Source organism: Nonomuraea sp. bgisy101 (assembly GCF_057708945.1).
In genome coordinates this window covers 57,185-114,855 of sequence record NZ_JBYITD010000026.1, presented here as the reverse complement: position 1 = coordinate 114,855, position 57,671 = coordinate 57,185, and the positions used below count along the sequence as shown (strand labels likewise).

The 57,671-nt window shown below is 70.0% G+C and carries 36 protein-coding genes and 2 pseudogenes (2 of these 38 running past the window's edge); 26 read left to right on the top strand and 12 right to left on the bottom strand.

What is annotated here, in order from left to right:
* Positions 1 to 1,385 carry the 3' end of an amino acid adenylation domain-containing protein gene (locus tag AC3EO4_RS38640; protein ID WP_431900402.1) on the top strand. Its footprint begins 10,732 nt before the window's first position, so 1,385 of the gene's 12,117 nt are visible here — the last part of the coding sequence; its start codon lies beyond the left edge, outside the window; its stop codon occupies positions 1,383 to 1,385.
* A complete protein-coding gene (locus AC3EO4_RS38635; RefSeq protein WP_431900400.1) occupies positions 1,382 to 6,958 on the top strand; it encodes an amino acid adenylation domain-containing protein in 5,577 nt (1,858 codons plus the stop codon). Before AC3EO4_RS38640 ends, AC3EO4_RS38635 begins: the two co-directional genes overlap by 4 nt.
* A gap of 39 nt (positions 6,959 to 6,997) precedes the next feature.
* Here the strand turns inward: AC3EO4_RS38635 and AC3EO4_RS38630 are convergent, their stop codons facing one another.
* Positions 6,998 to 7,978, bottom strand: coding sequence for a TauD/TfdA family dioxygenase (locus AC3EO4_RS38630; RefSeq protein ID WP_431900399.1), 981 nt, complete (start codon positions 7,976 to 7,978; stop codon positions 6,998 to 7,000).
* Positions 7,979 to 8,159: 181 nt separating this feature from the next.
* Here AC3EO4_RS38630 and AC3EO4_RS38625 point away from each other — a divergent pair, with 181 nt between their 5' ends.
* Genes AC3EO4_RS38625 through AC3EO4_RS38615 form a run of 3 tightly spaced genes read left to right on the top strand, consistent with a single transcriptional unit; the run spans position 8,160 to position 11,393 of the window.
* Positions 8,160 to 9,119, top strand: coding sequence for an ATP-binding cassette domain-containing protein (locus AC3EO4_RS38625; RefSeq protein WP_431900397.1), 960 nt, complete (start codon positions 8,160 to 8,162; stop codon positions 9,117 to 9,119).
* Positions 9,116 to 9,964: an ABC transporter permease gene (locus AC3EO4_RS38620; protein WP_431900395.1), complete on the top strand. Its 849-nt coding sequence runs from the start codon at positions 9,116 to 9,118 to the stop codon at positions 9,962 to 9,964. Before AC3EO4_RS38625 ends, AC3EO4_RS38620 begins: the two co-directional genes overlap by 4 nt.
* Before the next feature lie 49 nt (positions 9,965 to 10,013).
* Entirely contained in the window at positions 10,014 to 11,393 is a 1,380-nt protein-coding gene (locus AC3EO4_RS38615) for a cation:proton antiporter domain-containing protein (RefSeq protein ID WP_379575665.1), read from the top strand.
* Positions 11,394 to 11,399: 6 nt separating this feature from the next.
* Here the strand turns inward: AC3EO4_RS38615 and AC3EO4_RS38610 are convergent, their stop codons facing one another.
* Positions 11,400 to 12,197, bottom strand: coding sequence for an AfsR/SARP family transcriptional regulator (locus AC3EO4_RS38610; RefSeq protein WP_379575664.1), 798 nt, complete (start codon positions 12,195 to 12,197; stop codon positions 11,400 to 11,402).
* Between the two features lie 528 nt (positions 12,198 to 12,725).
* On the opposite strand from AC3EO4_RS38610, the gene AC3EO4_RS38605 reads away from it, so the two are divergent.
* The 12 genes from AC3EO4_RS38605 (at position 12,726) to AC3EO4_RS38550 (ending at position 39,321) form a co-directional block, all read left to right on the top strand.
* The gene (locus AC3EO4_RS38605; RefSeq protein WP_379575663.1) at positions 12,726 to 14,546 is read left to right on the top strand and encodes an AfsR/SARP family transcriptional regulator; all 1,821 of its coding nucleotides are present in this window, start codon (positions 12,726 to 12,728) and stop codon (positions 14,544 to 14,546) included.
* 103 nt (positions 14,547 to 14,649) lie between these two features.
* Positions 14,650 to 15,417: a thioesterase II family protein gene (locus AC3EO4_RS38600; RefSeq protein WP_431900393.1), complete on the top strand. Its 768-nt coding sequence runs from the start codon at positions 14,650 to 14,652 to the stop codon at positions 15,415 to 15,417.
* Positions 15,418 to 15,433: 16 nt separating this feature from the next.
* Positions 15,434 to 17,839 (top strand): non-ribosomal peptide synthetase, encoded by a 2,406-nt coding sequence (locus AC3EO4_RS38595; protein ID WP_379575661.1) that lies wholly within the window; start codon positions 15,434 to 15,436, stop codon positions 17,837 to 17,839.
* Complete coding sequence (locus AC3EO4_RS38590) at positions 17,805 to 18,863, top strand: TauD/TfdA family dioxygenase (protein WP_379575660.1); 1,059 nt, start codon at positions 17,805 to 17,807, stop codon at positions 18,861 to 18,863. The genes AC3EO4_RS38595 and AC3EO4_RS38590 overlap by 35 nt, the downstream gene beginning before the upstream one ends.
* Positions 18,863 to 19,891: a 2,3-diaminopropionate biosynthesis protein SbnB gene (gene sbnB / locus AC3EO4_RS38585; RefSeq protein ID WP_379575659.1), complete on the top strand. Its 1,029-nt coding sequence runs from the start codon at positions 18,863 to 18,865 to the stop codon at positions 19,889 to 19,891. Before AC3EO4_RS38590 ends, sbnB begins: the two co-directional genes overlap by 1 nt.
* A gap of 14 nt (positions 19,892 to 19,905) precedes the next feature.
* The gene (gene sbnA / locus AC3EO4_RS38580; protein WP_379575658.1) at positions 19,906 to 20,931 is read left to right on the top strand and encodes a 2,3-diaminopropionate biosynthesis protein SbnA; all 1,026 of its coding nucleotides are present in this window, start codon (positions 19,906 to 19,908) and stop codon (positions 20,929 to 20,931) included.
* Complete coding sequence (locus AC3EO4_RS38575; RefSeq protein ID WP_431900391.1) at positions 20,885 to 28,876, top strand: non-ribosomal peptide synthetase; 7,992 nt, start codon at positions 20,885 to 20,887, stop codon at positions 28,874 to 28,876. The genes sbnA and AC3EO4_RS38575 overlap by 47 nt, the downstream gene beginning before the upstream one ends.
* 14 nt (positions 28,877 to 28,890) lie before the next feature.
* Positions 28,891 to 35,850, top strand: coding sequence for an amino acid adenylation domain-containing protein (locus tag AC3EO4_RS38570; protein WP_431900389.1), 6,960 nt, complete (start codon positions 28,891 to 28,893; stop codon positions 35,848 to 35,850).
* A 1-nt stretch (position 35,851) separates the two neighbouring features.
* Positions 35,852 to 36,859: a 3-oxoacyl-[acyl-carrier-protein] synthase III C-terminal domain-containing protein gene (locus AC3EO4_RS38565; protein WP_431900387.1), complete on the top strand. Its 1,008-nt coding sequence runs from the start codon at positions 35,852 to 35,854 to the stop codon at positions 36,857 to 36,859.
* Between the two features lie 13 nt (positions 36,860 to 36,872).
* Positions 36,873 to 37,112, top strand: a complete 240-nt coding sequence (locus tag AC3EO4_RS38560; RefSeq protein WP_379575654.1) for an acyl carrier protein — start codon at positions 36,873 to 36,875, stop codon at positions 37,110 to 37,112.
* A complete protein-coding gene (locus tag AC3EO4_RS38555) occupies positions 37,109 to 38,296 on the top strand; it encodes an acyl-CoA dehydrogenase family protein (protein ID WP_431900386.1) in 1,188 nt (395 codons plus the stop codon). The genes AC3EO4_RS38560 and AC3EO4_RS38555 overlap by 4 nt, the downstream gene beginning before the upstream one ends.
* The gene (locus tag AC3EO4_RS38550; RefSeq protein ID WP_431900385.1) at positions 38,293 to 39,321 is read left to right on the top strand and encodes an HAD-IIIC family phosphatase; all 1,029 of its coding nucleotides are present in this window, start codon (positions 38,293 to 38,295) and stop codon (positions 39,319 to 39,321) included. Before AC3EO4_RS38555 ends, AC3EO4_RS38550 begins: the two co-directional genes overlap by 4 nt.
* Before the next feature lie 17 nt (positions 39,322 to 39,338).
* On the opposite strand, the gene AC3EO4_RS38545 is transcribed toward AC3EO4_RS38550, so the two are convergent.
* Complete coding sequence (locus AC3EO4_RS38545) at positions 39,339 to 40,412, bottom strand: IS110 family RNA-guided transposase (protein ID WP_431900383.1); 1,074 nt, start codon at positions 40,410 to 40,412, stop codon at positions 39,339 to 39,341.
* 233 nt (positions 40,413 to 40,645) lie between these two features.
* Between AC3EO4_RS38545 and AC3EO4_RS38540 the strand changes: the two genes are divergently transcribed.
* On the top strand, positions 40,646 to 41,539 hold the full coding sequence (locus AC3EO4_RS38540; RefSeq protein WP_431900382.1) for a 3-hydroxyacyl-CoA dehydrogenase family protein: 894 nt from the start codon (positions 40,646 to 40,648) through the stop codon (positions 41,537 to 41,539).
* Between the two features lie 189 nt (positions 41,540 to 41,728).
* On the opposite strand, the gene AC3EO4_RS38535 is transcribed toward AC3EO4_RS38540, so the two are convergent.
* The 8 genes from AC3EO4_RS38535 to AC3EO4_RS38500 form a co-directional block, all read right to left on the bottom strand.
* Positions 41,729 to 42,850 (bottom strand): helix-turn-helix transcriptional regulator, encoded by a 1,122-nt coding sequence (locus tag AC3EO4_RS38535; protein ID WP_379575649.1) that lies wholly within the window; start codon positions 42,848 to 42,850, stop codon positions 41,729 to 41,731.
* On the bottom strand, positions 42,840 to 44,237 hold the full coding sequence (locus tag AC3EO4_RS38530; protein WP_431900380.1) for an alpha/beta fold hydrolase: 1,398 nt from the start codon (positions 44,235 to 44,237) through the stop codon (positions 42,840 to 42,842). The genes AC3EO4_RS38535 and AC3EO4_RS38530 overlap by 11 nt, the downstream gene beginning before the upstream one ends.
* The gene (locus tag AC3EO4_RS38525) at positions 44,237 to 44,773 is read right to left on the bottom strand and encodes a hypothetical protein (RefSeq protein ID WP_431900378.1); all 537 of its coding nucleotides are present in this window, start codon (positions 44,771 to 44,773) and stop codon (positions 44,237 to 44,239) included. The genes AC3EO4_RS38530 and AC3EO4_RS38525 overlap by 1 nt, the downstream gene beginning before the upstream one ends.
* A gap of 32 nt (positions 44,774 to 44,805) precedes the next feature.
* Positions 44,806 to 45,357: a hypothetical protein gene (locus AC3EO4_RS38520; protein ID WP_431900377.1), complete on the bottom strand. Its 552-nt coding sequence runs from the start codon at positions 45,355 to 45,357 to the stop codon at positions 44,806 to 44,808.
* Positions 45,347 to 45,835, bottom strand: a complete 489-nt coding sequence (locus AC3EO4_RS38515) for an RNA polymerase sigma factor (protein ID WP_379575645.1) — start codon at positions 45,833 to 45,835, stop codon at positions 45,347 to 45,349. Before AC3EO4_RS38515 ends, AC3EO4_RS38520 begins: the two co-directional genes overlap by 11 nt.
* Positions 45,836 to 46,084: 249 nt before the next feature.
* Positions 46,085 to 46,540 carry a group II intron maturase-specific domain-containing protein gene (locus AC3EO4_RS38510; protein ID WP_431900375.1) on the bottom strand — a complete coding sequence of 152 codons (456 nt, stop codon included), beginning with the start codon at positions 46,538 to 46,540 and terminating at the stop codon, positions 46,085 to 46,087.
* Between the two features lie 164 nt (positions 46,541 to 46,704).
* A complete protein-coding gene (locus tag AC3EO4_RS38505) occupies positions 46,705 to 47,685 on the bottom strand; it encodes an aldo/keto reductase (RefSeq protein ID WP_431900373.1) in 981 nt (326 codons plus the stop codon).
* Entirely contained in the window at positions 47,673 to 48,599 is a 927-nt protein-coding gene (locus AC3EO4_RS38500) for an EamA family transporter (protein ID WP_431900371.1), read from the bottom strand. The genes AC3EO4_RS38505 and AC3EO4_RS38500 overlap by 13 nt, the downstream gene beginning before the upstream one ends.
* A gap of 34 nt (positions 48,600 to 48,633) precedes the next feature.
* Here AC3EO4_RS38500 and AC3EO4_RS38495 point away from each other — a divergent pair, with 34 nt between their 5' ends.
* The 5 genes from AC3EO4_RS38495 (at position 48,634) to AC3EO4_RS38475 (ending at position 53,790) form a co-directional block, all read left to right on the top strand.
* Positions 48,634 to 49,116 (top strand): Lrp/AsnC family transcriptional regulator, encoded by a 483-nt coding sequence (locus tag AC3EO4_RS38495; RefSeq protein WP_350808738.1) that lies wholly within the window; start codon positions 48,634 to 48,636, stop codon positions 49,114 to 49,116.
* A 347-nt stretch (positions 49,117 to 49,463) separates the two neighbouring features.
* Positions 49,464 to 50,057 (top strand): aldo/keto reductase, encoded by a 594-nt coding sequence (locus AC3EO4_RS38490; RefSeq protein ID WP_431900447.1) that lies wholly within the window; start codon positions 49,464 to 49,466, stop codon positions 50,055 to 50,057.
* 1,136 nt (positions 50,058 to 51,193) lie between these two features.
* Positions 51,194 to 52,435: a glycosyltransferase gene (locus AC3EO4_RS38485; protein ID WP_379575639.1), complete on the top strand. Its 1,242-nt coding sequence runs from the start codon at positions 51,194 to 51,196 to the stop codon at positions 52,433 to 52,435.
* Between the two features lie 12 nt (positions 52,436 to 52,447).
* The gene (locus AC3EO4_RS38480; RefSeq protein WP_431900368.1) at positions 52,448 to 53,047 is read left to right on the top strand and encodes a dihydrofolate reductase family protein; all 600 of its coding nucleotides are present in this window, start codon (positions 52,448 to 52,450) and stop codon (positions 53,045 to 53,047) included.
* 11 nt (positions 53,048 to 53,058) lie between these two features.
* A complete protein-coding gene (locus tag AC3EO4_RS38475) occupies positions 53,059 to 53,790 on the top strand; it encodes an SAM-dependent methyltransferase (RefSeq protein WP_431900366.1) in 732 nt (243 codons plus the stop codon).
* A 535-nt stretch (positions 53,791 to 54,325) separates the two neighbouring features.
* Here the strand turns inward: AC3EO4_RS38475 and AC3EO4_RS38470 are convergent.
* Positions 54,326 to 54,904: a TetR/AcrR family transcriptional regulator gene (locus AC3EO4_RS38470; protein ID WP_431900364.1), complete on the bottom strand. Its 579-nt coding sequence runs from the start codon at positions 54,902 to 54,904 to the stop codon at positions 54,326 to 54,328.
* Between the two features lie 91 nt (positions 54,905 to 54,995).
* Here AC3EO4_RS38470 and AC3EO4_RS38465 point away from each other — a divergent pair, with 91 nt between their 5' ends.
* The 3 genes and pseudogenes from AC3EO4_RS38465 to AC3EO4_RS38455 form a co-directional block, all read left to right on the top strand.
* On the top strand, positions 54,996 to 56,627 hold the full coding sequence (locus AC3EO4_RS38465; protein WP_431900362.1) for an FAD-dependent monooxygenase: 1,632 nt from the start codon (positions 54,996 to 54,998) through the stop codon (positions 56,625 to 56,627).
* Between the two features lie 245 nt (positions 56,628 to 56,872).
* Positions 56,873 to 56,941: pseudogene (locus AC3EO4_RS38460) on the top strand (helix-turn-helix domain-containing protein); the annotation flags it as partial.
* Positions 56,942 to 57,227: 286 nt separating this feature from the next.
* Positions 57,228 to 57,671: pseudogene (locus AC3EO4_RS38455) on the top strand (AAA family ATPase); its annotated part runs 3 nt beyond the window's last position; the annotation flags it as partial.

Sequence of the window (57,671 nt, the reverse complement as noted above, 5' to 3'; positions counted from 1 at the left end):
GGCGTGAGGACCTCGAAGCGGCGCTGCGCGCGGTGGTCGACCACCACGAGTCGTTGCGCCAGCGGCTCACCGTCGCGCAGGACGGCCAGTGGACGTTCACCATCCAGCCGGTCGGCGAGCCGGCGGTCGATGACCTGCTGACCCGGGTCGACCTCGCAGGGGCGACCGGCGAACAGATCGCGGAAACGACCTCGGCGCAGGCTCTGGCCGCACGCGACCGGCTGGCGCCGAGGGACGGCCTGCTGCTCCAGGCGGTGTGGTTCGACTACGGGCCCGACCAGGACGGGCGGCTGCTGCTCATCGTGCACCACCTGTCCACCGACGTGGTGTCCTGGCGGATCCTGCTGCCTGACCTGTCCCTGGCCTGGCGGCACGCGGCGGCGGGCAACACGCCGCTGCTGGATCCTGTGCCGACCCAGGCGCGTAGCTGGGCCAGGGGGCTGGCGGAGGAGTCCTACCGGCCGGAGCGGGTGGCCGAGCTCGACTTCTGGCAGGGGCTGCTGGCCGGAGATGAACCGCGGGTGGGCAAGCGGGCGCTCGATCCGGATGTGGACGTCGCGGACACCCTGTGCTATCTGTCCACCACGCTGCCGGTTGAGCACACCGAGCCGCTGCTGACCACGGTGCCCGCGGCCTTCAACGCCGGAATCAACGACGTGCTGCTCACCGGCCTGGCCCTGGCGATCAACAAGTGGCGTGACAGGCCGGGCGGCGCCGTACTGCTCGACCTGGAGGGCCACGGCCGCCAGGACGTGGTGCCCGGAGCCGACCTGTCACGCACGGTGGGCTGGTTCACCAGCATGTACCCGGTGCGGCTGGAGCCAGGACCGGCCGACTGGCAGGAGGCCAGCGCGGGCGGGCCCGCGATCGGCCGTGCGCTCAAGGCGGTCAAGGAGCAGCTACGCGTGATCCCCGGCCACGGCATCGGGTACGGCCTGCTGCGCTATCTGAACACGGAGACCGCGCCCGCACTCGCGGCCCTGCCCGCCCCGCAGTTGGGGTTCAACTACATCGGCCGGTTCGGTGTCGGCTCGGGTGATGCCTCAGGGGAGGATTGGGGCCAGGTCGACGACATCGCCAAACCCCCGGCTCTCGACGCCGCGCAAGCCGTACCCCACGTCCTGGAGATCAACGCGGCGGCGATCGACGGACCTGACGGGCCCAGCCTGTCGGTTACCTGGGCCTGGCCAGAAGCGCTGCTGGCCAAGCCGGACGTGGCCGAGCTCGCCGAGGCGTGGTTCGACGCGCTGCGGACCTTGGTACGGCATGCGGTGGACCCGAGCGCCGGCGGCCTCACACCGTCCGACCTGTCGATCGACCTCGCGCAGGCAGAGATCGACGAGCTGGAAGCAGAGCTGGAAGCTGAAGAGGGAGCGCTGGGGTGACCAAGCTTGAGGACATCCTGCCGCTCACGCCGCTGCAGGAGGGCATGTTCTTCCACGCCGCCTACGACGACGACGGGGTCGACGTCTACCAGGCGCAGGCCGTGCTCGCCCTGGCCGGGAGGCTGAATCCCGAGGTGCTCCGTGACGCCGCGGCGGCCCTGGTCCGCAGGTACCCTGTGCTGCGTTCCGGTTTCCGCCAGCGCAAGACGGGCGAGCCGATCCAGGTGATCTACCGCGAGGTCCCGCTCAACTGGTCCGAGATGGACCTGTCCGATCTCGAAGCTGAGGAGCGTGACCTAAGACTCAGCGAGCTGGTGGCCGCCGACTGGGTGGCCCGTTTCGACCTCGGGCGGCCGCCGCTGATGCGGTTCACCCTGGTCAAGCTCGCCGCTGACGAGTACCGGCTGGTGCTGACCAACCACCACATCCTGGTGGATGGCTGGTCCCTGGCCGTGCTGATCGACGACCTGTTCACGCTCTACGCCAGCGGCGGCGACCCCAGCGGGCTGCCGGCAATCACCCCCTACCGCAACTTCCTGACCTGGATGTCCACCCAGGACAGCGCGGCGTCGACGCAGGCGTGGCAGGTGGCGCTGGCCGGGGTGGACCGGCCGACGCTGGTGGCTCCTGACGCGGCGCTCGGCTCCGAACTGCCCGCGCAGCTCGACGTCCGGCCTGACCCTGAGGTGGGCGCGCGACTGCGTCAGCTCGTGCAGTCCACCGGCCTGACCGCGAACACCCTGGTGCAGGCGGCGTGGGCGAGTGTGCTCGCAGCCATCACCGGCCGCGACGACGTGGTGTTCGGCACGCTGGTGTCCGGCAGGCCGCCGGAGATCGACGGCGTGCGGAAGATGGTCGGAATGTTCATCAACACGGTCCCGGTGCGTGTCCGGCTGCGGCCCGAGGCGAGCGTCGCGGACAACCTGGCCAGGCTCGCCGACGAGCAGACCCGGCTGATCGCGCACCAGCACCTCCGGCTGACCGACGTCACCCGGCAGACCGGCCTGACCACCCTGTTCGACACGTTCGTGGTGTTCGAGAACTACCCGGTCGACACGTCCGCGCGGGAGATCGCGCCGGGCGTGCGGCTGACCGAGATCACCGGCGACGACGCCGCGCACTACCCGCTGCGTCTGGTGGTCAGGTTGACCGGCGAGCGCCTGCAGGTCGTGCTGGAGTACCGGCAGGACCTGCTCAACGAGGCCGCGGCGCGCTGGGTCGCCGACGCGTTCTCTGACGCGTTGCACTGCCTGATCCAGGCGGGGGAGCGTCCGCTGGGCCGGCCGGTCACCCTGGCCGATGCCGAGCGGGTCATCCTCTTCGGCGACCTGCTCGCCGGGCCCGCCCCCGCGCCGGCCGACGCCGCGGCGGTACCCGCGCGCCTGGTCAGGGATCCGCGAGAGGAGATCCTGTGCGGGCTGGCGGCCGATGTGCTGCGCCGTGACCGGGTCCTGCCTGACGAGAACTTCTTCGACATCGGCGGGCACTCGCTGAGCGCCATCCAGTTGCTCTCGCGTACGCGTGCCGTGTTCGGCGTTGAGCTGCCGGTCCGTAGTGTCTTCGAGGCTCCGACCATCGCCGCTCTGGTGGCGCGGCTGGACGACGCGGGCCTGGCCAGGCCAGCGCTGCGCCGTACGGCGAGGCCGGACCAGATCCCGCTGTCGTTCGCCCAGCAGCGTCTCTGGTTCGCCGCCCAGTTGGAGGGCCCCGGCGCCACCTACAACCTGCCGATGTCGATGCGGCTGACAGGAGAGCTCGACCGGGCGGCACTGGTGGCCGCGCTCGTCGACGTGGTGGGCAGGCACGAGAGCCTGCGCACGCTGTTCGTCGAGGTGGACGGCATGCCGTACCAGCAGGTGCTGCCGCCGGCGCAGGCGCGCCCGGTGGTCGAGTACGCCGAGGTGGCGGCCGACGAGCTGGACGACGCGATGCTGCGGGCGGCGACCACCACGTTCGACCTGGCCACCGAGTTGCCGGTGCGTGCCTGGTTGTTCGCCACCGGCCCGCAGGAGCACGTGCTGCTGATGCTGACCCACCACATCGTCAGCGACGGCTGGTCCGCCGCGCCGCTGGGCCGTGACCTGGCCGCCGCGTACACCGCGCGTCGCGCGGGGCGACGTCCTGACTGGCAGGACCTGCCGGTGCAGTATGCGGATTACACGCAGTGGCAGCGGGAACTGCTGGGCGCTGAGTCGGATCCGCGCAGCCTGGTCAGCACCCAACTGGAGTTCTGGCGGCACAACCTGGCCGGTCTGCCCAGCCAGCTCCAACTGCCGACCGACCGGCCACGCCCCGCGACGTCGAGCCACCGGGGCGACGTGGTGTCCTTCGAGATGGACGCCGCCGCGCACCGCGGGCTGGCCGACCTCGCGCGCGCCACCCAGTCCAGCATGTTCATGGTGGTGCACGCGGCGACCGCCGCCTTGCTCACCTGGCTGGGCGCGGGCACCGACGTCCGGCTGTGCACCGTGGTCGCCGGCCGCAACGACCAGGTGCTCGAGGACCTGGTCGGGTTCTTCGTGAACACGTTGGTGCTGCGCACGGACACCTCGGGCGAGCCCAGCTTCCGCGACCTGGTCGGCCGGGTACGCAAGGCCGACCTGGCGGCGTTCGCCCACCAGGACGTGCCGTTCCAGCGGGTGGTGGCGATGGCCAAACCGGCGCGCTCCACCGAGCAGCACTCGCTGTTCCAGGTGATGCTGGTGTTCCAGAACAACGCGGGGCCGACCCTGAACATGCCAGGGCTGAAGGTGGCGGCCGAGGACGTCAGCATCGGCGCCTCCCGCATCGACCTGTCCTTCAGCGTGGCGGAGCGGTTCGCGGACGGGGCGCCGAGCGGGATCAGGGGCACGCTGGACTACGCGATGGACCTGTTCGACGCCGATACCGCGCAGGCCATCGCGGACCGGCTGGCGCGGCTGCTGGCGCAGGTCGCCGACGACCCCGACCTCCGCCTCGGCGCGCTCGACCTGCTGTCGGCGACGGAGCGCGGCCAGTTGGTGCCCGCGGGCGAAGCCGTCGAGGCCGAGCCGCAGGCCACCCTGCCGGCCCTGTTCACCGCCCAGGCCGAGAAGACCCCGGACCGCCCGGCGGTCGAGGCAGGGGGAGTGGCAGTCAGCTACGCCGAGCTGGACGCGCGCGCCAACCGGCTGGCGCACCACCTGATCGGCCTGGGTGTCGGTCCTGAACAGGTGGTCGCGCTGGCCCTGCGCCGCTCCGTCGAATTCGTGGTGGCCGTCCTGGCCGTCACCAAGGCCGGGGCCGCGTACGCGCCGATCGACCTGGACGATCCCGCCACGCGCTCCGACTACCTGCTCGCCGACCTCGCTCCCACCGTGGTGCTGACCAACCGGTCCGCCGGGCTGTCCCACGGCGGCGCCAAGGTCGTCGAGCTGGACGACCTCGACCTGACTGGACTGCCCGTCACAGAGCCTACCGACGCGGATCGAACCGCGCCGCTGAGTCCTGCCCATCCCGCCTACGTCATCTACATGTCAGGCACCGCCGGGAGCCCCCGCGGTGTTGTGGTCACCCACGCGGGACTGTCAGGTCTCGCCGCCAACCAGCGCGAGCACTACCGGATCACCCCCGAGTCCAGGGTGCTCCCGTTCGTCTCGCCCGGCTTCGACGTGTCCATCGCCGAACTGACGCTCGCACTGCTCTCCGGCGCCTGCCTGGTGGTGACGCCGCACCAGTTGGCCGGCGCGGACCTGGCCAGCGAGCTGAACCGGCTGCGCATCACCCACGCGCAGGTGCCGCCATCGGTGATGCTCGGCGTGCCCACGGTGCCGCTGCCACACCTGCGTGCCTGGATCACCGGCGCGGAGCCGTGCCCGGACAAGCTGATCGACCACTGGGCGCAGGACCGGTTGGTGGTCAACGCGTACGGCCCGGCCGAGACGACCGTCGACGCGACCTTCGCTCGGTGCGAGCCAGGCGACAGGACCACGGGCATCGGCAGGCCGATCCACGGCGTACGGACCTACGTGCTGGACGCGGCGATGCGGCCCGTACCGCCAGGGGTGACCGGCGAGCTGTACGTCGCGGGCGCCGGTCTGGCACGCGGCTATCACGGCAGGCCCGCGCTGACCGCGGAACGCTTCGTGGCCAGCCCCTTCGGCCCGCCGGGTGGACGGCTGTACCGCACGGGGGATCTCGCCCGATGGCGGCGCGCGGCCCAGGGGTGGCGGCTTGACCTGGCCGGGCACGCGGACAACCAGCTCAGGATCCGTGGTTTCCGTGTGGAGGTCGGCGAGGTCGAGGTGGCCCTGCGCGGACACGAGCGAGTCGCCGCCGCGGCGGCCGTGGTGCGCGGTGACCGGCATGGCGACCGGCGGCTGGTCGCCTACGTGGTGCCGTCCGGCGAGCCGGTCTCCACCGGCGAACTGCGTGGCTACCTCGCGGGACAGCTCCCTGAGTACATGGTGCCCTCGGTGTTCGTGACGCTGGACGCGCTGCCGGTGACCCCCGGCGGAAAGCTGGACCCGGCCCGGCTGCCCGCCCCGCCGCCGGAAGCGCGGTGGCGCCGCCAGGCGCCGAAGACCCTGCGGGAGTACGTGCTGTGCCGGCTGTTCGCCGAGGCGCTCGGTGCGCCGGAGACGGCGCCGGAGGATGACTTCTTCGAGCTGGGAGGAGATCCCCAGACGTGCGCCAAGCTGGCCGCGCGGATCCGGTCGGTGCTGGGCGTGGACCTGAGCGTCCGCGCGCTGTCCGACGCGCCGACCCCGGCCGGCGTCGACGCGCTCCTGGATGACGCGGGCAGCGCACTGGACCCGTTCGCCAGGGTGTTGCCGCTGCGCGCCGAAGGCGACCTGCCGCCGGTGTTCTGCCTGCCCCAGAACACCGGGATGAGCTGGCGGTACGTCAACCTGCTGAGCGCGCTCGACCCTCGGGTTCCCGTCTACGCGATCCAGTCGAAGGGACTCACAGGAGACGGGCCGCTGCCGACCGATATCGCCGAGATCGCCGCCGAACTCGCCGACGTCATCCGCGGCGTCCGGCCGGAGGGCCCCTACCATCTGCTCGGCTGGTCGTTCGGCGGCAACCTCGTGCAGCCGGTCGCCGTGCAGTTGCGGAAGGCCGGCCAGCAGGTCGGCCTGGTCGGGATCATGGACTCGTACCCGTCGGACGACCCGGAGTCCAGGGTTCCGCCCGAGGACCTCCCCATGATGACCGCCATGGTGGCCGGCTATGCCAAGTTCTACGACGGCATCGACGATGTGGAGATGGCCACCGACCCCGCCGCCCTGCGTGAGCAGTGCCTGAGCTACCTCGGCAGGGGAACCAGCGAGCTGCGCTTCCTGACCGTCGCGCGGCGATCCCGGATCTTGGACGTCATGCTCAGCAACGTGCAGGCCCTGCTGCGCGACGAGGAGCCGGACCGTTACCCCGGCGACGTGCTGCTGATCGCCGCGCTGCGGGATCGTCAGCCCTGGATGACGCCGGAGAGCTGGAAGTCCCGCGTGGACGGGGAGATCCAGGTGGTCGAGGTGGACTGCCGGCACCACGAACTGATAGACCCCGGCCCGGTGGCCGAGGTCTGCGGGGCGCTGGCCCCGATCCTGGAGCGATGACCAGGTGCCGCATCCCGGTGGGGATGCGGCACATCTATGTCACTTGAGGACGTAACCGTCAGCCGGTCGCTGGTGGCGGGAGCGTCTCAGGTCGTTCGTCACGAACGTTCGCTGCAGCCAGCGGTCCCGGCCGTCGTAGCGCGGTCGGAACTCGGTTCGCCCGTGGACCGTGATCCGGTTGTCCACGATCGCCAGTTCACCCGGCTGGAGCCGGTGGACCAGCGCGGTCTGCTCGAACGCGGTGCGTAGTTCCTGAAGCGCCTTCTGCGCCCGGGCAGTCTGGCCCGTCGTGGCGGCGAGATCCACTTGGATGTCGGGATCCTCCGGCGCGCCGGTCAGCACCGCGTGATGGACGGTGCTCTCGCCCACGTCGAACGAGGGCGGTGCCGCGGTGACGAACTCGTCGGCGAAGAGTGCTTCGCGGGCGGCGTCGCCGAGCACCGGAACCACCTGGCGGGCGCAGGCCGTACGCAGGCCTGAGATCTTCTCGTGGTCGGCGCGCAGGCAGAGCAGCATCACGTAGTCCGGCCGGTGCGCGTGAAAGGCGTTCTCGTTGTGCCACTCCAGCAGCACGGAGCCCGCGTTGCCCTGGAACTTCTCTTTGCCCGGCACCGGTACGACGTCCTGCACCAGGGATCCTGACTTCTCCGACAGGAACGCCGAGGGGTCGCCGAGGCCGGCGGCGATCATGATCAGTAATGCCGCCGAAACCGTCGCGGTCCTCTGTACCGAGCCCGGCACCGACGGCGTGTCAGGCAGGCCCTGTTCCCGTACGGGCAGCCCCCGAATGATCATCGCGCCATGCGGACCCGCATCGCGGCGAAATGCCCGGAGCGGCTGACGCAGGCCGACCGGGCTCTCCTCCCAGGCTTCCCTGGCTCTGGAGACCCAGAGGGAATCGTCGACCTGCATGGTGCCTGGACCGCACAGCGCTTCGGCCAGCCGGGCGACCTCTGCTCGGTCATCCGCGTTGAGCTCGACAGGTAGGGGCGGTGCGACGGAAGGCGTGACCACCGTCATATCGGAACCTCCGCGATAGATCGTCCGGGACCCTCCTCGTCGTGCAGCGACCATGGGGTCCCCATCGGAGCCACGCTATGAATTCCCAGCTTCCACTCGTTATCGGTTCCAGATCGCCCGGCCGCTTAGGGGACGCGGCATTGATATGGAGACGAAAACGCTCGTCGTTATGGTCACGCCTATGACGGGCATGAGCTACGCGCTACGAGCCGAAGGCCTGAAGAAGAGCTTCGGTGCTACCCAAGCGGTACGACACGTTGATCTTGAGGTGCCCGCCGGAACCGTGCTGGGTCTGCTCGGTCCCAACGGCGCGGGCAAGACGACCGTGGTGCGCATGTTCTCCACACTGGTCCGGCCGGACGCCGGGCACATCGAGGTGTACGGCTTCGACGTGGTCAGGCAGTCGCAGCAGGTACGCACGCTGATCGGTCTCACCGGTCAGTACGCCACCGTGGACGGGAACATCTCAGGGCGGGAGAACCTCTACCTGATCGGCCGCCTGCTCAACCTGTCCGCGTCCGGCGCGCGCCGGCGGGCCGACGAGCTGCTCGAACGCTTCGACCTGGTCAAGGCGGCACGGCGGCCGGTACACACCTACTCAGGCGGCATGCGGCGACGAGTGGACCTGGCCGCCAGCATGATCGGCAATCCCCGAGTGCTCTTCCTCGACGAACCGACCACCGGCCTTGACCCGCGTAGCCGCAACAACCTCTGGAACGAGGTGCGCCTGCTCGTGGCCCAGGGCACGAGTGTGCTGCTGACGACCCAGTACATGGAGGAGGCGGAGATGCTGGCCGACGCGATCGCGGTGATCGACAGCGGCCAGATCGTCGCCACGGGCACCCCGACCGAGCTAAGGACGGCCGTCGGTGGCCAGGTGCTCCAGGTACGGCCGGCGGACCCGGCGGACCTGGCCGCGGTGGCGACGGTGCTCTCCGCCATCGGCTCAGGCGCCCCCATGACGTTGGCCGACGACGGCCTGGTGGTGCTGCCCATTGGCGGGGAATCGGAGTTGACCCAGGCGATCGGTGCTCTGGCGGCGGCGGGCCTTCAGCTAGCCGGCATCGACACCCACCTGCCCAGCCTTGACGAGGTGTTCCTCTCCCTGACCAGCGACGTTCCGGATCGGACCACGACATGACATCGACTGCCAACGACTCCTTGCCGTTGCGGGCGCTGCCCGGCATCGAGGTGCCGCCGGCCAGAATCGGGCCGGCCGCGATCCTGCGCCACTCGATGGCGATCGCCCGGCGCAACCTCATCCAGCTACGCAACGACCCCGAGCAGTTACTCGACGCGATGCTGATGCCGTTGGTGATCACGCTCCTGTTCGTCTATGTGTTCGGCGGCGCGATCGGCAACGGTTCCGCGGACTACCAGCGGTTCCTCATCCCCGGGATCATGGTGCAGATCGTCACGTTCGCCGCCCGGTCCACCGGAATCGGGATGTCGTTCGACTTCGCCAACGGCCTGATGGACAGGTTCATGACCCTGCCCATCGCCAGGTCCGCGGTGCTCACCGGCCGCATCGTCGCCGACATGTGCCGCATGCTGCTCGGGCTGGCGGTGATGTTCGTCTTCGCCCTGATCATGGGCTTCCGAGTGGAAACCGACCTGCTCTCCGCGCTTGCGGCCCTGGCCCTGCTCATGCTCTACGGAATGGCCTTCTGCTGGGTCTCCGCCTTCATCGGCCTGGCGATACGGAACCCGGAGACCGTCCAGTCGATCGGATTCCTCTGGACGCTGCCGCTGCAGTTCGGCAGCTCCATGTTCGTCGATCCCGCCACGATGCCGACCTGGTTGCGGATCTTCAGCGAGCTCAATCCGACCACCTCCATCGTCGACGCGTCCCGCGCCCTGCTCACCGGCGGACCGCCGACGGGACCAGTCCTGCACAGCCTCGCCTGGATCGCGGCGCTCGTCATCGTCTTCGCCCCCCTGTCCATCGTCTGGTACCGACGCCGCGCCACGAGAGCCCCGAGGTGAGTGCCATGACTGCTGTTTCCGACTCGTACGGCACGCGGAGGTCGCCAGCATGGTGAGCGTCGAGCCAGAACGTCCCGCACCGAGCCCGGCCGGCAGTGCGAAGGGCCCGGTCCGGCGCACGGTGCTGTTACGGCTGGCCGGAGGCCTGGTGGTGCTCGCGGCGGTCGCGGCCGCCTTCGGTTTCGAACTACCGGCCGGCGGTACAGGGAAGCTCGACCCGGTCGCCCCGTTCCTGCTCGCGGTCGCCGTGATCGTCTTCGTGAGCCACCTGCTCGGCACCGTGCTCGAGAGACTCCACCAGCCGCCCGTGCTCGGCGAGATCCTCGGCGGCCTCCTGCTCGGTCCCTCGGTCCTGACCTCCCTGTGGCCCGGCGCGAGCAAGTGGCTGTTCACCCCGACGGTGGTGAGCGCCCTCGGCACGGTCGCGCAGTTGGGGCTGGTCACCTTCATGTTCCTGCTGGGCTGTGAGCTGGGCAGGGGCGGTGTCCGCACCTCCCGCGGCGTGGTCGCGCTGGTCAGCATCGGCGCGATCGGGCTGCCCTTCCTCGGCGGCGCCGGCCTCGCGTTGGTCGGCGGGGACGCGCTGGCGGGCGACTCACCGAACCGCGGCGCCTACGTGGTCTTCTTCGGCCTTGCCCTGTCGATCACGGCGCTGCCGGTGCTCGCCCGCGTTCTGCTGGACCTGGGCATCGAGGGCACGCGGATCGGCACCCTCGCACTGGCCTCCGCCGCCTCAGGCGACGGGCTGATCTGGCTGGCGCTGACCGTCGTGCTCGGCCTGAGCGGGGGGGTCTCCGTCATCACGACCGCGGGCATCGGCGTCGCCTTGGCGCTGATCACCATGCTGTGGGTCCGTCCCGCGCTGGCCGCCATGGTGCGCGCCGCCGAGAAACAGGCCTTCGCGGGACGGTTCCTCCTGCCCGTGCTGCTGGTCGGCGCGCTCGGCTATGCCGCGGTCACCCACCTGATGGGGCTGCACCCGGCGATCGGCGCCTTCCTGTTCGGTGCCGTGGTTCCCCGGGAAGTGCCGGTCGTGGAGGACCTCAAGCGGCAACTGCAGGGTTTCGTGATCATGGTGCTCCTTCCGCTCTTCTTCGCCGGGATCGGTCTGACCACCTCGGTCGGCTTGATCGGTGGTTCCATCGCGCACTGGGGGCTGTTTGTCGCGGTGTTGCTGACCGCCGTCGCCACCAAGTTCGCGGGCGTGGTCGGCTTCGCCCGCCTGGCCTCGCTGCCACGGAGGGACGCGTGGCGTCTTGGGGCGCTGATGAACTGCCGAGGGGTGACCGAGTTGGTCGTCGCCGCGATCGGATACCAGCATCACCTGATCAGCGCGCTCGGCCTGACCATGCTCGTCCTGGTCGCATTGATCACCACGGCGGCCACCCGTCCGCTGATCCACCTGATGGGCCTGCCCATCGATGAATAGCACGGGCTATCTCGGCAGCAGTCTGCCGTTGAAGTGCAGAATGGCCGGCTCGTTGTGGTCGATGACGGCCTGGTGGATGCGCCGCAGCTCCGGGCCGGGATCGATGCCCAGCTCCTCAGTCAGCAGGTTCCTGGCGTTCCCGTACGCGGCGAGCGCGCCGACGGTGTCACCGCTCAAGTAGAGGGCTCTCATCAGCAGGGAGTGCGAGCGCTCCCGCAGCGGAGACTCGGCGATGAGCGTGTAGAGGTCGGGGGTGATCCGCGAGGGTGGGACCAGGCGGAGCCTGAGCTCCAGGAGGTCCTCCCAGGCAAGCAGCCGCTGCTCGTTGAGCGCGTCGAGGCGGCGTGCGAGGCTCTGCGAGCCTCTGGAATCCGTCCCCGCGGGGCCGCGCCAGAGCTGGAGTGCCCGTTCCAGCTGAACAGCGGCTTGAGCGATCTGGTCCTTGTCCGCGTGGCTCTGCGACTGATTGACGCGCTCGTGGAAGATGTGGACGTCAAGCTCCCCGGGGTCGATGAGCAGATGGTAGGCGCTTCCACCTCCCTCTCCGCCCCCTCCGCGGATCGTGGTGAGCCGTTCGGCCAAGTCAACCGAGGCCAGTGCCTCGCGAAGACGTCTAACGTGCAGTCTTATGTTGTCCGCCGCGGACGCTGGCGGGTCCTGCCAGACCAGATTGATGAGGCCGTTCCGTGTGACAGGTTTGCCATCGGCGACGAGGAAGGCGGTGAGTAGCGTCCTCACCAGCGGGGAATTAGTGATCATCTCGACGTCTCCGGCCAAAACTGGACCAAGTAGCTGAAAGATCATATTTGCCCCCAAGGTTGGACATTGGTGCCCTAAGTGCTGACGGCCGTATGACCGGCGTGCACATTTCCGGTGGTGCGTCAGAGCAGCGCCTCAATGATCCTGTGCCGGCGCCGACGACACCCCGTGGGCCCTTCCCGCACGTCCAACCCGGCAGACCCAAGATCACACATGCCCCTATATCGGCGCAAGCCTTCCGGGTGCCGCTCGCTTGCTTGGCGCGTTACAAAATGAGGATCCCCAAGTCAACGCCCTTATACGAAGGCTATACGGGAGATATCCATTTGGTCTCATACAGTGGATATAGCTGATTTCCTTGAGATTGCCGCATGTCGCAAGCCGCATATTTAACGGACGGTGTTGGATATGTGACTCCGTAGCCCGTTTTCCTGGTAGGCCGGCTTTCCTGCCGCCTATGGGCTATGCCGCGCTGCGGGCATGAGACAGTCGAGCGACCAGGGGGCAGATATCTACCAGGACTCTTCCCAAGCGGCCGACCAGGCAACCACCGAAGTCGGTGACTCGGAGGCCGTGGGATTCGACTTCCGTATCCTCGGTCCACTCAAGGTGACGGCGGGTCGCGACCGCGTCGCCATCGGCGGGCACCGCCAGCGCACGGTGCTGGCCATGCTGCTGCTCACACCGGACCAGGTGGCATCGGTCGACCGGCTGGTCGAGGCGGTGTGGGCCGGGCACCAGCCGACGACCAGCCGTACTCAGATCGCCATCTGTGTGAGCAGCCTGCGCAAGGCGTTCAAGGCCGCGGGCTTTCCAGGAGAGGTCATCGAAACCGTCCCGACCGGCTACATGCTGCTCGCCGGTGAGCATCGCATCGACGCGGTGCGCTTCTCCAAGCGGGCGGAGTCCGCCCAGCGCCTGGCTAAGCAGGGGAGGACGGCAGAGGCCGCGGAACTGCTCGGCGACGCCCTCGGCCTGTGGCGGGGACCAGCACTCGCCGGAATCTCCAGCTACACCGTCGAGGCCGAGGCGGCACTCCTGGACGAGCAGCGCTGCAGCGCCTACGAGCAGTACGCGGCGCTGCAGTTGGAGCTCGGCCGTCACCGCGAGGTGGTACCCGGGCTGTCCGCCCTGGTCCAGGAGCGGCCACTGCGAGAGCACGCGCGCGCGTCGCTCATGCTCGCCCAGTACCGGTCCGGCCGCAGGTCAGAGGCATTGGAGCTGTTCCGGCATGCCAGGGAGGTGTTCGTCGGAGAGCTCGGGCTTGAGCCGGGGCGGGTGCTGCAGGACCTGCACAGCGCGATCCTCCGCGAGGATCCCGCGCTCATGCCCGCCGCGGCGCTGCTCGCCTCGCCGCGCGGCGGTTCATCGATGACCACCCTTCCGCCGGACCTTTCGACGTGCGTGGGCAGGGAGCACGAGCTCGCGGCGCTGAACGGACTGCTGGATCGCCCCCCTCGGGACCGCTCGCCGGCCATTGGACTGCTCGTCGGGCGGCCGGGCGTGGGCAAGACCACGCTGGCGGCGTACTGGGCGCGTCTGGTCTCTGGCGCGTTTCCCGACGGCCGGCTGTTCGCCCGCCTGCGTGAGGATGGGAGCGACAACGGCGATCCCGTCCCCGCTGTGGTGACACGGTTCCTGCGGACCCTGGGCTTCTCCGAGGAGGAGATTCCCGACGATCTGGCGGACCGGGTGGCGCTGTTCCACCGATCGCTCGAGAACCGCCGGATGCTGATCGTGCTCGACGACGTCCAGGAGGATTGGGCCCGTGCGCTGATCCCTCCCCAGGGCGTCTGCTCCGTGCTGATGACAAGCCGCGAGATGCTGTCGATTCCGGCCCGGGTACGGCTGCGCCTGAACCCTCTGCAGGCCGCGGACGCGGTGACGCTCCTCGACAGGCTCGTCGGAGACGGCCGGGTACGCGAGAATCCAGGCACCGCCATGCGGGTGGCCGCGCTCTGCGACCACCTGCCGTTGGCCCTGACCGCGGCGGCGGCCCGCCTCACAGCCAAACCGCACTGGAGCCTCTCCCACCTGGAAAGCCGCCTGCGCGATCCGCTGAACAGGCTCGCGGAGCTCAGCCGTGGCAGGCCCGAGATCCGCGCCGCCTTCGACCTCAGCTACCGCGACCTCAGCCCGGCGGCCGCCGCCATGTACCGGCGGCTCGGCCTGCTGAACGGCTCGGAGACAGACCCACCCGACCTGAACGTACGGCTCGGCGCGGAGCTCCTCGACACCGATCCGACGGACGCGGAGAACCTGATGGAACAACTCGTGGACGCCGCGCTGCTGGAGGTGGCGGGAGAAGAACCGAACGGGCGATTCCGTTACCGGCTCCCACGATTGCTGGCGCTACACGCACGAGAATGCGCGGAGCTCTCAAAAACCGCATGAAAATCCTGCTGGAAAGTCAGGTAACCGTATGACGAACGGGAGACGGCGTGAAAAAGACCGGTGCGTGTAGTGCTTCTCCAGATGAGATGACCCGATGACTGCAATGTTCAATGAACAGACCGAACAATGGCTCCGCCGATATCGGCCCGTAGACCGTCCCCGGCTGCGCCTGGTCTGCTTCGCCCACGCCGGTGGGGGCCCCAGCGCGTTCCGCACCTGGCCCGCCGGCCTCCCGGAGGACATCGAGGTCCTCGGTGTGCGCTACCCGGGCCGCCAGGAGCGGGTGATGGACGAATGCGTCGACCGTATGGACACGCTGGCCGACCATGTGGCCGATGCGCTCGACCCGTTACTCGACCTGCCGATGGTGATGTTCGGGCACAGCATGGGCGCCTGGGTCGCCTACGACGTGGCGCTGCGGCTGCTCCGCCGCCGACGGTTCAGCCTCAACCTGCTGATCGTGTCCGGGCAGGTGGCCCCGGACAGCAAGGACCCCGCGAGGGCCTTCGAGGACGACGACGCGCTGGTGGCCGAGGTCCAGAGAGTCGGTGGATACGACCCCCAACTGTTCGAGGACCCCGAGATGCGTGATCTCGTGCTGCCCGCGATCCGCGCCGACTTCGCCTTGGTCCACACCTACCGGCCCGAACCTGGCGCGCCTCTCGACTGCCCGATCCTCGCCTGCTTCGGCGACCAGGACGTCGACTCGCGGCCCGAGGGCATGCGGGCGTGGGCTGACACCACCACCGGCACGTACACGCAGCGGGCCTTCCCCGGTGGGCACTTCTACCTGGCCGACCAGGAGCCCGATCTGCTGCGCGCGCTCTCCGAGCGCGTGAATAGTACGGCCGCATTCCACGCATTTCCGTGAGGGGGAGTAGACCTCGATGGCGCCCACCGATTCCAGGCAGAGAGTTCACAGCGCGAGCGGATCAGCCACGGCCCTCGCGTCGGACGTCGCCGAGCACGAGGTGGCTGTTGCCCGCGAGTTCACCGTCCAGGAGATCCTGGCGGCGCACGCCAAGGTGATCGCCGCGGTGCAGGGTGAGCAGGAGGTGTTGACCGGGTTCCTTCCTGATGGGGACGCGGGTGAGCCGCTCTCGTGCCTGCTCAAGGTTGGCGGTAGGTCGTGGCGGGACCTCGTCGAGAGTGCGGGACGGGCGGCCGCCGAAGTCGCGGAGCCGGTGTTCGACGTTGTTCTCGGCGCATATCAGGGCCACCTGCCTGAGGGGGTGGCGCTCTGGGTCTCCCTTGAGGGAGGAACGCTGCGGCTGCGATATCGCACGGACGCGTATGACGCCGACCACATGGCCAGGATAGGCGGGTACTACCTCAGCGCGCTGCGGATGATCGCCACAGAGCCGGATGCCGAGCATGCCGTACACAGCCTGCTGTCCGCCGAGGAACTGGACCTTCAGTTCAACGGCCTGGCAGGGCCGGAGCGTGAGCTGCCGGACCGCCGCTTCCACGAACTCTTCGAGGAGCAGGTGCGCCGCACCCCTGACGCGGTCGCCGCCATTCACGGCGACCGGCGGTGGACCTACGCGGAGCTGAACCGGCGCGCCAACCGGATCGGCCGCGCGCTGCTCGCCGCGGGCCTGTCCGACGAGGACGTCGTGGCGGTGGTGACCGAGCGGAACCTGGACTGGATGGCCTCGGTGCTGGCCATCTTCAAGTCAGGCGGAGCGTATCTGCCGATCGAGCCGCACTTCCCGGCCGACCGGGTGGCCACGATGCTCGGCCGGGCCGGGTGCGGACTGGTGCTCACCGAGCCGGGCAGCACCGGCACGCTCGACGAAGCCGTGAAAACCTTGCCAGGGGTGCGGAAGCTGCACATCGAAGGTATCTGCGCGGAGCCGTACGACGACCACGACCTGGGAGTACGGGTCGCCCATGACGCCCTGGCCTACGTCTACTTCACCTCAGGATCCACCGGTGAACCCAAGGGCGTCATGTGCGAGCAGGCGGGCATGGTCAACCATCTCTACGCCAAGATCGACGACCTGGAGATCACCGAGGGGAGCGTGGTCGCGCAGATCGCCCCGCAGTGCTTCGACATCTCGCTGTGGCAGCTCGTGTCGGCGCTGCTTGTCGGCGGGCGCACGCTGATCGTGGAGCAGAGCGCGGTCCTCGACGTCCAGCGCTTCGTGGAGCTGGTCGCGGGCGGGGTCGACGTGATGCAGGTCGTCCCGTCCTACCTGGAGGTCGTGCTCTCGCATCTCGAGGAACACCCCGGCGACCTGGGCAGGCTGCGTTGCGTCTCGGCTACGGGCGAGGCGCTGAAGAAAGAGCTGACCGAGCGCTGGTTCGCCGCGTTCCCGCACATCAAACTCGTCAACGCGTACGGACTCACCGAGACCTGCGACGACACCAATCACGAGGTGATGGACCGGGTGCCAGAGCGGGACCGGGTGCCTCTCGGGCGGGCGGTCAACAACGTGAGCGTCTACGTGGTGGACGAGAATCTGAACCCGGTGCCGCTCGGCTCGCCAGGCGAGATCGTGTTCTCCGGAGTCTGCGTCGGCCGGGGCTACATCAACGACCCTGAGCGTACGGCTGCCGCCTTTCTCACCGACCCGCACAGGCCCGGCCGGCGCCTGTACCGCTCCGGCGACTTCGGCCGCTGGCTCCCCGAGGGCAAGCTGGAGTTCCTCGGCCGCCGCGACGCCCAGGTGAAAATCCGCGGCTTCCGCATCGAGATCGGCGAGATCGAGAACAGGCTGCTGGGCGCCGCGGGCGTGCGTGACGCTGCCGTGGTCGTCGCCGAGTGGCCGGACCGGGGCAGGACCCTGGTGGCCTTCTACTCCGCTCCCGCCGAGCTGCCCGCCGCCGAGCTGCTCGCGCACCTGTCCTTGACGCTGCCCGAGTACATGGTGCCCAGCCACCTGCACTGGCTGGAGCGGCTGCCGCTGACCGCCAACAGCAAGATTGACAAGAAGGCGCTTGCCGTACTCGCCGCGAGTCTCAGAGCCGACGGCCAGGACGTCGTGGAGCCGCCACGCACACCGACCGAGCGAGAGGTGGCGGCGGCGTGGGCGGAGGTGCTCGGCGTCACGCCTGCCGAGGTCGGACGGTCCAGCCACTTCTTCGACTCCGGCGGGACCTCGCTGTCTGCGGTCCGGCTGGTGGTGAAGCTGCGGCGGGTGGTGTCGCTCAAGGAACTGATCCGCTATCCGGTCCTGGCTGAGCTGGCGGCCTTCATCGAAGGCCAGCGTGATGATCCACCGCTGTTGAGCGGAACACTAAGGAGCGAGTGTGATGGTGCGACCAACCGATCCCTCCGCCGACCCTGACTCTTCCCTCGTCCCCTCTCCCTCCCTCGACCTCGGCGTTGACCTCGACGTCGAGGAAGGGAGACCGGCCATCGTCTGGGTGAGCGGCGCGGGTGACCCCGCCGTCTGGGTCGCCGGGCACCGGGACGCCCTGCACCGCGCGGTCGCTCGCCACGGAGCCGTCATGGTGCGCGGGCTCGTCCCGCGCGACGCCGCGGAGGCGGGCAGGATACTCAAGAACCTGGCCACCGAGCTGATGGCGGAACGAGAGGCGTTCGCCCCCAGAGAGACCTACGAGCAGGGTGTCTACTCCTCCTCGAAATGGCCGTCCAACCAGCCGATGTGCATGCACCACGAGCTCAGCTACACGCTGGAGTCTCCAAGCATGTTGCTCTTCGCCTGTCTCAGCGCGCCCCCGCAGGGCGGCGTCACGGCGGTGGCCGAGGCGTCCCGCGTGCTGGCGGCACTTCCCGCGGATCTTGTCGAGCGGTTCGAGCGCGAGGGCTGGCTGCTCACCCGGTCCTACAACGACGAGATCGGCGTGCCGTGGCAGGAGGCGTTCGGCACCTCCAGCAGGGCCGAGGTGGAGAGCTACTGCGCCGCCAACAGGATCACCTTCGAGTGGACCTCTGACGGCGGGCTACGCACCAGCCAGCGCCGTCCCGCCGTGATCACCCATCCAGAGAACGGCCAGAGGCTCTGGTTCAACCAGATCGCGTTTCTCAACGAGTGGACCATGATGCCCGAGGTGCGCGAGTACCTGGTGGACGTCTACGGCAGGGACGGCCTGCCGTTCAACACCCGCTTCGGCAACGGCGACGAGATCGGCGAGGACGTCGTCCAGCTCATCAACAAGATCTACGACTCGGTGACGCTGCGCGAGCCGTGGCAGGCCGGTGACGTGATGCTCGTCGACAACCTCCGCATGGCGCACAGCAGAGAGGCGTACGAAGGACCCCGTGAGGTGCTGGTCGCCATGGGCTACCCGGTCTCGCTGGACGCCTGCTCTCCGAGCGCGGACCGGCCACAACTTTGGAGCGCTTGATGTCGCAGAATGTCCCCACCTTCTCCGTGATCTCCGGCGCGCAGGTCCAGAGCGCGCTCCGGGGCCAGGAGAAACGCATGACAGAGATCGTCGAGGCCGCCTACAGAACGCACGGGGCCGGACACACGGTCAACCCGCCGTCGTACTTCCTGCGCTTCCCCGACCGTCCCACCGCACGGATCATCGCCCTGCCCGCCTCCATCGACGGCGACCCCGGCGTGGACGGCATCAAGTGGATCTCCAGCTTCCCCGAGAACGTCCCGTCAGGACTACCACGCGCCTCCGCGGTGCTGATACTCAACGACCAGCGAACCGGCTACCCCTTCGCCTGCATGGAGGGCTCCATCATCAGCGCGACACGGACCGCCGCGTCGGCCGCGCTGGCCGCCGACTGGTTCACCAGGGAACGCGGACGCCCGCCACGGGTCGGGTTCGTCGGCACCGGTCTGATCGCCAGGTACATCCACACCTACCTCGCCGCGACCGACTGGGCGTTCGACGAGGTCGGCGTGCACGATCTGTCGCAGGAGCACGCCGCCGGCTTCCGTGACCATCTGGAGCGGAGTGGCGAAAGCGGGCGGGTCACCGTACACGACGAGGCGGAGAGCCTGATCCGAAGCTCGGACCTGCTGGTGTTCGCGACCGTGGCGGCGACCCCGCATGTGACCGAGCCGAGCTGGTTCTCGCACAACCCCATCGTCCTGCACGTGTCGCTGCGGGATCTCTCCCCGGAGATCATCCTCGCCTCGACCACCATCGTGGACGACGTCGACCACTGCCTGAAGGCCGGCACCTCCCCGCACCTGGCCGAGCAACTCGTCGGCAACCGGGACTTCGTGGACGGCACGCTGTACGACGTGATGTCGGGCCGGGTGCAGCCGCCCGCCGACCGCCCGCTGGTGTTCTCGCCGTTCGGGCTCGGCGTCCTCGATCTCGCCGTCGGCGCGCACGTCTACGCCGAGCTGAGCCAGAGCGGGGAACTCCACGTCGTCGAGGACTTCTTCCATGAACTTCGCCGGTACGGCTAGACGGAGGTGGAGCGGTGCCGATCATCGTCGAACCGCAGGATTACCACGAGGAGGATCTGTACGTCGACCTCGAGGAGACCTTCGGCCGCAGGCTCTACCTCAAGTGCGAGGGGTTCAACTTCGCTGGCTCGATCAAGCTCAAGGTCGCCCGCGAGATGGTCGCGGCGGTCGAGCGCAGTGGCCGGTTGCGGCCGGGGTCGATCCTGGTGGAGTCCTCGTCGGGCAACCTCGGCGTCGCCCTGAGCATCCTGGCGGCCAGCAGGGGCTACACGTTCGTGTGCGTGACCGACACCCGGTGCAACCTGGCGACCAAGCAGTTGATGGAGTCGCTGGGCACCCGGGTGTACACGGTGGTGGAGCCCGCGCTGGACGGCGGCTTCCTCGGCGCGCGGCTGCGGTACGTGCGTGAGCTGTGCGAGTCGGACGACCGTTACCTCTGGCTCAACCAGTACGCCAACCCGGCCAACTGGCAGGCCCACTACCGCTGGACCGCGCCCGCCGTCGCCGAGCGGTTCCCCGACCTCGGCGTGCTGTTCGTCGGCGCCGGGACCACGGGCACGCTGATGGGCTGCGCCAGGTACTTCACGGAGCACCGGCCGGAGGCCACCGTGGTGGCGGTCGACGCGGTCGGCTCTGTGGCCTTCGGCGGGCCGCCGCTGACCCGGATGATCCCCGGGCTGGGCACCGGCGTCCGCCCGCCGCTGCTCGACGAGTCGTACATCGACGATGTGATCCACGTGCCGGAGGCGGACACCATCCGGGCCTGCCACCGCCTGGCGCGTAAGGGTTTCCTGTTCGGCGGGTCCACCGGAACCGTGATCAGCGGGGCGATGCGGTGGCTCGCGGAGCATCCCGCGTACGCGGACCTGACCGCGGTGGCCATCGCGCCCGACCTGGGGGAGCGGTACCTGGACTCGGTCTACCAGCGCGGATGGGTCCAGGAGATCTACGGTCCCGGCGCGCTCGACCTGGAGTGCGAGGAGCAGACCCAGCATGACCCTGACCGAACTGTTCGCGGAGCAGGTCGCGCTCACCCCTGAGGAGACCGCCGTCGTCGCCGGGCGGCAGCGGCTGACCTTCGCCGAACTCGACCGGCGCACCGACGAGGTGGCCAGGCGGCTTGCCCGGCGCGGTGTCGGGCCCGAGGTGCTGGTGGGGCTCTGTGTCGAGCGCGAAGCCGACATGGCCGTCGGCGTGCTCGGCATTCTGAAGGCCGGTGGGGCGTACGTGCCGCTGGACCCCGCGTACCCGCGCGACCGGCTGGAGCTGATGGCGGCCGACTCCGGGATCTCCCTCGTGCTCACCCGCTCGCGACTCGCGGGGCGTCTCCCGGCTGGAGGCCCGGCGCCGGTGTTCCTCGACCCGGCCCCCGAGCCCGCCGTCTCGATCACCAGCCCGCTGCCGGAGTCGGCCGCCTACCTGATGTACACCTCGGGTTCGACCGGCACGCCCAAGGGCGTCGTGGTCGAACACCGAGGGCTGTGCAGTGTGTTCGAGGCGTGGGAGGCCCTTCACGGGCTGCGTCGTAACAAGCTGCGTTTCGTGTCGACCACCAGCCTCTCGGTGGACCTCTTCCTCGCCGACCTGCTCCGCTCGGTGTTCGCGGGCGGAACGATCGTCATCGCGCCCCAACACACCGTCGCCGACCCCGCGAGGCTCCTGGACCTCCTGGAGTCGGAGCGGGCCGACGCGGTCGAGCTGGTGCCGAGCATGGCCAAGGCGCTGGGCAGGGAGGCGGTGGCGCGTGGGCGGCTCCTGCCTCCGTTGAAGCTGGTGTCCGTCGGCTCCGAGGGCTGGCTCGCCGAGGACTGCCGGGAACTTCTGGGCCTCCTCTCGCCCGGCACCACCGTCGTCAACGCCTACGGGGCCACGGAGACCACCGTGGACTCCTGCGCGTTCTTCCCTGGCCGCCAGGACTCGGAGGACAGTCCTCTGGTCCCGATCGGACTGCCCGTTCCCGGCACCACCACGCACCTTTTGGATGCGCATTTGCGCCCGGTGGCGGACGGCGAGAGCGGGGAGCTGTGGATCGGCGGGCCCGGCGTCGCCCGTGGCTACCACGGCCGCCCGGGGGAGACCGCGCGGCGGTTCGTGGCCGATCCGTGGGCCGTGGGCGCACGCCTCTACCGAACCGGCGACCTGGCCCGCAGGCGGCCGGACGGGGTGCTGGAGTTCCTCGGCCGGAGCGACGAGCAGATGAAGGTCCGCGGGTTCCGCATCGAGCCTGGGGAGATCGAGAACACCTTGGTACGCCACCCAGACGTCGCCGCCGCGGCGGTGGCCGTCCGCGGCGGCGGAGGCCAGGGCCCCCGACGCATCGTCGGCTTCCTGGTCCCCGCCCACCCCGCAACAGTCGACCCCGAGGAGTTGCTCGCCTTCCTCCGTCGGCAGCTGCCGGAGCACTCAGTACCCGCAGTCCTGGTCCCGCTGGAGTCGCTGCCGCTGCTGCCGAACGGCAAGGTCGACCGCAAGGCCCTCCCCGACGCGCCGCCCTCCACCCCAGCCGACGGCCCCGCGCCCCGTGACCACCGCGAACGGACGCTGGCCAGGCTCTGGGCGGAAGTGCTCGGCTTGGCACAGGTCGGGGTAGACGAGGACTTCTTCGCCCTCGGCGGCGACTCGGTGCATGCCACACAGCTGGTTGGGAGAGTCCGCGCGGCCCTGGCCGTCAACCTCCCGGTACGTGCCCTCTTCGCACACCGCACCGTCGCGGCGCTCGCCCAGGTACTGCCCGGACATCCAGCATCCGCGGCCCCCGCCGCAGAGCCGACGGACGTGCCGGCCGGGAGGCCGCGCATCATGCCGCTCGCGCCTGTCCAGCAGCGGCTGTGGTTCCTGCACTGCTACGCGCCCGGCGTGGACTACAACGTCGGCTGTGCCGTACGCCTCACAGGCCGGCTGAACCCCGACGCGCTGGACCGGGCCCTCTCCCAGGTCGTGGCCCGCCACGAACCACTGCGCACCACGTTCGCGGCCGATGCGACAGGCCGGGGCACACAGACGGTGCACCCTCCAGGGCCGATCGCGGCAGAACGGACCGACCTCACGGGAATCCCAGAAACCGAGCAGGAGCAGGCGGTGCGAGATCTCCTGCGCACCGAACTGCTGCACCCCTTCGACCTCTCCCAGGGCCCCCTGCTCCGACCGAGGCTCGTCAGGCTGACCCCGACCGAGCACATCCTCTCCCTGAGTGCCCACCACCTCATCACCGACGACTGGTCGTACGAGATCCTCCTCTCCGAGCTGGGCGCGCACTACACCGGGGAAAGGCTCGACCTGCCCGTCCTGCCGCTGACGTACGCCGACTACGGCATCCAGCGGCGGAAACGACTGGACGACGGCACCGCGGACGCGCAACTGGCCTACTGGAGACGGCGACTCGACGCGGCGCCCCCGCTGGAACTCCCCACCGACCGCGCCAGGACCCCGCACACCGGCACCGAGGGCGCACGCGTACGGCACCGGATCCCCGGCCCAATCCCCGGCCGCCTGCGCACCGTCGCCCACCAGCACGGCGCCACCCTGTTCCAGGCCCTGCTGACCGCCTGCCAGATTCTCTTCGCCCGCCACAGCGGGCAGTCCGACATCGTGTCGGGAACGGTGACTTCCGGCAGGGAGGACCTCGAGGCCGACCACCTGATCGGGTTCTTCGTCAACACCCTGGTCCTGCGCACGCAGGTGACCGACGACAGGCCGTTCATCGAGCTGCTCACCGACGTACGCGACGCCATGCTCGACGCGGCGGAGAACGCCGATCTCCCGTTCGACCGGCTCGTCGAGGCGCTGGCCCCCGCCCGCGACGCCGACCGCACCCCGCTGATCGAAACCCTCGTTGTCATGCGCAACGCCCCCGCCCGCGCCCGCCGCTTCGGCCCCCTCCGCGTCCGCGACGTCGACACGCCCCCGGTGCGCGCCGCCTTCCCGCTGACCGTCGAGTTCCAGGAGTGCGACGACAGCCTGACCGTCGACCTCCTCTACAACACGGCCCTGTTCGACCGCGCGACGATCCAACGGATGGCCGACGGGCTGGAGACTCTGCTCACCGGCATCACGGACGATCCCACCAGCACCCCGGCCCGCCTGCCCCTGCTCACCGGCGACGAGCAGAACCGGCTGCTGGCCTCCTGGAGCTCCCCTCAGAAGCGGATGGACGACGCTTGCGTACACGACCTCTTCCACGCCCAGGTCCTCCAGGGGCCCGACCGCATCGCCGTCGTGTGCGGGGAGCGGCAGCTCAGCTACGCCCAACTCGACACCGAGGCCAACCGGCTCGCCCACCATCTCATCGCGCAGGGGGTCGGCCCCGACGTCATGGTGGCGCTCTGCCTGGACCGCGACCCCGACCTCTTCGTCGCCGCGCTCGCTGTACTGAAGGCCGGCGGCGCCTTCCTCCCCCTGGACCCCGCACAGCCCACGAGCCGCATCGCCGACATCGTCGCCGACAGCGGCGCCCGGGTGCTGCTCGCCGGGGAACGGCACCTGCTACGGCTCCCCGACACCTTCACCACCGTGGTCTGCCCGGACCAGGCAGCCGCCTGCCCATCCACCCTGCCCGCGCACCGCGCCCTGCCCGGCAACCTGGCCTACGCGGTGTACACCTCAGGCTCCACAGGACGCCCTAAGGGAGTGCTCGTCCCGCACGCCGGAGTCGGCAACCTGGCCGCCGACAGCCGGACGACCCTGGGGCTGCGGCCGGGCGCCCGGATGCTCCAGCACCTGCCCTTCGCCTTCGACGGCGGCATCTGGCAGGCGCTGATGCCGCTGCTGACCGGGGCGACCGTCTGCATGAGCACGCCCGAGGAGTACGAGGACCCCGCGCTGCTCGCCGAGCGGATCCGGCAGGACTCCGTCACCGTGCTGATGCTGCCCCCCGCGCTGCTCGCGCTCCTGGACCCGGCGTCGCTGCCCGGCCTGGACCTCGTCTGCTCGGCGGCGGACGTGTGCCCCGCGGACACCGCCCGTCGGTGGCGCGCGGTCCACCCCTTCGCCAACCTGTACGGCCCGACCGAGACCACCATGTGCGCGACCGCCCACGCCGTGGAGCAGGAACCGGAACGCGTCGTCCCCATCGGCAAACCCGTACGCGGCGTACGGCATTACGTGCTGGACCGCAACCTGAACCTCGTCCCCCCGAGCGTGACAGGCGAGCTGTATCTGGCCGGTGCCGGACTCGCCCGTGGCTACCATGGCAGCCCGTACGGCACCGCGGAACGGTTCGTCGCCGACCCCTGGGGTGAGCCGGGCAGCCGGATGTACCGGACCGGCGACCTGGTGCGCTGCCGGGCCGACGGCGTCCTGGAGTTCCTCGGCCGGGGCGACGACCAGGTCAAGATCCGCGGCTACCGGGTGGAGACCGGCGAGGTGACCGCTGCCCTGGCCGCCCATCCCGACCTAGCCGAGGCCGCGGTGACCACCTTTGCCGAGGCGGCGGTGACCGCCCGAACGGGGGAACCCCACCGGCTGATCGCCTACATGGTCCCCGTCCCCGGGCGGCCCGCGCCCACCACCACCGCGCTACGCCGGCACCTGGAGACCCTGCTGCCCGCCTACATGATCCCCTCGGTGTTCCAGGTCCTCGACGCCATCCCGTTGTCCCCCAACGGCAAGGTCGACCTGCGCGCCCTGCCCGAGCCGCAGGACGCGCGGCGGGGCGAACCCGCGTACGCCGCGCCCTCGACCCCGGCGGAGCACGCCCTCGTCTCGGTGTGGTCGCAGGTGCTCGGCGTCCAGGAGATAGGCATCGACGACGACTTCTTCGACCTCGGCGGCGACTCCCTCACCAGCGTCCGGCTCGCCACCGCTGCCCGCGCCGCCGGTCTCGCCCTGACGCCGAAGGACGTCTTCACCCGGCCGACCATCCGCGCCCTCGCGCGGGACGCCCCGCGGGCGCACCTGGAACCCGTATCGAGCTTTGCGGAGCACGATCGCTATCCCCTCACCCCACTCCAGAGCGGACTGCTGTACCACGCCCTGGCCGCGGAGGGGGCGCCGGACGTCTACGCCCGGCGCATCGACGTCACGATCAGCGGAGTCACGGACCCGCACCTCCTCTTACGCGCCTGGCAGTTCGTGGTCGACCGCACCCCGGCGCTGCGCAGCACCGTGGAGGAGGACGAGGACGCCGGACCCGTGCAGCGGGTGCAGCCGCGTTTCGCCCTCCCGGTCGACTGGTTTTCCGGATGGGGGCACCTGGAGGCGAACCCGCCGGATCCGCGCCGGGAGGTGCCCCTGCGGCTTACCGTGGTCAGAACGGCCGACGACGAGGTACGGCTGCTGTGGACCTGCCACCACCTCTTCCTCGACGGCTGGAGCATAACCGAGGTCCTGCGCGACGTGCTCGCCGCCCACGCGGCCCTGGCGGCGGGGCGCACCCCCGACCTCCCCGCCCGTACCCCCTTCAGCCACTACGTGTACTGGCTCGAAGCCCAGGACCTGACCGCCGCCTGCACCTACTGGAGCCGGGCCCTGGCCGGATTCCCCGCCCCCACGCCCCTGCCGTACGCCGGAGCCCCCGCACCGGGGCGCAGGCCGGGCCCCGACATGGTGCACCTGGAACGGCTGGAGGAGAGCGCGCACCTGGGACTCCAGGACTTCGCCCGGAGCAGCGGGCTCACCGTCAACACCCTGATCCAGGCAGCCTGGGCGCTCCTGCTGGCGAGGCACAGCGGAACCGACGACGTCCTCTTCGGCGCCACGGTGGCGCATCGCGGGCCGGAGCCGTACGGCGTGGAGTCCACCATCGGGCCGCTGATCAACACACTGCCGGTACGGATACGGATCGACGGGGCCGCCACGGTGCGGGACTGGCTGCGCCGGGTGCAGTCCGAGCAGGCGGAGGCCCGGCAGCACGACACCTACCCGCTGTCAGAACAACGCGCCCACACCTCGGTCGCACCGGGCACTTCGCTCTTCGACACAGCGATCAATGTCGACAACCTGCCGGTCGACCCCACCACGCTGGCCGTCGGCGGCCTGCGGGTCACCGCCCTGGACACCGCCAACGCCACCAACTACCCGCTGTCCCTGCTCGTGCGCACCGAATCCACCCTGGTGCTGGAGGTGCGCTGCGACAGCGCGCTGTTCGACGAGGGTGCGGCGCGGCGGCTCGCGGGCCAACTGCGCGCACTGCTGGCGCAGCTCTCGGCACCCGGCCAACGGCAGGTCGCCGAAGTGTCCTTGCCCAGCGAGCCGCCCCGGCCGGTTCCCGCCGCACCACCCGCGCGGTGCACGCACGAGCTCTTCGCCGAGCAGGCCGCGCGAACCCCCTGGGCAGCCGCCCTCCGCGAGGGTACGCAGGTCATGACCTATGCCGAACTGGACCGCAGGGCCAACCAGCTCGCCCACCACCTGCGCTTGTACGGCGTCGGCCCGGACCGGGCGGTCGCCCTGGCACTGCCGAGGGGCATGCGCCACACGGTCGCTCTGCTGGCGATCTTCAAAGCAGGCGGCGCTCACCTTCCGCTGGACCTCGCGCACCCCGGCGAACGACTCCGCACGATGCTGACCGACACCGGCGTGACCCTGCTCCTCACCGACCGGGCGACGCCAGTCGACTGGTGCCCGCCGGAGATACCGGTCCTGCACCTCGATGTCCTCGCGGGCCGGCTCGCGGCGTACCCGGTGGAGCCGCCGCAGGTCGAGATGCTGCCCGACCACCTCGCCTACGTCATCTACACGTCGGGGTCGACGGGCCGTCCCAAGGGCGTCGCGGTCACCCATCGCGGGGTGACCGGAATGCTTGCGGGGGCCGCCCGCTCCGCTCCCATCGGTCCGGGGCACCGGGTGCTGCACTTCGCCGCGGGCGGGTTCGACGGGGCCTTCTGGGAAACGGCCACGGCGCTCTGCAACGGGGCCGCGCTGGTGCTCGCCCCCACGGAGGACCTGCTGGCGGGGCCACCCCTGGCGCGAACCATCGCCGAGCACCGGGTGACCCATGCGACGCTGCCGTCCGCGGTCCTGGCCGTGCTGCCCCCCGGCAGCCTTCCGCCAGGACTGGTGCTCTTCGCCGTGGGCGAGGCCTGTTCGCGTGAGGTCGCCGCCCGTTGGGCGTCGGAGCGCGTGATGTTCCACGGGTACGGCCCGACCGAATCGACCGTCGCTGCGACGATCAGCGCGCGGCTGGACGGCACCAGGGAACCGGAGATTGGCGAACCGATCCCCGGCACCGGCGCCTGGGTGCTCGACGAGCGGCTGCGGGCCGTACCCGACGGGGTGACCGGCGAGCTCTATCTGAGCGGACAGGGGCTCGCGCGAGGGTACGTCGGGCGGTCCGCGCTGACGGCCGAGCGCTTCGTGGCCTGCCCCTTTGGGCCGCCGGGAGCCCGGATGTACCGGACAGGGGACCTGGCGAGGCGCCTGCCCGGTGGGGGGCTGGTCTTCCGTGGGAGGGCCGACGATCAGGTCAAGGTCCGGGGGTACCGGGTCGAACCCGGCGAGGTCGAACGGGAGTTGACCCGCCACCACGCGGTGGCCCAGGCCGCCGTCGTGGCGGTGGGGGAGGCGCAGGGACGCAGGCTGGTGGCCCATGTCGTACCCGTGGCGGGCAATGCTCCGAGCGTCTTTGAGCTTCGGGAACACCTGGCCCGCAGGCTCCCGCCGTACCTGGTCCCTGATGTCGTCAGGCTGCACCGCGCGCTGCCGTACACCGCGAACGGCAAGGTCGACCGGCGCGCGTTGGAAACGCGCGACCTCGGCGAGGCTCCGCCCGTCCAGCACCGCGCCGCGCGGGACGACGCGGAACAGAAGGTCGCCGAGGTGTGGGCGCGGGTGCTGGAACGCGAGGCCGACGACATCGGCGTTCAGGAGAAGTTCTTCGAGGCCGGGGGCACCTCTTTGACTCTGATGCAGCTCGCGCAGCGGCTCACCGCGATCGCCGACGTACCCGTACCGGTGGCCGCGCTCCTGGAGCACTCCACGGTCGAGGCCATGGCGAAGTTGCTGAAACAGCCCACCGGAACCGATCACGAACGCGACTACGCACTGTGAGGCGAGGTAACGACATGAACCGGGACGCGGTGGCGATCATCGGAGTGGCCTTGTCCCTGCCGGGCGCCGACGACCTGGACGCCCTGCACGACGGATTGGGCGCCGGGCACAGCAGACTCTGTGAGCCGGCCGACGAAAGGGTCCGCCACGCGGGCGGCGACGTCGGCACCGCCTACGTGCCGGGCGGGTATCTGGACCGTATCGACCTCTTCGACCACCGGTTCTTCGGCATCTCCCGGCGCGAGGCCGAGCTGATGGACCCGCATCAGCGGCTCACACTCCAACTGGTTCACCGGGCCGTGGAGAACGCCGGGTACGCGACCCGCTCGTTGCGGGGGACGCGCACGGCGGTCGTGCTCAGCGCGCCCCGCCCCGAGTACGCCACCCTGTTCAGCGAGGACGACCCGCAGCAGATCCTCGGGACCCTGCCCGCCGCGACTGCCGCCCGCGTCGCGTACCTGCTGGACCTGGCGGGCCCGGTGCTCGCGGTGGACACCGCGTGCAGCGGCAGCCTGGCCGCGCTCGCCGACGCGGTGGGGCAGCTCCGCGCGGGGCGGGCGGACCTGGCGATCGCGGGCGGGCTCAGCGTGCAGGCGCTGCTGCGGCCCGCCGCTCAGTACGATCCGCTGCCCGGCATCGAATCCCCCAGCGGCGTCTGCCGCCCGTTCGACGCCGATGCCGACGGCACCGTGGGCGGTGAAGGCGGCGGCTTCGTCCTGCTCAAACCACTCGCGGCCGCCGTCGCCGACGGAGATCACGTCCACGCGGTGCTGCGCGGCGTCGCGGTCAACCACAACGGCTACCGGGCCACCGCCCTCAGCGCACCCAGCCAGGACGCCCAGAGCGAACTGCTCACCGCCGCCTGGCGGGACGCGGGTCTGTCCGTGTCCGACGCCGGGTACATCGAGTGCCACGGGTCCGGTACGCCGCTTGGTGACCTGGTGGAGGTGGGCGGGCTGCGCCAGGCGTTGGAGGGCGCGGGCAGGACCGTGCTGATCGGCGGTGCCAAGGGCAACGTGGGCCATCTCGACCACGCCTCGGGCATGGCGGGCCTGTTCCGGGTCCTGGCCGGGTTGCGGCACGCCACGCTCTACCCGACCGCCGGGTTCCGCACCCCCCACCCGTCACTCGTCCCGGAGGAACCGGTCAGAGTGTCCGTCGATCGGCAGCCGTGGCCGTCCGCGCCGGACGGTGGCCCGCGCCGTGCCGGTGTCAGCTCCTTCGGCCTGACCGGGACCAACGTGCACGCCGTGGTGGAGGAGCAGTCCCGGCCCCGGCCGCGCTCGGACCGCGTCCGCCCGGCCGCCGAACTGGTCACCCTCTCGGCCGCCTCCCCGGAGGCCTACGTCCGGTACGCGCGGAGCCTTGGCGAATTCCTGAAGACCACGGACGACGACCTGGCCACCGTCGCCCACGCGCTCAACCGGGGGCGCGACGATCACCCGTGGCGGCGGGCCTTCGCGGTGCGAGACCTCCCAGAGTTCGCCGACGCGCTGCTCGGCGCTCAGCCGCCCACGCAGCCGGTTCCGGATCGGGCGCCGCCACTCGTCCTGCTGTTCTCGGGCGACGGCGACGTAGGCGACACGGCGACGGGCGACGCGCTCTGGCACACCCTGCGTAAGGACTTTCCCGCGCTCGCCGACGAGGAGGACCGGCTCTTCGGAGCGGGCGACCGCGGCGCTCAGGTCCTGCTGAGGCGGCACCTAGCCCTGTACGGCTTGGCCAGGTCCCTGGGGCTGGACACCGGCAGGCTGGTGGGCTCCGGACCGGGAAATCTCGCGGTACAGGTCATCCGGGGGCAGATATCGCCCGAGGACGCCTGGCGCGACGCGACGCACCTGGAGCGCACCGCGGACGTCGACGACGCCGGACTCCGCAGGGCCGTACGGGACTTCGACCGGGACGGCGTCCTTCTGCTGGAGCTCGGCGGCGACGGCGTCCTGTCACGCCGAATCAGAGAGCTCGCGCCCGAACTCACCGTGCTCCCCTTCCTCAGCGGCGGTTGTGTGCTGGACGCCCTGGCACGGCTCTACGAGCAGGGGGCGACCATCGACTGGGACCGCCACTACGAGGGCGCGGGAATCCGCCGCACCGAGGTCCCGACGTACCCCTTCGAACCCGACTCCTGCTGGTACCGGCCGCCGGAGGACACCACGGTCACGGCGTCCGGCCCGGCACCGGACGCGGCGGACGCGGCGGAGATCCGGCGCGGGGTCGCCGACATCTGGTCGCACATCCTCAAAGCCCCCGACATCGGCCCGGATTCGGACTACTTCGCCCTCGGCGGCAGCTCCATCGCGGGCATCACCTTCCTCCGCGAGTCCGAGAGCCGCTTCGGTGTCAGGCCCACCTTCGCCGACCTCTACGAGCACCGCACGGTACGGGAGATGGCCGGCCTGATCGCCGCCCGCCTGACAGCCCCGGGCGAAACCCCCGCGGACGGAAGGATCGCGAGGCTGCCCGCGGGGGCCCGGATCCCGCTCTCGTACAACCAGGAACAACTCTGGTACCTCGATCGGCTGGCCTCGCCGGGACCGCTCTACAACATCCCCGGCGACCTGCGCCACCGCGGCCCACTGGACCACGAGGCGCTCCGGGCCGCCTTGCTCGACGTGGTCGCGCGGCACGAGGTGCTGCGCACCCGCGTCCTGGACGACATGGGCCGCCCGTATGTGCTTTTCGACGCCCCTGCCCCCGCTCTCACCGTGGTCGATCTGCGTGGATCGGTGGACCCTGAGACGGAGGCCCGCCGGCTCGCCCACGACGAGGCCATCGCCCCCTTCGACCTGTCGTCCGGCCCCCTCCTCCGCACAACTCTGCTGCAGGTGGCCGACGACGAGCACATCCTGCTCTGCACGTGGCACCACATCGTTTTCGACGGCTGGTCGCCCACCGTGTTCTTCCGCGACCTCGGCGCTTACTACACCGCCCGGCTGACCCGACAACCTGCCACGCTGCCCGAACTCACCTGCGGATACGGTGACTTCGCCGCCTGGCAGCGCGAGGTGCTGACCGGCGATCGGCTGGAGCGGGGACTGCGGTTCTGGCGCGAGGAACTGGCCGACCTGCGGACCACCGAGCTACCGCTGGACCGGCCGCGCCCTGTGGTCGAGACCCATGCGGGCGCCCTGCTGCCGTTCAGCCTCTCCGCGGAACACGCCCTGGCGCTCCGCGAGTTCAGCAGGCAGGAGGGCGTGACCACCTTCGTCACGATGCTTTCCGTCGTGGACGCGCTGCTGCACCTGTGGGCCGGCCAGAAGGACGTCGTGGTCGGGGGTGCCACCTCGGGCCGCTCCCACCCGGACACCCACGAAATGATCGGGTATTTCAACAACGGGCTGCCCTTCCGTACCCGCGTCGACGAGGACCTGACCTTCCGTGAGCTGGTACGGCGCTGCGCACAGACGGTGGCAGGCGTACTGGACCATGAGGAGATTCCGTTCGGGAAGATCGTCGCGGATCTGGGCGGACGCCGGGATCCGTCACGGCATCCCGTGTTCACCGTCTCCTACATACACCAGAACACCGCCGGGCACTTCAGCGCACCGGCCTCGCTCGACCTGGCGCCCGCGGGCGGCACGATTGGCGGTGTCGCGCCCGGCACCTCCAAGGTCGACCTCACCATCGGGCTGAACGACGAGCCGGACAGCCCGATGACGGGCTACCTGGAGTACGCCGTCGACCTCTTCGACCTGTCGACCGCGGAGCAACTGGCCACGTTCTTCCAGGACCTCGTCGGCGCTGCCGTGGACGACCCGGACCGCCGGCTGGCCGAACTCGCCGCCAAGGCGCCGGAGCGCTCCAGCGACTCCGTACTGCACGGCCAGGCGCTGTCCGTACTGCACGGCCAGGCGCTGTCCGTACTGCGCGGCCGGGAGCGCCCGGTCGCACCGCTGTCCGTGCACAGGGCGGTGAAGCGGTGGGCGGCCAGCCACCCCGACCGGCCCGCCGTGGTCGACTCAGAAGCAGGCCGTACTCTCAGCTACGGGGAACTGGACTCCCGCGCCGAGGACCTCGCGCGGCGGCTGGTCGCCGCCGGTGTCACGGCCGGCACCCCCGTTCCCGTCGTCGCCGGGCGAGGCCTGGACCTGGTGACCGGATGGCTGGGTGTGCTGAAGGCGGGCGGGGCCTTCGTGCCGATCGACACCGGTCTGCCAGAAGCCCGGATGGCCGAACTGCTGACCGGACTCGGCAACCCACTCACCGTGCTGGGAGAGGGACAACGACGTCCCGTGGCAATTGAGGTGATCCCCGTCGCGGGGGGCCGCGTCCATGAGGGCGTTCTGCCGCCCGACCCGCCGCCGGACTCCCTCGCCTACATCGCGCACACCTCGGGCACCACCGGCAGGCCGCACGGCTGCGAGGTCACCCACGCCAGCCTCGGCAACCTGCTCACCTGGTACGCGGCGACGACAGGGCTGGGCCGGCAGGACCGGGTGGCCCAGGTTCTCGCCACCGGCCTCGACGCCGCCGTACTGGAGACGCTCTCGGCGCTGTCCCAGGGCGCCGCCCTGCACGTTCTGCACAATGCGGCACGCCCGCCCGCCGACCTGCTGCGCTGGATGGCGCGGGAGCAGATCACCGTGGCCTGCCTGGCCGCCCCGCTGGGCGAGATGGTGCTGGGTGACCTCCCGGACGTGCCGGGCCTGCGGCTTCGGGTGCTGAGCATAGGGGGGGACAGGTTGCGGGTGCGCCCTCCGGCACACGCGCCCTTCCGCACACTCAATCACTACGGCCCCACGGAGTGCGCCGTCGTCGCCACCTGGGCAGAAGTGGCCCCAGATCCGGCCGACACCCTGCCAGGCATCGGCCGGCCCGTGGACAACTGCGCCGCCTACGTCCTGCGCGCCGACGGCAGGCCCTGCGCGCCAGGCGAACAGGGCGAGCTGTACATCGGCGGGGCGGCCGTCGGCCGCGGCTACCACGGGCTCCCCGGCGCCACCGCCGCCCGCTTCGTCGCCGACCCGTTCTCTGATCGCCCGGGGGCCAGGATGTACCGAACCGGGGACCTCGCCAGGCTCGGCCCGGACGGCTCCCTCGTCTTCGAAGGCCGCGGCGACCAGCAACTGGAGATCCGCGGCTACCGCGTCGAGCCCATCGAGATCGAGCGCGTACTGCTCGAACACCCCGGCGTGCGGGAGGCCGTGGTCCTGCCCGACACCGGCCCGCGCGGCGCCGTACGCATGGCAGGACACGTGGCAGGAGAGCCAAGGCTCGACTCCGGCGCTCTCCGCGGATGGCTGGCGGAACGACTGCCCGCGCACATGGTCCCCAGCCGGATCATCGTCCACGACCGGCTGCCCCAGACGCCCAACGCGAAGACCGACAGGAAAAGGATGATGGAGATGGCCACTCGCCCGGCCCCCCTTCTGCCCGCGGCGGAAGGCACACCCGACCCGGAGCGGACGCTCAGCCTGATCTGGGCTGAGCTGCTGGGCCGCGAATCGGTGCACCCCCACGACGACTTCTTCGAGATCGGCGGGGACTCCCTGCTGAGCGTCGCGGTCGCGGCCCGCGCGGAGAGCGCGGGCCTGTCGATCACCCCGCAGGACGTCCTGGAGCGGCCGAGGCTGCGGGACCTCGCCGCCGGGGTGCTGCCTTCGCCGGCGGACGGCCCCCCGCCCCCGGACTCCTCGACGCCGATCCCGCTGACCCCGCTCATGCACGGCATGCTGGACCGCGCGAAGGACACCGCCAAGGACTTCGTCGTGGTGGAGGTTCTGGAGATCGCGGCAGGAGTACGGAGCGACGCGGTGCGCCATGCCGCCGCCACCCTCCTCGACCTTCACGAACCGCTCCGCTACCGGGTGCGGCGCAACGCCGCGGGATGGCGGATCGACGTGGGTACCGCCCGGCCCCACGACGTCCTGGACGTCACGGTGCTGCCCGCCATGGGGGAGAGCGCCGAGCTCGCGGTGCTGGAGAGCGACAAGGACGAGCTGCTGAAAGACATCAACCCCGCCAGGGGCGCGATGCTGCGGATGCGCTTCTACGACCGGGGCTCCGCCCGTACCGGTCTGCTCACGCTGGTCGTCCATCACTTCGCCTACGACCACACCTCGGCGGTCCCACTGCTGGAGGACTTCAACGCCGCGCTGCGCGACTCCGGGCCGGCCCCTCGCCAGGACCCCGCCACCCGCGCCGCCTGGAGCCGGTGGAGCAGGCATCTGACCGAGATGTCCACGAGCGACGAAGTCGCGGCGGAGGCCGGCTACTGGGCCGCGGTGCTGGAGGGCGGCCGGACCACCGGCCGCCTGCCCACGGGACTCGAACCATCGAGCTCGCCCTCGCCCCCGGGAGTGCTGCGCAGGGTGCTGCCAGCGGACCGCGTCGCTCCTGCGCTCGCCATCAGCGGTACGGCGGGCCGAACCGCTGCCACCGCCGCGGTGGCCTGTGCGTGGAGCCGGTGGACGGGGCGCGCCGACGCCTATCTGATGCTGGTCGGCGAGGCCACCCACAACCCCTTCCGCCCGTATGGCAGGTCCCGGTCGATCGGCTGGTTCACCAGCTCATACCCGGCGGTGATCCCGGTTGCGGAGGGACAGCGGGCCGACGACGCCCTCGCCTCGGCCACCGACTACCTGCATGCCGTACCCAACGATGGGGTTGGGTACGGCATGCTGCGCCAGCTCAGTGCGGCCACCCCGATGACCGAGCGGATCCGCGCGCTCCCCGAGCCCGCCGTCCTGGTCGAACACACCGCGACCGGGGGAGAGGCGCTGCGGGTCGGCCGCGGTGCCGCGTGGATACGCTCCGTGCCGCTCATGGTCGAGCACCGTTCGCTGCTCGCCTGGCTACCGGTCGCCGTGTCCAGCATGCTGAGCGACGGCGAGCTGGTCATCCACCTCGCGCACGACGGGCAGCTCCCCACCGCTCGCATGGAGGAACTCGCCGACCACCTCGCAGACGCGTTCGCCGAACTCGCTGGAAAGCCAGAACCAGCGGGGCAGCCTGACCTGGCCGGAGAGCGATGACGTGGTCGCGCCCCTGGCTGTCCGGGCCGCGGCCTGGCACCTGCCCGACCGGTCCACGCCCCTCACCGCACTCCCCGAACTCCCGGCCCTCACCCCGCAGGAGCGGGAGACCCTGACCGGCCTGGGCATCGAACAGGTCCTGACGGACGACACCCTCGACGACCATGACCTGGCGGCCACCGCAACCCGGCAGGTCCTGACGGACACAGGACTGCGCCCCGAGGACATCGACGCTCTGATCCTGGTGGAGCCGCGCGCCCCGCAGGACCTGCTGATCTCGGCGGCGACCCGGCTCCAGGAGACGCTAGGCCTGCACCAGGCCCTCACCTTCTCGGTGGGCGGCCTGGGCTGCGCATCCCTGACCCCCGCGCTCCTGGCAGCGCGCGGACTGCTCGCCGCCGACCCCGAGCTGCACCACGTACTGGTGGCCCACGGCAGCAAACCGGCGACCCCGGGCCGCTACCGCCACCCGGTCACCCTGAACGGCGACAGCGGCCAGGCACTCCTGCTCGCCCGCACGGGCCCCGTCCGGGTGCTCGACCTGCTCCAGGAGACGAACGGTTCGTACTGGGACCTCTTCCGCGTCGACTTCCGCGACAGGTCGGTGGCCGACTGGCGCGAGGAGTGCCGGAACACCGCCGACTACTCCTTCCGCCTCGCGGTGGAGTCCCGCAACAGGCTGCGCGACCTGCTCGCACGCCTCCTGGAACGCAGCGGGATGCGCCCCACGGACCTGGCGGGGCTGGCCGTGCAGAACCTCTCCGCGGGCGGTCACGCGTTCGTCCGGGAGACGCTGGGAGTGGAGCTCCTGCCCTCCTGCGCGGAGAACCTGCGGCGCTACGGACATCTGGGCTCGAACGACTCGCTGTTGAACCTCTACACGGCGTGGGAGGACAAGCACGTGGTCGACGGAGACCGCGTCGTGGTGGTCAGTACGAGTCCAGTCGCCGCGTGGAGCATCCTGCTCGTCGAAATCGGCCACACCGGCGCAACCACACACCTTCTCTAAGGGCAGGAAGAGCGTGAAGCAGGCCATTGACGTAGAGATCCAAGGATTCCTCGAATCCGCCCTGGGCCAGGCAATCACCCCCGACGAGGACTATTTCGCCAAGGGAATCGCGGATTCCCTCTTCGCCCTGGAACTGGTCACGTTCCTGGAGCACAGGTTCGGCTTCGAGATCGGTGTGGACGACCTGAGTCTGGACCACTTCCGTACGGTGTCCGATGTCGCCGCCTTCGTCAGGAAGAAGACAGCCTCGTGATCGGCGCCGAGGCCGCCGGCTTCGCGCGCTTCGCGGCCGCGCACGCCGGCGACTGGGACCGGCACGGACGGCTGCCCAGGGACGTACGCCAAGCTCTGGGCAGGACGGGACTGCTGGGCGCCGACATCCCGGCCCGGTACGGCGGGCTTGGCGGCGACCAGGCCGACCTGGGCGAACTCTGCGCACAGATCGGCGGAGCCTGCAGCGCGCTGCGCGGCCTGGTCACCGTCCAGGCGATGGTCGCGGCTGCCCTGTCCCGCTGGGGGACCGACGCGCAGCGCACCCGCTGGCTGCCCGGCCTGGCCACCGGACGCACGATCGCCGGATTCGCCGCCACCGAACCCGGCGCGGGCACCGACCTGGCCGCCGTACGCACCCAGATCCGCGAGGACGGCGACTGGATCCACGTGACCGGCACCAAGAGATGGGTCACCTTCGGCCGCACGGCGGACGTCTTCCTGGTCCTCGGCGCCTCCGCGGGCGGTCCCACGACGGTCCTCGTCGACGGGCGGCTGCCGGGAGTCCGGCGCGAGCCCGTCGAGGGCCAACTGGGCATGCGGGCCGCCGAGATCGCGCACCTGAGCTTCGACGATGTCCGGGTGCCTCGCGACAATCTCGTGGCGCCCGTGGGCCTGGGCTTGTCGCACGTCGTGGCCACCGCCCTGGATCACGGGCGGTTCACCGTCGCCTGGGGATGCGTCGGCATGGCCGAGTCCTGCCTGGACGCGGCGGCCGCACACGCCGTCCGCCGCACCCAGGCCGGGATCGCGCTCGCCGAGCACCAACTGGTCAGGGCGGAACTCGCGCGCGCCGCGGTGGAGAGCGCCGCCGCCCGCGAACTGTGCGCGCGGGCCACCCGGCTGCGTACCCAGCGCGCCCCCGAGGCCGTGGCCGCCACGATCATGGCCAAGTACGCGGCGGCCCGGGCGGCGGGCTCGGTCAGCCGGGCCGCGGTGCGGCTGCTCGGCGCGGCCGGCTGCGATCCGGACAGCGCCGTCGGACGCTTCTCCCGTGATGCGCAGGTCATGGAGATCATCGAGGGCTCCGCCCACGTCGCGGAGCTGCACATCGCCGACCGGTTGCTGCGACGGCACAGCTTTCAGCCCGGCGCCCCCGCCCGCGATCTCGCGAAGACGGCCCCAAGACCTCAGCCCCGCGATTTCGAGAAGGAGACCGCCCCATGACCGCAGAGGTGAAGTGCCTGGTGTGGGACCTGGACGACACCCTGTGGGACGGCACGGTGCTGGAGGGCGACCGGCCCGTCCCGTTCCACGAGGCCGTGTCCGCGCTGCGAACCCTGGACGAACGCGGCGTCCTGCACGCCGTGGCCAGCCGCGGCGACCGTGCGAGAGCCCTGGACCACCTGATCGAACAAGGGCTGGACGGCCTGTTCACCCTGGAGGAGATCGGCTGGGGTCCCAAGTCGGAAGCCCTGCGCCGGATCGCCGACACCCTCGGCATCGGCGTCGACAGCGTGGCCTTCATCGACAACGACCCGCTGGAACGCGCGGAGGTGAGTGCCGCCCTGCCCGCCGTACGTACGTATCCGGCGGAAGCCGCGGGCTCCCTCGCCGGACTCCCGGAGTTCCGTACGGGACCGGTGACCGAGGAGTCCAGGCAGCGCCGCCTGCTCTACCGGCGGGAGGCCGAGCGCAGGCGGGCGAAGGAGAGCTACACCGGCCCCCCGGCGGAGTTCCTCGCCACGCTCGGCCTGGAGCTGGCCGTACGCAGAGCAGCCGAGCACGACCTCGTCCGGGCCAGCGAGCTGACCGTTCGCACCCACCAGCTCAACACCACCGGCCGCACCTACGACTTGGCGGAGCTGCGCGCACTCTGTGACTCGCCCTCCCATCAGGTGCTCGTCGCCGACCTGACCGACCGCTTCGGCGCGTACGGCACCGTGGGTCTGGCCCTCACTGAGCACCGCGAGGACACGAGCTGCCTCCAGCTCCTGCTGCTGTCCTGCCGGGTGATGTCACGCGGGGTGGGACCGGCGCTGATCGGCCATCTGGTGCGGGACGCGCTGGCCACGGGCCGCCGCCCCACCGCGGAGTTCGTCCCGACGGAGGTCAACCGCGTCATGCTGGTAAACCTGAGGTTCAGCGGATTCGAGGTACTGAGCCGAACCGGGGACACCCTGCTCCTCGGGTACGGCAGCGCGAGCCCCCCACCGGCGACGACCGGTCCGGTACGGGTGGTGTGCCGATGACACCCCCTACGTCAACCTCACGCCGCATTTTGGCCGGTCAGTTGCTTGGTGAGGGCTGCTGCGGACCTGTGTTGTTCGGGGTCGTACGGCCTGCCGTCGAGCCAGCAGCGGTAGATCACGCGGATCCATGCGTGGGCCAGGACGCGAATGGCGTGCGGGTGGTCCTTGCCCGAGGCGCGGGCCTGCTCGTAGATCTTCTTGGCCCAAGGGCTGGCGTGCCGGCTGTTGTCGGCGAAAGTGGTCATCGCCTGCCGGAAGCGTTTGTTGCAGGCCCAGCGGAAGTGCACCGCGCGGTGCTTGCCGGACTCTTTGGTGACCGGGGTGCACCCGGCCAGCGCGGCAACCGAATCGGCGCTCTCGTCAGCTGGACGGCAGTCGCCCTCCTCGGTGAGCATCTGGGCGGCGTTGATCTGACCCGACCTTGGCAGCGACGTGAAGACCTCACCGTCCGGATGCTCCCCGAGGTGGGCGGCGGTCGACCGATCGAGATCCTTGATCGCCGGCCGCGCCGCCGAGGTCGGGGTGGGATAGCGGGTCAAGAACTCCAGGCTGATCCGCGATTCGACGTCGGCGAACAGCGCCAGGGCGCCGGGCCAGTAGGCGGCAAGCAGCGCCGACACCTGGTTGGTGGCCGCCACCCGGGCCTCGACCAGATCACCGCGGGTGCGCACCACGGTGCGCACGGCCTTGGTGTGGTCGGAGTACGGCGCGGCCACGCGCAACCGACGCTGACGAGCCCGCAGATAATCCGCGACCACCTCGGCATTCCTGAGATCGTTCTTGGCGCCCGAGGGCCCCTCACTCTCGCGCCACACCTTGATCGCGTTCGGCTTGACCGGGACCACGGGATGCCCGGCCTCCAACAGCAGATCGACCAGGCGGCCGTTCGGGCGCCCGATCGGGATCGGAAGCTGCCCGGCCGGGCCGAACTTGGCCGGACGGCGCACCAGGCGGGCGATCGCGTCCGCCGCATGCCCGATCACGAACCCGGTCACCACCTCCCCGGACGGGTCCATCACACAGACCGCGTGCTCATCGACGGCCCAGTCGACTCCGACGAACATCAGCGCCCGGGGCAGCGCAAGCGACACGACAACTCCTCACGGCGGCAGCGACGACTCGGCGAGGAGGCTGACAGCTGGGTGGTCACTAACCGGCGCTCTACGGCGCGTCCCTCTGTTGCCAGTTCACAGCCCCGGGGAAATCGGGGGCGGCGGTGTCATCGAGGCCCTTCACAGGCGACCGAACCAGGCCGTCACCCCGGCTCCCGCCGAGTCCCTTCCACAAGACCCTATGCGGGCCCCGCAGTAAGGATGGTGCCCTAGTGACCGGGGTTGGCATCGTCGGCGCCGGGACCATGGGCGTGGGCGTGGCCCAGTGCGCGGCCGAAGCGGGACACCAGGTGGTGGTCGTCGACAGCGACCCCGCCGCACTGGCAGCAGGGCCCGTACGGCTGCGCGACGGCATTCGGATGAGCCGCCTGCTCGGGCGCACACCACTCGAGCCCGAGGGCGCGGCAGAACGGGTGCGCTGGGTGCGCGACCCTGCTGAGCTGCACGAAGCCGGATTCGTCGTGGAATGCGTCCGCGAGCGGATCCCCGTCAAGGAGGCCGTCCTGCGGCGCCTCGACGAGGTCTGCCCGCCGGAGACCGTCTTCGCGTCCTGCACGTCCGCCGTGCCGATCACGTTGCTGGCCTCGTACACGAACAGGCCTGACCGGGTCATCGGCACGCACTTCATGAATCCGGCGCCGCTGAAGGACGCGGTCGAGGTGATCAGGTCGCCGCTCACCGGGGCGGAGACGCTGCGCCGTACGACCGAGCTGCTCGGCACGATGGGCAAGGAGGCGATCGTCGTCGGCGACGCGCCGGGGTTCGTGTCGAACCGGGTGCTGATGGCCACAGTCAACGACGCGGCCCGGGTGGTGCAGGAGGGTACGGCTGACGCGGCGGCGGTCGACCGGATCTTCCAGGAGTGCTTCGGACACGCGATGGGGCCACTGCGCACGGCGGACCTCATCGGGCTGGACACCGTGGTGGACTCGCTGCACGTCCTTCTCGAATGCACGGGCGACAAGGGCTTCGAGCCGTGCGAACTGCTCGCCGAGCTGGTGGCGGAGGGGCGTACGGGACGCAAGAGCGGCCGTGGGTTCCATACCTACCGGACTATCCAGGCCGGGAACCCTGTACCGCTTCGTAACTTATCGCGTGGTGCTTGATCTGCGGTTTTGACCTCCAAACACCGTGCGGGCAAGATCGCGGATTGTGTCGGTTCGTCTGCTGTATCTGACCTTGATTCGGGTGTTCGGTTGGCTGGTGTTGCTGGGGCGAGGTCGGACGTCGAGATCATGGTGCTCCGGCCTGGATCCCGGCGCAGGGAAAGGGCTGCTCCTCGTCTTAGGCACCGCTCAGGCCAGCAGGCGAGCCAGGCCGCGGCGGTCGTTGACGCCGAGCTTGGCGTAGATCCGGCACAGGTGGTTGCCCACCGTGCGCTGGGACACCGTGAGCAATTCGGCGATCTCCCTGTTGGTCAGGTCCCACGAGGCCAGGCGGGCGACCTCGCGTTCGCGGGCGCTCAGCTGAAGGTCCTCCTGGTCGTCGCTGCTCCGCAACCGGATGACCTTCGCCAGCCGGTGACGGGTCCGGACGGGTCCCGGCCAGGTGCGGATCACGTGCGCGTACAGGGGGTGACGCAGCCGCACTCGGGCCGCGGAACGTTCCACCATGATCAGGCCGCGCCGCTCCAGCCGCTCGGCGGCCTCGGCGGACACCAGCTTGAGCAGCGCGTCGAGGTCCAGCGGCAGGCCGAAGGCGACGAACTCCAGCACCTCGCGCTCGGCCTCGTCCACCTCTCCGATCGCCTCCTCGATCAGCTGCCGGAGCCGGTCGGTCAGCTCGATCTCCCCCTGCCACCGCCACAGGCCGCCGCTATGCGAGAGCCGCCCGGAGCGTACGAGTTCGACGAGGAACCGCGGGTTGCCCTGGGCGGCGTGCCAGAGCCGCCGGACCGTCAGCCGCTCCACCTGCCCGCCGAGCATCCCGGCCAGCAGCTGCGCCGTCTCGTGGACGGACAGCGGTCCAAGGTCGAGGCGGCGCAGGATGCCGTCCTTCCACAGCGCCAGCAGCGGGCCCGGGATCGGCGCGCCCGCCAGCGCGCTCGCCGCCAGCCGTACGCCCAGGTGCCTGACCAGGTGAGCGGCCAGCGCCGCCGAGGACGCGTCGAGCAGGTGCGCGTCCCCTACCACGAGGACCTCCCCAGCGAGGCGCTCCGCCGCCCAGCCGACCGGGTTGACCGCGTTGACCGGGTCGGGCGTACCGGGCAGCAGGTGCGCGAACGCGCCGAACGACGTCTCGGGGGCCGTGCCCACCACCCGCACCACGGATTCGCGCCACGGGACCGCCTCGGCCAGCAGCCTGCTTCTGCCCATCCCAGCCTCGCCGACGACCAAGATCCCCGTGCCTTCGTGCAGCGCGGCCCGGATCGCCTGGCGCTCTGCCGTACGGCCCGCGAACGGCACGTCAGCGCACACGTGGTCCGACCTCCTTCACGCAGCCGGTGTTCCGGAGCGGGGCGGCAGGATCGTCGATCCAGGCGTTGCGGATAGGGCGGGGGCAGTCTTCGCGGTAGGCGCCGTAGTTGCCGAACGGGATCTCCAGAAGGCGGGCGCGGGTGAGCGAGCTCGCCGCCGCCGCCACATCCTGCGCCGAGCCGCTGAAGGTGTTCAGACCACCGATGGTGATCAGCGTGGGGATGTCGGAGGCGACCGGCTCGCCGGACGGCGCCTCGCCGGCGGGCCAGACGGTGCACGCCTCCGCGTGCGGTCCGGCAGCATGCGGGCAGGTCAGCGAGTAGTACAGGCCGTGCGTCAGCCCGCCGGCGCACTCGGGCATGAACCCCACGCACATGCCCTCGTCGCTGGCCAGGCCCGCGGCGGCGCTCGCCCAGTCGGGAGGTCCGGTCACGAGTTCCGCGACCGTCTGGAGGTTGCCTCCGTAGCCCAAGGCGGAGGTGACCAGTCTCGTGAGCGCCACGTCGTCCACGACGACCTTGACGTCCCTGCCCGAGGCGGACCGCGCGGTGACGGTGACCGGCTCGTCGCGAAGCCGGGCGAGAGCGTCGTCGAACGAGCGGGGCAGGTCCTTGGTCAGCGCCCGGCAGCCGGGAGCGTCGGCGCACAGTTGGCCGGCCCTCGCCAGCACCTCGCGCAGGCGGTTGTCCGGGTCGACCCGCAGGTTGGGGAGGGCGGGGCTGTCCAGGACGACAGAGCGGATGTGCTCGGGATAGCGGCGCATGACCTCCAGGGCGAGGAGTGACGCGGTGCCGAAGCTCGTGAGGTTGACCTGTTCCAGGCCGAGTGCCTCGAGCAGATCAGCCACGTCCGCCGCGCTTTCCCGCAGACTGTAGGCGGTCAGGTCGATCCCCCGTCGCTCCAACCGGGTACGGCAGGCCCGCACACCCTCCAGCAGCGGCCCCTTCGCCTCCGCCATCCGCAGCCCGGCCAGTTCAGGAGCGATCGCCCGGACTTCCGGGCAGGCCAGGCTGGGCTCCGACAAGCCGATGCCCCGCTGGTCGAGGAAGATCACAGAACGGTGGGTCCGCGGCGCGAAGGGCGCCAGTTCTCCGTAGTTCTTGCGCTGCCCCAGCGTCTCGCCCACCACCACCATGGGATCGGGCGACGCCGTCCCGGGTGGTCCGAAGCGGATGACGAACAGCCGAACCGTCGCCCCGTCGCGCGTGGCCCGTGACTCCGGCACCGTCAGGTAGCCGCACGAGGGCTCGACGCCGACGATCTCCGCCAGGACGTCCGCGGGACAGGCGATGCCCTGATAGCCCAGCCGTGGCGTGGGCTGCTTGGCGGGTGCCTGGCTGCAGGCGGTCGCCGTCAGAAGCAGCAGGACCGCGATGATGGCGCGCATCAGGACACCTTCTCGAAGGGAGCACTGTGGAAGAAAATGGTCTGCGCCATCAGCTCGCCCGTCCTGCTGTCGCCGGCCATACCCTCGCAGGTGTCCTCTGTCATCTTCAGCCGCAGCTGGGTACCGGAGAGCCGGTAGGTGTAGGTGACCGTCCCGCAGGCGTCCGTGGCCGCCACGGTCCCAACGTCGATCACCCGGTAGGTGCCACTCCAGCCCAGTTCGTCTGGCCCGCCGTTGAAGGACTGGAACTGTGTCCAGCGGCCGCTCTGCGCCTTCACCGTGAAGACGACCCGATCCTGCGACGACATCCGCCCCGTGACGCCCGCGATCTCTTTGGCGTCGAAGCCGCCTTCCTCCAACACCGCCTCGATCCGGTCCCGCCCGACAGGGGACGTCCGATAGGTGCCCTCAGGCAATCTCGCCTCGACGGCCGCCGAGGAGCCAGGCGATAAGGCGCGCTCCTTGGCCGCCGTATCCGCGCACGCGGTCAAAGCCAGCCCGACGAGCAGTGCTGCCGACCAGTGATGCTTCCTCATACCCGTAGACAGACCCGATGCGGCGGGAAGGTTTACCGGTTCCACGTGCTCGTAGTCAACAACATCCGCCGCGCCGCACAGGTGTCCTCCACGACCGTGAAGATCAGCACGTCACCGTCACGCCGCCAGCCGTACAGCCCCTCTCCCGTGCACAGGTCGTTGTAGAAGAGGTTGGTACGCAGCCGCTCGTCGTCGAGCCGGACGTACGTGCCCGCGGGACCGGGCCCCCTGATCGTGAGCCCCGGCGGCCCGCCCACATTGGCGGACCCGTCGGCCCGGACGGTGAGGAACCACCTTCCGGCCAGGTTCAGCCCGGGCGTGTCCGGCAATTCGGCCGTGTACGTCGCCGCGAGCTCCCGCGTGACGGCCTCGTCCCGGCGCTCGGCCGAGATGGCCAGGAAGACGGGCACCAGGAGGACGATCATGGCCACCGCCACCGCCACCGCCACCGCCCCGAACAGCGGACGGAAAAGGCGGCGGCGCCGACGATGAAGCCATACCCGGACCAGCGCCCGCTCGGTGTCGGGCTCCACCCGGGCCGCGGCCGCGGCCAGCCCGTCACGGAGGCGCCGCTCAAAGGACATCGTCGACCTCCTCCTTCAGGAAGGCCGCCAGCCGCTGCCTGGCCTTGTGCAGGTGGACCTTGGCCGTCGACCGGGTGCAGCCCAGGAAGTCGGCGATCTCCGAAATCGGCCGGTCCTCGAAGTAGAAGAGCACCACCGCGGCGCGCTGGGCCGGCGGCAGTCGCAGCACCGCGGCGTGGACGTCCACCGGCACGTCGTCAGGCGTGGCCCAGCCGTCGCCGCGCCGTTCCAGCAGGTTGCGTAGGCGTTCGCGACGGGCGTGCCGCACGGCCATGCGGATGGCGACCCTGCGCACCCACGCTTCGGGCTGCTCGTACCGGGAGATCTTCGTCCAGCGTTCGAAGAGCTGGATGAACGCGTCCTGCGCGATCTCCTCCGCATGGCCGTGATCACGCAAGATCAGGTAGACCGTGCTCACAACACGCGGAAACTGCGCCCGGAAGAACCAGGCGAAACCCTCTTCGACGTCCCGCGTCACCTGCACCACCACAATCGGATACAGACATGAGACAGCCGCGGGGTTTACCAGGCAATAAGGATTTCGCCCGCTACGTCAGCGAAGAGCTTCACCCTAGTGTCGCTCAATAGGCCCACATCCTGATTGTCCACGTGCGGTCGGCCCGAGGCGCGGTGTCGGTGTTGCCACGGTCCGTTTCCTCGAGCCGCCGTCCCGAACCGGACGTGCGATTCTCACCGCATCCGGCTCTCTACGTGTCTTGCCCGGTGATCAGCTTGAAGCTGCCGGTTCGATGGTCCACGTCCACGGATTGGGAATGGCCGCTCCGCGATATCGGTAGCGGACGATAGCGACACCGGATGCGCCGCGGAAGGCTACCGATCCTTCAGCGAATCTCCAGCCCTGGTCGCAGAATCTCCGCAAGTGACTGCGAGGAATCCGGTGTTTGCGAAGGAGCCATCGAGCGATCCGCTGCCACGCATGGTGGTCGATCGCAGTGAAGGTCTTCTTGGACACGCCGTGGCGGAAGTAGTTCGCCCACCCGGCCAGCTTCTGGTTCAGTCTCCTCAAAAGCGTGCCTGTAGGTCCGTTCCGAGATCCGATCCTTGATCGCCTGGACGGCTTTCCTGGACGGCCTCGTGTAGACGACGAGCTCGTTCGTGCCCCGTTTCCGCTGGCGGCGGATGTTTGGCCAAGAAAGTCGAACCCGTCGTCGATGTGGACCACGCGAGTCTTGTCCGCTGACAGACGCAGGCCGATCCGGGCAAGAACTTCTGGAGTTGACCCGGTTTGGTGGACGTCTGATCTCTGGGGAACCCTGGTTCCCGGAAGAAGGAGTCTGCTGTGCCGAACAACTATCCGTCGGAGACTGAGTCACACCATCGCCCCGTTCAAGAGTGGCCGATGATCTGGTGTGGCCGGTAGGGGGCCTCCAGTCGGGCCGTCTCCTCTTCGCTCAGGGACACATCCACCGCCGCGATCGCGTCGTCCAGATGACCCACCTTGCTTGCCCCGACGATCGGGGCGCTTACACCAGGCCTTCCGAGTAGCCACGCGAGCGCGAACTGCGCCGGAGGCAGGCCCCGTTCGCCAGCGACCGCACGCACCTCGTCGACGACGTCGAAATCTGCGTCCTCGTACATGCTGTCGGCCAGGCGGTCGCTGCCGGACCGGACCGTACGCCGCCGACCGTCGCGTCGGCGGCTCCCGGTGAGCAGTCCGCGCGCTAGCGGGCTCCACGGGATGACCCCCACCCCCTGATCCAGGCAGAGCGGGATCATCTCTCGCTCCTCCTCCCGGTACACAAGGTTGTAGTGGTTCTGCATCGACACGAACCTGGTCCAGCCTGCCGTCTGAGCAGTGTGCTGCGCTTTGGCGAACTGCCAGGCGTACATGCTGGAGGCCCCGATGTAGCGTGCCTTGCCGGCCCGCACCACGTCGTGTAGGGCCTCCAGGGTCTCCTCGATCGGCGTCTCATAGTCCCAGCGGTGGATTTGGTACAGATCGACGTAGTCGGTTCCAAGCCTGGTGAGCGAGGCGTCGATGGCGGCCAGCACGTGTTTGCGGGACAGTCCTCGGTCGTTCGGACCCGGCCCCGTCGGGAAGTAGACCTTCGTGGCGAGAACGTAGTCGTCGCGGCGCGCGAAGAGCTTGCTGAGCAGCCGCCCGGTGATCTCCTCGCTCGCGCCGTTGGAGTACATGTCGGCGGTGTCGAAGAATGTCACACCGGCCTCGACCGCGCGCCGTACGATAGGCATGGCCGCGTCCTCGCGCAGCAGCCACTCCCAGGAACCTGGATCGCCGTACGTCATCATGCCCAGGCAGATCCGGGAGACCTGCAGTCCCGATGAGCCCAGCTTCATGTATCGCATTTCGTCTTACCTTCTTGTGAGAGCGTGGTCTTCACCGCAGTTGGAGGAGGCCGAAGTTCCCGATGGAGCGCGACTGAGAGCACCACGAGCCCGACTCCGGCGAGCTCGGCGAGTGAGGGGAGTTGCCTGAGCACCACGATGCCGATCATCGTTGCCGTGGCCGGAAGCAACGCCACCAGCAGCGCGTACGTGGAGCGAGCCATGCGTGCCATAGCGAGTTGGTCGCACACGTACGGGATCACCGACGAACAGATCCCCACCCCGATCCCGGCGGCGAGCGTGATCGGGTCGATCACCGCAGGAGCGGCCTGCCCAACCGCCACCGGCGCGACGAACACGCAGGCGACGAGCATGGCGGCGGCCAGACCGTCGATGCCGCTGACGCCGCCCAGACGCCGAGCCGTACGGTGGGCCAGCACGATGTAGGCAGCGAACAGCACCGCGTTGGCGAAGGCGAACACCAACCCCAGCGGCTCCCCGGCCAGCCGGATGCCGGTCAGCACGTAGACACCGCCGACGGCTGCCACGAGTGCCATGAGGTTACGTGCCGTACGGGCACCGAGCGCGGCCAGCACGATGACCGGCAGAAACTCGATCGCGGCGACGGTTCCCAGGGGTACGCGGGCGATCGCCAGGTAGAAACACACGTTCATCGCCGCCAGCACCGCGCCCCAGGCGATGATCGTACGACGACCCTCGGCATCGAGCCGGACGAGAGTCCGCCAGGGGCGACGCCAGAGCGCGAAAACAAGTGCGGCGCTCCAGATCCTCAGCGCCGCGACCCCGAGCGGGGCGAGCCTGGTGAACAGGAGCACGGCGAAAGCCGGGCCGAGGTAGTGGAAGACGGCGCTCCCGATGAAGTAGGTCCACGGAGGCACCGCGGAGAGGACGGCGCGAGGGCCGGTTGTCGGCATGACCCCATCGTTGGCCAGGCCGTAATTTAGGAGAATGGCGAATCGAAAGATCAGACCCGAGCGGACATACGAACCAAAGGGAATCGACGCCCTCGACCTTCGTATCCTCGCCGAGTTGCAGGTCGACGCCAGAGTGAGCTTCGCTGAGCTGGGCCGCCGGGTCGCCTTGTCGGCCCCCGCGGTGGCGGACAGGGTGCAGCGGCTGGAGGAGACCGGAGTGATCACCGGCTATCGCGCTGAGGTCGACCCGCGGGCCCTGGGCTTTCCGGTCACAGTGATGGTTCGAATCCGCCCGGCGATCCGGGAACTCCAACGCATCTCCAAGATCGCCCAGGAAGTTCCCCAGATAGTCGAATGCTACAGAATGACCGGCGACGACTGCTTCTACTTCACGATGCACCTGCGGGCGGTCGACGAGCTCGAACCGATCCTCGACCTGTTCACCCCGTACGGGCACACGACCACATCTCTCATCCATACTGCGCCCGTGCCACGTCGCCCTCTGCCCCTGGAGTGAGACTCGGGCCCGTCTTACGGGCTTTCGGCGCGCTCTCCCGGTGCCGAAAGGTGGGTCAGCTCCAGGGGTACGACCGGGCCACGCTCAGCCGGGCAAGGTCACCGGCGTGACTGCCTCGTGCGCATCCCCGGTTCGATACAGACCTGCTGGAAGCGGGAAGCTGATTTCCCAGCTCAGGGCCTAATTGGGGTTGCTGGCGCTGGTGGCCAGGATGATGGGATGCCTTACGTGGGTGTGGCGCAACCCGCCTTACAAGATCTGTAGCTCACACCGGGACATAACCTCTTCCTCGGTGCCCCAGTCTTTCAGCACAAGGCACCGACTCCTGTAGCCCGCCACACGCGGGCATCCGGCTGTTCGATACCGCGCCGCACTACGGCCTCGGGCTGTCGGAACGACGGCTCGGCGCCTTCCTGGCGAGGAGACCCCGCGAGTCGTTCACGCTCTCCACCAAGGTGGGCAGGTTGCTGGTCCCCGCAGAGGGCGGCGGCCGTGACGACCAGGGTTTCGACGTGCCCGCGGACCACCGGCGGGTGTGGGACTTCTCCGCCGACGGGGTGCGCCGCTCGCTGGGGGACAGCCTTGACCGCCTCGGCCTCTCCTCGATCGACATCGCACGCGTACATGACCCCCCACCACTGGCAACAGGCAGTCGAGGAGGCTGTGCCCGCCCTGCTGGAGCTGCGTGGGCAGGGAGTCGTCAAGGGTGTCGGCGTCGGTATGAACTGGTGGCAGCCGCTCGCCCGTGCCGTCCGCGAAACCGACGTCGACCTGGTCATGCTCGCCGGCCGCTACACCCTGCTCGACCAGCCCGCCGAGGTCGGCCTCCCAGGCCTGCAGCGGGGTGCGGCCGCTCAGCATTCGGTGGGGACGTTCGGTGTTGTACCAGCGCGCCCAGATCGCGAACCTGGCGGCGAAGTGTTCGATCCGTATCGGCTTGACCTGTTGTGTGGGTCGCTGTCGTCCTGAGCGCTGGCGCGGGCGGCGAAGCGGTCGTCGATCGGCCCGTACAACTTGCCCGCGTCGTCTCGGGGGCCGCCGGTGAAGCCGGGCAGCCCGCGCAGCAGGGTCTGATCGATGCTGCGGTGGATCCGCTCCCCCTTGCCCTTGCGGTAAGCCTTGCGGGAGGGCAGCCGGTGCCGGTCGACACACAGCGGCGAGCACGTCGTAGACGGCGCCCGCGGCGAACTCCAGCCCGCGGTCGACGCGCACGAGGGTGGGTACGGCACCGAACGGGCCGCGCTCAACGTCGTAGACCAACGCCATGTGGAAGGCGGTCAGCACCGTGCCGGTGTGCGGGGTCACGGCGAGCGTCCACCCGAGCAGGGCGCGAGTGCCGTCGTCGACCACCGTGGTCAGCCACGGTTTGAGCGCCGGACCGCGCGGCGGCAGCACCACGATCGGCAGCTGTTTGTGGTCGGCTTCCCAGGTGTGGTTGCGCAGCGAGCGGGGCCGCGTCAGATACACCGAGGCCTGCCTGCGGCCTTCCTCGCCACGGATCCAGGCGGCCCGTTCGGCCGGGGTGAGCTGGCGGGCGAAGGCCTCCCGGTCAATCGGGGTGAGCGCGTAGGCGCGGCAGCCGGGCTGTCCGGTCCTGGCCTGCTGCGGCGGAGTTCTGCTCTGCTCATCGAGCCAGCGCCAGATCGTGCGCTCGGTGACCTTCAGGCCCCGGGCGGCCAGGCGGACGTGCTCGGTTGTCAGGGTTCCCGCAGTGCGCAGCGCGATCAGCCGCGTGACCGTGGCAGCGCGGCGTTCACGATCGACGGCCATGGCTACCCTCCCGGCTACGGCACTTCGCGGGGTGAGACGTCGGGCGTGTCCCCTCCGCTCCCACCCCACAGCACGGGAGCAACACACCCACACGGACCGCAGGCCGACAATGGATCGTCTCGGAAATCGGCACATCTACCGGCGAGATGGGCCACGGTGACCGGCGGACGATCGGGCGCGTGTGAGTTGCGGCTCGGCGAGGACTACGCCAAGATCTCCCACGGGCAGAACATCACATACGTGATGATTCAGCCACAAAATGTGTCATTTATGGCGTGGTGTGGGATGGACTTGGGGGAGCCGCGAAATGCGGGTGTTGTTGGCGACGTACGACTCGCGTGGGGGCGTCGAACCCATAGTGGGACTCGCGGTGCGGCTGCGGGAGCTCGGTGCGGAGGTGCGGGTGTGCGCGCCGCCGGATGAGGAGTTCGCGAAGCGGCTGGCTGGCGTGGGCGTGCAGATGGTGCCAGTCGGCCCGGCGGTGCGCTCGCTGGCGACCGAGGCGCGACCGCCGGGGGCTGCGGGTTTCCAGCAGATCGTGGCCGAGCTGGTCGCCGCGCATTTCGGCACGCTTACCGAGGCGGCCGAGGGATGTGACGTGATGTTGGCGACCGGTGTGCTGCCGGCCGTGGCCTCCGCACGGTCGGTGGCTGAGAAGCTCGGCATCCCTTACGTGTATGCCTGCTACCAGGCGGTCACCCTGCCCTCGCCGCACCATCCGCCGGCCCCGCGGCCGTTTCGGCCGCTGCCGCCTGAGGTGACCGACCACCAGGCGCTGTGGGACCTGGACGCGGAGAGCTCGAACGTGCTGTTCGCCGAGATAGTCAACACTCACCGAGCCTCGATCGGCCTGCCACCGGTGGGCAACGTCCGCGACTACGCCTTCACCGACAGGCCGTGGCTTGCTGCGGATCCGATCCTGGGCCCGTGGCAGGAGCCGGCGGACCTGGACGTTGTGCAGACCGGCGCATGGTTCCTGCCGGACGAACGCCCGCTCCCGCCCGAGGTGGAGGCGTTCTTGGACGCCGGCACACCACCGGTCTACGTGGGCTTCGGCAGTATGCCCACGACGGGCTCGCACGACATGGCCAGGGCGGCCATCGAGGCGATCCGCGCGCAGGGCCACCGCGCGCTCCTGTCCCGTGGCTGGGCCGACCTGGCCCTGATCGATGACCAGGACGACTGCTTCACCGTCGGCGAGGCCAACCACCAGGCCCTGTTCAGCCGCGTGGCTGCTGTCGTCCACCATGGCGGGGCAGGCACCACCACGACGGCCACCTGGGCGGGCGTGCCGCAGGTGGTGGTTCCCCAGCAGACAGTGGACCAGACCTACTTTGCGAGCCGGGTGGCAGACCTGGGCATCGGCGTAGCCCACAACGGCCCGACCCCGACCACACAATCGCTCTCAGCCGCACTCACAACAGCCCTGACCCCCGAGATCCGCGCGCGAGCGACCGCTGTGGCCGACACGATCCGCACCGACGGTGCGATGGTCGCCGCGAAGCTCCTGTTCGACGCGGTCGGCCACGAACGACCCCTTGACGCTTAAGAGAGCACGACCATGCGAAAGCTCACCTACTACGTCGCCACCACCCTCGACGGCTTCATCGCCGACCCCGCAGGCGCCGACCCGTCCGGGCCGGGCGGGATCCTCACCCCCACCCCCGACTACGTCGAGCAGATCATCGCGCACTACCCCGAGACCCTGCCGGTCATGGCGCGCCAGGCACTCGGTATCACCGCGCCCGGCACCCGCTTCGACACCGTCGTCGAAGGCCGCCGCTCCTACCAGCTTGGCCTGGACATGGGTGTCACCAACGCCTACCCGCACCTGCGGCACTACGTCTTCTCCCGCACCCTCGGCCCGAGCCCGGACCCATCGGTGGACATCGTCGCCACCGACCCCGTGGCGAAGATCAGGGAACTCAAGGCCCAGGACGGCCTCGGGATCTGGCTAGTTGGCGGCGGCGAACTGGCCGGGGCGCTCCACTCGGAGATCGACGAGCTGATCCTCAAGGTCAACCCCGTCACCGTCGGCGCGGGCATCCCGCTCTTCGGCGACAAAACGCCCTTCAGTCCACACCACCACACCCTGACCGACAGCACCGCCCTGCCCAGCGGCGTCCTGTTCCTCACCTACACCCGGACGCCCACGCCGTGAACGAGGAACCGATGGACCGCTCCCTGATCAGCAGCATCGCCCATTCCGACCACCCGATCGCCGCCCCGGTAAGCGCCGCCAGCCTGGACAAGCTGCTACAGCGGACCAAGCTCCGCCAGGGGGCCCGCATCCTCGACCTCGGCTGCGGCGAGGCGATGTGGACCTTGCGGGCGCTGGAGCTGTTTCCCGGCTCGACCGCCGACGGCGTGGACATCTCCGCCAGCGCCCTGACCGCCGCGGCCAAGCACGCCGAGGCGCGCGGGCTGGGCGAGCGCATCCGGCTGCACGAGATGGGAGCGGCGGACTTCAGCGCTGCCGAGCCGTACGATCTCGTGCTCTGCGTCGGCTCCACGCACGCCTTCGACGGTCTCACGCCGAGCCTGCAGGCGATCAGGCAGCTGACCCGGCCGGATGGGCTGGTGCTGGTGGGTGAGGGCTTCTGGGAGACGCCCCCATCGCCGGAGCTGGAGGCCGAGATCGGCCAATACCCCGACTTGGCCGGGCTTGTCGCCCAGGCCGAGGAGCCCGGGTATCGCACCGTCTACGCGCACACCAGCTCGTTGGGCGAGTGGGACGAGTACGAATGGTCGTGGACCGGCTCGCTGATCCGATGGGCGGTGGACAACCCGGGACCCGCCGGCGACACCGCGCTCGCCGCCGCGCTGGAGCACCGTGACATGTGGCTCAAGGGCTACCGCGGCAAGCTCGGCTTCGTCACCTTGCTGCTGCGTCAGGCGTATTAGCCAGACCCATCCAGCGTCGGGGTAAACGCCTCGCGGAGCTTGCCCTGATCATGCTCGAACATGGCAGCCGCCGGGCCCACCTGCTCGCCGTCATCGCCAACCCCACAGGGCCGTGGCCGCCCAGGCCGCTGACGATGAGCGCGGAAGAGGATCTCAAGCAGGTCGGCGCCGAGCTGGCCGACCTGGGTGTACGGATCTCCAGGATGATGGCAGTCTGCGCGGTCAGCCTTGTAGAGCTTCGCCTAGGCTGTGGGAGCTCCGGCCGCCAGGGCAGTGAAACCATCCGGCTGAACCGAACCAGGGCCGTGACTTGCTCACCCGGCGGTTGGCAGTCGTCGATCCGGACGACGGAGGCCGTGTCAGGAGCGGAGCCATGTCATGGCGGCGATCTGGGCGCGTACCCTGACGATCACTTCCGGGGGCAGCGGGGCGTAGCCGAACAGGGACAGGTACGACTGGCCCGCGTTGCCGGCGGTGTAGACCGACCTTGCCCGGCGCCGGCGGATCTCGCGGCGGCCGTGTCCACGGAGGTGCCTTACGGTTCACTCCTACCCTCTGCCGGCAGAAACCCTGCGATGAGGGCCTGGACGAGGGCCCGGGTGTCCATCTCGGGGACGCCGACGGTGATGCGGTCGAAGGTCACTCCGGTCAACAGGGAGCCGAGGGCGTCGAGTTGCTCGTCGGTGGCGGCGGGGTGGACGGCGCGGATCTGGGCGGTGCGGATGCGCAAGGTCACGGCGCGCAGTTCGCGCATGAGAGCGGCCAGCCGAGGGTTGCGGGCGGCCTCCAGGGACAGCTCGAACCGGGCCAGATAGCGGTTGCGTGCCGGGCCGGTCCCATCGTCAATGGCGGCGGTGAGGCTGTCGACGAGGTCCTTGCGGTCGGGTGGCGTCGTCGGTGCGGCCTGCAGGGCGGCGAGCTGCTGGTCCAGGATCCGGTGGGCGATCGCCTCGTAGAGGGCGGACCGGGTGCGGAAGTAATTGGAGGTGGTGCCGACCGGGACGCCGGCGGCCGCGTCGATGGCGCGGTGGGTCACTCCCGCGAGGCCGACCTCGTCGATGAGTCGCATCGCGGTGTCGGCCAGCATTTCGCGTCGATCGCTTTCCCTCGGCACGCCTTGACTCTACTACATCGTCGTACTACAACGTAGTACGACGATGTAGTACTACGCCGTAGTGGACTGTTGTCGAGTGAAGGGAACGCCGATGACAACCGGCACCACTCAGGTCCTGGTAGCAGGCGCCGGCCCGACCGGTCTGACTTTGTCCGTCGAGCTCGCCCGCCGGGGCATCGATCACCTGCTGGTCGATGCCGGTCAGGCGCCCGCGATTGGATCGCGCGGGAAGGGGCTCCAGCCGCGCAGTCTGGAGGTGCTGGACGATCTGGGCGTGATCGATGAGATCCTGGCCAACGGCACCGTCGGCTTGCCTCTGCGGGTCTACCAGGGACACGAGCTCGCCGTGGAATTGGCCACTGCCACTGCCACGGGAGCACGGCCGGGCGTGCCGTATCCCGACCTGGTGATGTTGCCGGAGTGGCGGGTGGAGCAGATCCTGCGCGACCGGCTGACCGCTCTCGGGGGACAGGTGCTCTACGGCGCCGCACTGAGCGCCTTCACCCAGGACGAGGACGGCGTCACCACCACGCTGGCCAACGGCCAGATCGTGCGGGCCCGCTACCTGGTCGGCAGCGACGGCGGGCATAGCACCGTCCGGCACCTGCTCGACGCGACGATGGACGGGCGCACCCACGACGACCAGTTCTTCCTGGTCGGCGACGTGAAGATCCACGGCCTCGCCGCGGACGCCTCCTCCGCCTGGTTCGGCGAGGACGGCTCCTACCTGGCGGTCGCGCCGCTGCCGAACGCCGGCGGCGCCTGGCAGTACCAGGCCAGCGTGCTGCCCGGCGCCGACGGCTCCGTTCCCGAGCCCACCCTGGAGATCTTCCGGGAGCAGTTCAGCTCGCGGTCCGGCCATACCGGGGTGACGCTGACGGACGCCACCTGGCTCTCGCGCTACCGCTTCAACGCCCGGATGGTCCGCCGCTACCGGTACGGTCGCGTCTTCCTGGCCGGTGACGCCGCGCACGTGCACTCCCCAGCGGGCGGCCAGGGCATGAACACCGGCATCCAGGACGCCTACAACCTCGGCTGGAAGCTGGCCGCGGCCCTCGCCGGCGCGTCCGAGGAGATCCTTGACAGCTACGGGGCCGAGCGCATCCCTGTCGCGGCCAAGGTCCTGGCCGACAGCTCCCGCGGCTTCGAATCCGTTTTCGTGCTCAAGGGCTTACGCCGGTTCCTGCGCGACCACGTGCTCTTCCCGCTCATCAAACGGCCCGCCATCATCAGCCGCATGTTGGCCAAGACCAGCCAGCTCGACATCGCCTACCCCGACTCAGCCCTGACCGTGGCCGGCGGCCCGCGCCGCGGCCCCAAGGCCGGTGACCGTGCGCCCGACGCCCGCGGCACCACCCCCGACGGCGCCCCGCTCCGCCTCTTCGACGTCACCCGCGGCCCGCACTGGACCCTCCTGGGCTTCGGCGTGGAAACCACCCATCCCCTCGCCACCCTCCACGGCACGCACGTCAGCGTCCTGCAGGTCGCCGACTCCGGCCAGACCGGCTGCCCGAAGGCCCTCATCGGCCAGGAGGCACCCCGGCTCTACCGGGCTCGGCCCGGCACCCTGGTCCTGATCCGCCCCGACGGATACATCGCCGTGCGCAGCGACGACGCCCGGGTCGTGGCCGACTACCTCGACCGGACTCTTTCCCCACCCGCGCGGCCACACCGAGCGCGGCCTGAGAACGCCGGGCGGCGTCGCCAGAGGGTGCGCCGCTAAGGTGAGCAGTGCCGAAGTAGCCCGACGGGCATGGGTGAGGGCACCCGGCGGTTGGGGCTGCCCTCATGCGTACGGCATCGCGAACCTGCAGCCGGAGCGACGTCCGCTCCCTCCGCCTCTCCAGGGTGTTCTGCGCTTCCGAGAGGTGATTTCAGCTCTGCTGAAGCTGAAGGCAGCGGCGAAGGAACGCGATCTGGTCGGTGAGGACATGCTCGCGTGTGGCGGAGTCGGTGTAGACCGGGCGTCCGGTGGCGGAGATAGCCGAACGTCTCGAAGTCTCACGAGCCACCGTCTACCGCTGCCTCAAAACCTAGGTTGTGCGACATTGATTTTGATTTTGAAATCAACTGCCGACAGGCTCGTCCGCGGCTTTCGATGTCGGTCGGACTCCTCAGCGCATCCAAGAGGGCACTGCCGTCTCCGCCCCGACGGTTACATCGCCCTGCGCATCGACGACCCCGCCGTGGTCACCGACCCCCTCCATAGGGTCCTCACGATCGGAAAGGGCGGAAATTGACGGTTCCCCGCATCGTCCTCAACCCTCGGCAAGCGATAACGTTCCCACAGGTCACATCAGGGACAAGACGTTCTTGGAGTGCCATGCTGCACGGGCGTCAGACAGAGCAGGCCGTCATCGGCGGGATACTGGAGGGCCGGTGTGGCGCTCTGGTGGTGCGCGGTGAGGCGGGCATCGGCAAGTCGGCAATCTTGGAGTACGCCGCGGCGAAAGCGCGGGCGCGGGTGCTGCGGGTGACCGGTGTCGAATCCGAGGCCGATCTCCCGTTCGCCGCCTTGCACCTGCTGCTCCGTCCGGTCCTCGATCACGTGGAGGCGCTGCCGCCGCAGCAGGCGGAGGCGTTACGCGGCGCGCTCGGCCTCGGCAGCTCCACTCGGGGAGACCGCTTCCTCGTCGGGCTGGCGACGCTGAGCCTCCTTGTCGAGCTGTCGGTGGCGGGCCCGGTGGTGTGCCTGGTCGATGACGCGCAGTGGCTGGACGGCGAGTCGGCCGACGCGCTGCTGTTCGCCGCACGCCGCCTGCATGCC

What these genes read in the sequence shown, in the direction of transcription:
- AC3EO4_RS38625 (WP_431900397.1), top strand. Translation starts at nt 8,160, where the DNA reads ATGACGGGCATGAGCTACGCGCTACGAGCCGAAGGCCTGAAGAAGAGC.
- AC3EO4_RS38570 (WP_431900389.1), top strand. Translation starts at nt 28,891, where the DNA reads ATGAACCGGGACGCGGTGGCGATCATCGGAGTGGCCTTGTCCCTGCCG.
- sbnB (WP_379575659.1), top strand. Translation starts at nt 18,863, where the DNA reads ATGTCGCAGAATGTCCCCACCTTCTCCGTGATCTCCGGCGCGCAGGTC.
- AC3EO4_RS38590 (WP_379575660.1), top strand. Translation starts at nt 17,805, where the DNA reads ATGGTGCGACCAACCGATCCCTCCGCCGACCCTGACTCTTCCCTCGTC.
- AC3EO4_RS38480 (WP_431900368.1), top strand. Translation starts at nt 52,448, where the DNA reads ATGCGAAAGCTCACCTACTACGTCGCCACCACCCTCGACGGCTTCATC.
- AC3EO4_RS38530 (WP_431900380.1), bottom strand. Translation starts at nt 44,237, where the DNA reads ATGCGCGCCATCATCGCGGTCCTGCTGCTTCTGACGGCGACCGCCTGC.
- AC3EO4_RS38575 (WP_431900391.1), top strand. Translation starts at nt 20,885, where the DNA reads ATGACCCTGACCGAACTGTTCGCGGAGCAGGTCGCGCTCACCCCTGAG.
- AC3EO4_RS38475 (WP_431900366.1), top strand. Translation starts at nt 53,059, where the DNA reads ATGGACCGCTCCCTGATCAGCAGCATCGCCCATTCCGACCACCCGATC.
- AC3EO4_RS38505 (WP_431900373.1), bottom strand. Translation starts at nt 47,685, where the DNA reads ATGCGATACATGAAGCTGGGCTCATCGGGACTGCAGGTCTCCCGGATC.
- AC3EO4_RS38620 (WP_431900395.1), top strand. Translation starts at nt 9,116, where the DNA reads ATGACATCGACTGCCAACGACTCCTTGCCGTTGCGGGCGCTGCCCGGC.
- AC3EO4_RS38485 (WP_379575639.1), top strand. Translation starts at nt 51,194, where the DNA reads ATGCGGGTGTTGTTGGCGACGTACGACTCGCGTGGGGGCGTCGAACCC.
- AC3EO4_RS38495 (WP_350808738.1), top strand. Translation starts at nt 48,634, where the DNA reads ATGGCGAATCGAAAGATCAGACCCGAGCGGACATACGAACCAAAGGGA.
- AC3EO4_RS38595 (WP_379575661.1), top strand. Translation starts at nt 15,434, where the DNA reads ATGGCGCCCACCGATTCCAGGCAGAGAGTTCACAGCGCGAGCGGATCA.
- AC3EO4_RS38615 (WP_379575665.1), top strand. Translation starts at nt 10,014, where the DNA reads ATGGTGAGCGTCGAGCCAGAACGTCCCGCACCGAGCCCGGCCGGCAGT.
- AC3EO4_RS38525 (WP_431900378.1), bottom strand. Translation starts at nt 44,773, where the DNA reads ATGAGGAAGCATCACTGGTCGGCAGCACTGCTCGTCGGGCTGGCTTTG.
- AC3EO4_RS38610 (WP_379575664.1), bottom strand. Translation starts at nt 12,197, where the DNA reads ATGATCTTTCAGCTACTTGGTCCAGTTTTGGCCGGAGACGTCGAGATG.
- AC3EO4_RS38630 (WP_431900399.1), bottom strand. Translation starts at nt 7,978, where the DNA reads ATGACGGTGGTCACGCCTTCCGTCGCACCGCCCCTACCTGTCGAGCTC.
- AC3EO4_RS38500 (WP_431900371.1), bottom strand. Translation starts at nt 48,599, where the DNA reads ATGCCGACAACCGGCCCTCGCGCCGTCCTCTCCGCGGTGCCTCCGTGG.
- AC3EO4_RS38465 (WP_431900362.1), top strand. Translation starts at nt 54,996, where the DNA reads ATGACAACCGGCACCACTCAGGTCCTGGTAGCAGGCGCCGGCCCGACC.
- AC3EO4_RS38520 (WP_431900377.1), bottom strand. Translation starts at nt 45,357, where the DNA reads ATGTCCTTTGAGCGGCGCCTCCGTGACGGGCTGGCCGCGGCCGCGGCC.
- AC3EO4_RS38600 (WP_431900393.1), top strand. Translation starts at nt 14,650, where the DNA reads ATGTTCAATGAACAGACCGAACAATGGCTCCGCCGATATCGGCCCGTA.
- AC3EO4_RS38550 (WP_431900385.1), top strand. Translation starts at nt 38,293, where the DNA reads ATGACCGCAGAGGTGAAGTGCCTGGTGTGGGACCTGGACGACACCCTG.